This window comes from Paraburkholderia ultramafica, from assembly GCF_902859915.1.
Classification (GTDB): Bacteria; Pseudomonadota; Gammaproteobacteria; order Burkholderiales; family Burkholderiaceae; genus Paraburkholderia; species Paraburkholderia ultramafica.
This window is the reverse complement of the sequence record NZ_CADIKK010000010.1, coordinates 113,862-169,200: the sequence shown is the minus strand read 5'-3', so window position 1 is coordinate 169,200 and position 55,339 is coordinate 113,862. Positions and strand designations below refer to the sequence as shown.

Sequence of the window (55,339 nt, the reverse complement as noted above, 5' to 3'; positions counted from 1 at the left end):
TTCGAGACTTTTACCAGCGCTGGTGGACCTGAGGCGCTATATGGCGCTCATAGACTTCACGCACGCGCTGCATCGCCTCACCGGACAGTGGATAGTGTAGCCAAAACAGCCTCGCCGCATCGAACCACCTAAAGCCAGAGCAGGCGCGAGCCTCCAGAGGCGCAACACCGGGTACAGGCCTCACAACTCGAACACCCGTCCCGCGTCGAGGCGATGCGGGTCGAAACGGTGCAGCGCGGTGTTGAGTTCCCGCATGATCTGCGCCGCGTGCACCGGCTTCAGATGCGAAATCAGCAATTCGGCATCGAACCGGACATCGTGTAAATCCGCGGCGAGCAGGCTCGGACAGTAATGCTGCGCCGCGACCGCCGTCGCGCGATGCGCGTCCGGGAACGCCGTCTCGACGATCACATGACGCAGCCGCGGCATCGCGCTGACAATCGCCCAGAACACCGGATTCGTGGTCGTATCGCCGCTGAAAACAAGGCTGCCCGCACCGCTATCCACCGCGTATCCCGCCGCGGGCACGACATGCTGCGCGGGCAGCGCGGTTAGCGTTCGTCCGCGCAGGCTCATGCTGTGACCGACTTCGAGCGCGGCAAACTGCACGGCCGGCGCCGCGGCCGACGGGATGACCGTGAAGTCCGGCCAGATCAGGTTGTTGAACAGGTGCGCGTGAAGGATGTCGAGCGTGACTTGCGGCGCGTGCACGGTCAACGGCTGCGTACGGTATTCGGCGGCGGCGTCGACCATGAGCGGCAGGAACGCGGTGTGATCCAGATGCGAATGCGTGATGAACACATGATCGATGTGGGCCAGCTCGGCGTCGCTCAGTTCGCCGACGCCGGTGCCCGCGTCGATCAGAATGTCGTCGTCCACCAGCAGCGACGTGGTGCCGCCGCCGACGCCGCAAATCGCGCCGCTACAGCCGAGAATGCGCACTTTCATGCTACGTCCTATTTGGTGCCGAAGGTCGTGATGCCATCCCAATCCGTGGCCGGCCGACTCTCGCGTAACGCCATGATGCGCTCCTGATAGACCCTGTAAAGAGCGCATTGCGGATGCTGCGCGATCAGCGCATCCAGCAGCGCTGCCGCCGCGTCCCAGTCGTGCGACCGGTAGCGTTCCAGCGCCGCATGCCAGCGCGCGAGTTCGTCGCGCGGCGCGGCGCCGGCCTGCGCCCATGCTCCGCTGGACATCAGCGGCTCGAACAGCGCGACCGGCGTAGTGCGCCCGCCACCCGCACGCGGTCGATTTCCCGGAACACGACTGCGCTCACACGCTCGCGGGTCGCCTCGCCGACGATCACGTCCACCTTGTAATGCCGCGTGAGCCCTTCGAGACGCGCCGCGACGTTCACCGCGTCGCCGAGCACCGTATAAGCCTTGCGCACGGCCGAGCCCATATCGCCGACCGTCATCGGCCCCGTGTTGATGCCGATGCCGATCGACAACGTCGGCCAGCCGCGCGCCTCCAGCGTGCGGTTCAACTCGACGAGCGCCGTGCGCATATCGAGCGCGGCGGTAACGGCATGGCGCGCGTGCTCGCTGTCGTCGACGGGCGCGCCCCAGAATGCCATGATCGCGTCGCCCATGTGTTTGTCGAGCGTGCCGCGCTGCTGGCGGATCGCCGCCGTCATCGTGCCGAGGTATTCGTTCATCAGCAGCGCGAGCTGCTCGGGTTCCAGCGTTTCGGCAATCGCGGTGAAACCCAGCACGTCGCAGAACAGCACGGTCAGCTCGGCCCGCCGGCCGGTCATGCTGTAGCTTTCCGGGTTCCGGCTCATCTCCTCGACCAGTTCGGGCGGCACGTATTGACCGAACAGCTTCGCGAACTTGCGCTTCGCGCCCGACTCCACGAAATACGCATAAGACATGTTCAGCACGAACAAGGTGCCGATCGCAATCAGCAGCGCGGCGATCGGCAGCGCCCAGGAACCGTAGCGCCATAGCGCGATGTCGGCACCCACCACCGCGAGCGCCGCGAGCGCGCTCAGCAAAAGATCTTATCTCCCGATTTGAAACTCGCCCTGAAGACGCGTACTTCCTGCTTCTCGCCTGTCGCCTTCGAAGGCACGTCGATGGAGATTGCGCGCGACGTTTTCGAAACGAATACCCCCATCCAGCCCGGTTTGCATCGCCGCCGGCGCCGACGCTGTGGCGTTGGCTAATTCGCGGTGCACCGGGAGCGCAAAGATTGACATGGGTCGTCGCCGCGACGGCTCGGAGTCGGCGACGCCCCCCGGCTTATCCGTCGCCATCGTACTTCGGCAAGTCGTCGCTTATGACGAGGCCGGGAAATGCGCTGGCGCACCAGATATGCCGTGACGGCTGGATCAGTGCCGGAAAGTCCAGCGTTGCATAGTTCAGTTCAACGTAGCGGGGCGAGTGGGATTCCCGGTACTCGAGCTGAGTACCGCACGTTGGGCAAAAGCGCCGCTCGCCCCAAGGGCTCGATTTGTACACGCACGGTTCGCCGCGGGTGTATTCGAATGCGTCGATCGCCACAACGGCCCAGGCGATGAGCGGCGCACCGGTCGTCTTCTGGCAAATACGGCAATGGCAGAAGCCCGCGTCCTCGGGAAGCGCGCTGACCCGATAGCGGATCGAACCACATGCGCAGCCTCCTTCCAAAACCTGCTCGTCGGTCATGTTCGAGTCGTCCTTTCAGGTTCTATTCACATGCTGGAAAGCGCCGCCTTTGCACCGCGCACACCAGAAGTGGTCGTCGGAAGCTGACGCGAAGCCTGGTGGAGAGCGGACGTCCCAGCGGCTACGCGGCGCCCGCCCCGCGCTCCGCGTGTGCCAACGCCAGCGCCAGCCTTGCCCCCACCTCGGCATTGTGTTTCACGAGCGCGATGTTGGTCGCGAGGCTGCGTCCACCCGTCAGCGCCTTGATGCGAGCCAGCAGGTAGGGTGTCACGGCCTTGCCGGTGATTCCTTGCGCCGTGGCTTCGGCGAGCGCCTGCCGGGTTAGCGCGTCGATCTCTTCGAACGCCATCGCTGCCGCTTCAGGCACCGGGGTGCTCAATACGACACCGCCCACGAGACCCAGGTCCCACTTGGTGCGGATGAAGCGTGCCTGCCGCGCCGCGTCGTCCAGCCTGAAGTCCGCGCGAAAGCCGCTGTCGCGCGTGTAGAACGCAGCGAAATTGTCTTGCTCGCAACTGAGCACCGGCACGCCGTGCGTTTCCAGGTATTCCAGCGTGAGCCCAATGTCCAGGATGGACTTCGCACCGGCACAGACCACCGCCACCGAGGTCTTCGCCAGTTCCTGCAGGTCGGCCGAGATGTCGAAGGTTTGCGGCGCGCCCCGATGCACGCCGCCGATGCCTCCGGTGACAAAGACCTCGATGCCGGCGAGGGCGGCACAGATCATCGTGCCGGCCACCGTGGTGGCGCCGAGCCCGCCGCCGGCCAGCACGGCCGGCAGGTCGCGGCGGCTGACCTTGTGTACCTGGTCCGAGCGGCCAAGCAGTTCCAGCTCGTCGTCGGTCAGGCCGATGTGGATTCGCCCGCCGATCAGCGCGATAGTCGCAGGCTCGGCGCCCAGGTCTCGGATCAAGGCCTCCACTTCGCGCGCCGTGCGAACGTTCTCCGGATAGGGCATGCCGTGGGCGATGATGGTCGATTCCAGCGCCACGAGCGGGCGGCCGGCGGCCTGTGCAGCGGCCACCGGCGCGCTGCAGGTCAGCCAGGAGTGTGCAAGGTCGGGAACCATGTCGATGCCTTCGGCGGTGTGATTCACAAGTATGCAGCACGACGCTGGTCCACGGTTCGTTGTGCAAGCGCAGCGGGCCGTGCTCTTCAGCCTGACGAAACGCATGGACATCGGCGGTGGCGAATGCGCGCTAAACTGGGTGCGCTACGCAAAAGGTCGATAGATCGGGCTCAAGGCGATGAAATTCACCCGGATGATGTTCCGTCTCACCGTCGCGTGCCTGATCGTGTTCGCCGGAGCCGCCATCTTGCAGGATCGTTTTCTCTACTTCCCCGAGAAGGCCGCTATCGAGGATGTCACTTCCGGCGGCCTTCGCGCGTGGCCGACACCTGAGGCGTTCCGGGGCCTCGTGGCCGAGCCGGCGGGATCCGCACGCGCCACTGTGATCGTCTTTCATGGCAATGCAGGACATGCCGGACACCGCGCGTTCTATGCCGCGGCGCTCACCCGGCTCGGGCTGCGCGTGATTCTCGCCGAATATCCCGGCTACGGGCCGCGCGACGGCGCGCCAGGCGAGGCGAGTCTGGTCGCCGATGCCCAACAGACCATCGCGCTCGCGCATCGCCTCTATGGCGCGCCGCTGCTGCTCATCGGCGAATCGCTCGGGGCCGGCGTGGCGGCCGCGGCCGGCTCGCGTGAACGCGACGAGATCGCTGGCTTGATGCTCATCACGCCATGGGACCGGCTCGAGCACGTCGCCGCTTACCACTATCCGTGGCTGCCCGTGAAGTGGCTGCTGCGCGACCGCTACGACAGCGTGACCCACCTGGCGTCGTTCGGCCGCCCTGTCCTCGTCGTGGTTGCGCAACGCGACAGCATCGTCCCCGCGCGCTTCGGCGAAGCGCTCTACAACTCGCTGGCCGAACCGAGACGACTGATGGTGGTGAACGCGGCTGAACATAACGACTGGATTGGCCGTGTCGACGAAACCTGGTGGCGCGAGGCGATCGGCTTCCTGCTCGCGCCTTCGCATTGAACGATGAAAGCACGCCCGGTCCCGTCCAGCGGGGAACGCTTCTATATCCTCGACGCGAAGAACAGGCCTGTCGAGGTGTTCGATCGCGACGAGTGGTCGCGTTGGATGACCGAGAACGAACTGATCTTTCGCCGCACGCTGCTGGACGAATCCGGTGTGACGGTCACGACCCGCTTCCGGGGTGTGTCCGAACCGAAAACCGGGGAGGCTTCGCTGTTCGTCACGCGCATCGCCGGAATGGAAGCACGCGACAACAAGAGCTACGGAGCACGTACGGTCGATGAGGCACTGGAGCAGCATGAGCGCATCGTGCAGAAAATCCTCCGGATGCTGACCGGGCGGTGATCGCAAAAGGAAGTCGGCGGAACTCGTGGCACCACCCATTGTGGCGGCCAGGCATTCGTCCCGTCCGGGCAGTCGGCAGGGATGATAGATTCAAGATCGCGCCAGGCGCATCCAGAACCATGGGAGAGCCCTATGCTGCGGACATACCGCGGAGGTTGCCATTGCCAATCGAACACACTAACGCAATACCGGGACAAAAACCCGGTAGCCCATCAGAGGCCGCGATAATCGTCGGGATATGCGAAGAGGCAAATTTCTTTTTCATCGTGATATTTCTTAAAAAATAGATCATCCGACGGATTGCGGATGCTGCGACAGGGTTTTAATGCGCCGCACGGCTGAAAAGAACGCGCGGCATTTTCCTCAACCGTGCCATCACGTTGTACGACGACCGTAGTCGGCCCGACAATGGAGACAACAACGTTTTGTCGAATTCAGGATGGGACATCAATATGGCAAACCACCAGTCTGTTTATCGGGCAATGTCGCGATAACGATGGTCATGGAACTCGCGACCGCCAATCGCGGCCTTCCCGGTTCTTTCCAGTACCTGTGGCAGCAATTTGTCATTTACCCGGCACAGTGTTCACTTCCTTCGACAACCGCCACGAGCAATATCCTTCAGATCTGCTAGTGTTCTTCAATCAGCGTCTCTTCCGTGGAGAACCCATGCCAACCGCCCGCTCCGCCAGGCGCAAGCCAGCCAGCGCCGGCAGGGCGACCGGCACCGCCGCCACGCGCCTGAGCGACGCGCAAATCGCCGCGGAAGCAACCCGCCGCCTCGCGTGGGACGCCGCCGTGCCGGAACACACCGTCAAGGTGACCGTCGCACGTGGCCGCGTCACGCTGCTCGGTGAATTGCAACGCGATCAGCAACGAAGCGCGGCACTGGAAGACGTCACGCGCCTGTTCGGCGTCACTGGCGTCTCGGATCGCATTGTCGTCAAAGCGAAATAGCGTCAGCCCGCATCCGCTTGCAGCAGCGCCCGCCAATGCCTCGCAATCCGCTTTGCCGCTTCGGTGTGAAGCGCCCGTGCCGAGTGCGCGCCAGCATCCTCGCTCAGTTCTTCCACGTCCAGTTGCGGATCTCTTCCTTATCGATGCCCTCGGCATGCGCATAGGCAAGATGCTCGATGACCTGCCCGCGCAGCCACTCCTTCGTATGATCGCCGACGCCGCGCAACGCCGGCACGCGATCGATCACGTCGATCGCCAGCGAGAAACGGTCGACCTGATTGACGATCGCCAGTTCGAGCGGCGTGTTGATGTTGCCTTTCTCCTGATAGCCATGCACGTGCATGTTTTCGTGATTCGCGCGGTTATAGGTCAGCTTGTGCACGAGCGCCGCATACGAGTGGAAGTTGAAGATCACCGGCTTGCTGGTGGTGAACAGCGAATCGAAATCGCGATCGGACAGCCCGTGCGGATGCGCATGCTCGGGCATCAGCCGGAACAGATCGACCACGTTGACGAAACGGATCTTCAGCGAGGCAAAGCGCTCCTTCAGAATCTGCACGGCGGCGAGCGCTTCCATCGTCGCGATGTCGCCCGCGCAGGCGATCACCACGTCCGGCTCGACGCCCTGATCGGTCGACGCCCAGTCCCAGATGCCGATGCCCTTCGTGCAATGCGTGACGGCCGCGTCCATGTCGAGATACTGCAGATGCGGCTGCTTGTCGGAGACGATCACGTTCACGTAATCGCGCGAACACAGGCAGTGATCGGCGACGCTCAGCAGGCAGTTCGCATCCGGCGGCAGATAGATGCGCACCACGTCCGGGCTCTTGTTGGTGACGACATCGAGAAACCCCGGGTCCTGATGCGTGAAGCCGTTGTGATCCTGACGCCAGACCAGCGACGTGATCAGCAGGTTGAGCGACGGCACCGGTTGCCGCCAGTCCAGATCGCGTTTGGCTTTCTCCAGCCATTTGGCGTGCTGGTTGAACATCGAGTCGATCACGTGGACGAACGCTTCATACGTCGCAAACAGACCGTGGCGGCCGGTCAGCACGTAACCTTCGAACCAGCCTTCGAGCGTATGTTCGCTGAGCATCTCCATCACGCGGCCGTCGGGCGACAGTTCGCCGCCGTCCGCGTCGCCTGGCTCGGTGTCGGCGAGCCAGGTTTTCCGCGACGTTTGATAGATCGCGTTGAGCTTGTTGCTCGCGGTTTCGTCGGGACCGAACACGCGGAAGTTCGTCATGTTGTTGCGCATCACGTCGCGCAAGAACGTGCCGAGCACGCCGGTCGGCGACGTGTACGATCTGGCGGGTTTCTTCACCGTCACCGCATAGTCGCGAAACGGCGGCATATCGAGCCTCTTGCACAGCAGGCCGCCGTTCGCATGCGGATTGGCGCTGATGCGGCGCGCGCCGGCGGGCGCGAGTTCGCGCAGTTCTTCGACCAGACGCCCGGCTTCGTCGAACAGCGACTCGGGCCCATAGCTGCGCAGCCAGTCTTCGACCTGTTTCAGGCTCTTGCTGTTGGTGACCGGATCGAGCACCGGCACCTGATGCGCGCGCCACGAGCCTTCCACCTTGTGGCCGTCGACCTCCTTCGGACCTGTCCAGCCTTTCGGCGAACGCAGCACGATCATCGGCCAGCGCGGCCGCGACGGGTCGTTGTTCGCACGCGCGTGCTGCTGGATCGCGCGGATTTCGCCGATGCACTGTTCGAGTGTCGCGGCCATCTGCTGATGCATCGTGTCCGGATCGTCGCCTTCGACGAAATACGGCTTGTGGCCGTAGCCGCTCAGCAACGCTTCGAGCTCCTCGCGGGGAATTCGCGCGAGGATCGTCGGATTGGCGATCTTGTAGCCGTTCAGATGCAGAACCGGCAGCACCGCGCCATCGCGAATCGGGTTGAGGAATTTGTTCGAGTGCCACGAGGTGGCGAGCGGACCGGTTTCCGCTTCGCCGTCGCCGATCATCACCGTGACGATCAACTCGGGGTTGTCGAACGCGGCGCCGTAGCCGTGCGACAGGCAATAGCCAAGCTCGCCGCCTTCGTGAATCGAGCCGGGTGTTTCAGGCGTGCAATGCGAGCCGATGCCGCCGGGAAACGAGAACTGCCGGAAGAAGCGCCGCATGCCGGCCTCGTCTTCGCTGCGGTCCGGGTAGACTTCCGAGTAGTGCCCTTCGAGATAGCAATGGGCCAGACTGGCCGGCGCGCCATGACCGGGACCGGACAGATAGATCATGTCCAGATCGAGCTTGCGGATCATCCGGTTCAGATGCACCAGCAGGAAGCTCTGCCCCGGGTCCGAGCCCCAGTGGCCCAGCAGGCGGTTCTTGATGTGCTCGGGTTTGAGCGGTTCGCGCAGCAGCGGATTGTCGCGCAGATAGATCATGCCGACCGACAGATAGTTGCACGCGCGCCAATAACCATCGATCTTGCGCAGCGTGTCGGGGTCCAGGGTTTGCGGCGGGGTGGGATGCGAGATTGCTTCGGCCATGGCGTCACTCCACGAAAAGGACTGTCTGGCAGGTTAGCGGGTGCTGCAGCGGGTGTTCGTGAGGCGGCCTCGGCGTTGAGCCAACAAGGAGACCATCCTGTCATGCACTTGACACAACGAAGGCGTAGCGGCAAACGCGTTGTGCCCAGGGAATTCCCCAGCCTTGGTGGCGGGTCGTCAGCGGGTGTGACAGGCAGCGCGCGCCATGGTTCGACGCAATCGTCCAAAGCGCGATGGGCATCAGTTTGATGGCTGCACGAGCGCCATCTTGCGCTAGACTCCCGGTGCGTCCCGATTGAATGTATTAAGCTGCTCAATCTGCGCTGCTCGAACCGAATGCGCAGCGGCGGCGCGCGTCTGACGCGTCCCGCATTCCTCGCCTCTTACTTTAACGGCCACCATGTCGAAGAAAAAACCCAGTTCCGTCAAAGTGCTCGTGACCATGGTTCTGTCGCTCGTGCTGCTGTGCGTGGGCGTCGCCATTCTGATCGGCGTGTTCGGGTTGCTGGTCAATCTGTTCGGCGCCGACTAGCGCGCCGCCGGGTGGGCGTCGTCGACGCATAATGTGTATCCTGAGCGATTTGCTGGCGCCGCTGCGGCGCCGCGTTCGTTTGCAAGGAGATTCCATTGACGGACCACGCCGATACCGCCCCGCCTTCCCAACCGCAGATCGATCCCGAGTTGCTTGCGCTCGCGCAGGAGGTCTTCGACCTCGCGCGGCGCGGCGATGCCGCAATGCTCGCCGCGGTGATCGAACAAGGCGTGCCGCCCAATCTGCGTAACGACAAGGGCGACAGTCTCGTGATGCTCGCGAGCTACCACGGTCACGTGGATGCGGTGCGCACGCTGCTCGAACGCGGCGCCGATCCGAACCTGCGCAACGACAACGGACAGACGCCGATTGCGGGCGCGGCCTTCAAGGGTTTCGACCAGGTGATCGAGACGTTGCTCGCGCACGGTGCGGATGTCGAAGGCGCATCGCCGGATGGCCGCACCGCGTTGATGGTGGCGGCGATGTTCAATCGCACCGCGATCATGGAATTGCTGATTGCGCACGGCGCGGACCCGAAAGTCCGCGATGCGAATGGCGTGACCGCGAGCGACGCCGCCGCGCGCATGGGCGCCGCCGATGCGCAAGCGCGGTTGAAGGAGCTGGGCTCCTGACGCGTTGTGTCCGGTTTGCCTGCTTGCGCGGTGCTCTCGGGTTCGTGCGCCTGAAGCGTATCCAGAGCCGCTAGCGGCGCGCATCGCCAAACGCCTATCCCTTCGCGCCCACCAGCGCATCCAGGCCGAATTCCGCCAGTTCGCCAATCCGCTCGATGCTCACGTCCGCGGGCGGATTGCTCGCGATCTCCTTCGGATCGAAAGCGTAGTGCCCCTGGCGCGGAAAGACCGTCGTCAGCTTCGCGCCCCAGGACTTTTTCATCGCCGTGAGAATCCGCAGTTTGTCGTCGACCATCACGTAGTGGCGCGCCGGATAGCAGTCCATCACCTGTTCGAGCATCAGCTCCTTGTGGATGTAAATCAGCACCCGTCCCTCGACCTCGTCCCATAAGCCCGAACGCGCAATCTTGCGCGGCTGGAACACCACGTCGCCATCGGACAGGATCACCGTGGGCCCGCGCTGGCCCACATGCCGGAGCGCATCCAGCGCGCCCGGATAGAGCCGGTTCGCAAACGGATACTCGATCAGGAACGACGCCATCAGCAAGAGGCGCGTGTCGCGTGGATGCTCCAGCCGGTAGCGCTGCAATGCGCCCAGGTAGTCGGCGTAGCCCAGCTCCGCGCGCAGGTCCTCGAAAATCTCCCAGTACCGCGCGCTGTTCTCCGTGCCGAACTCCCGCATCATGTGCGTGCGCAAATCCGACAGCACGTGATCGTTGTCGAGCAAGGTGTTGTCGCAGTCGAACAGAAACACAACGTCGTGCGGCGTGGAGGTGGTGGCTTGCATCGCGGCTCCCTTGTCTGGAGTGGGCTCGTCAGTTGGCTCGTCAGTTGGCGGGTCAATTAGCGCTGCGTTCAGCTGTTCGGCGCATGGCCCGGCTCGGCCGCTTTCTCGACGTGGCCGCCGAAATCATGCCGCATCGCCGACAACACGCGGTTCGCGAAGTCCGCTTCGCCGCGTGAACTGAAGCGTGCGAACAGCGCCGCGCTGAGCACCGGCGTGGGCACGCCCTCGTCGATCGCCGCCGCCACGGTCCAGCGCCCCTCGCCCGAATCCGATACGCGTCCCGCGTAGCTCGTCAGGTCGGCGTCGCTGACGAGCGACCCCGCGATCAGGTCGAGCAGCCATGAGCCGATCACGCTGCCGCGCCGCCAGACCTCGGTGACGTCTGCGAGATTCAGATCGTATTGATACAGTTCGGGACGGCGCAGCGGCGACGTTTCCGCGTCGACTGCGCGCGCGTGCTTGCCGGCGTCGGCGTGGTGCAGGATGTTCAGGCCTTCGGCATACGCGGCCATCATCCCGTATTCGATGCCGTTGTGGACCATCTTCACGAAGTGCCCCGCGCCTTGCGGTCCGCAATGCAGGAAGCCCTGGTCGGCGGTGCTCGCGCTGGCGGTGCGACCCGGCGTGGCGGGCGCCGCGCCGGCCCCCGGCGCGAGCGTCGAGAAAATCGGTTCGAGCCGCTTCACGATTTCGGGCTCGCCGCCGATCATCAGGCAGTAGCCGCGTTCGCGGCCCGCGACGCCGCCGCTCGTGCCGACGTCCACATAGTGAAGCTGCCGCGCGCCCAGCTCGTGGCCGCGGCGGATGTCGTCGTGGTAGTAGGAGTTGCCGCCGTCGATCACGATGTCGCCGGGCTCCAGCAGCGGCACGAGTTGTTCGAGCGTCGCATCGACCACCGCGGCCGGCACCATCAGCCACACGGCGCGCGGCTTCTCGAGTTGTGCGACGAGGTCCTGCAACGACGCCGCGCCAGCCACGCCGTCCTGTTTCAGCTTTGCCACCGCCGCCGGCTGCATGTCGTAAGCGATGCAGTGCTGACCGCCCTTCGTCAGGCGCCGCACCATGTCTGCGCCCATGCGTCCCAATCCAATCATGCCTAGCTGCATATCTCGCTCCGGAAGGTGGCTCGTTGCGCTGCTCGATGTGGGTTCGCCGTACTGCGGCGATGCGGGTTTTCGCCGGTTGCTTCCATGAGAAGGCCGGCGGCGGCGCGTGGCGATGCGCAACACTGGAGTCGCGCCGATGCACGAACGCCGGACACATAGTAGCCGTGCCGGATCATTCGTGCGCGGACGCGAGTATCGCCGCGCGCGTCAGAAGAAGACGATACGCCTGTTTGCAGAGGTGTGGCGAGGCGTGAAGTTCGTCGCGTGCGTGTTTGCGCGGCGTTGCTCGCCAGGTTTCGATCCCGCTGACGGACGACTTACACTCGGACTCGGCCTTGCGTTTCGGACTTGCACTTCGGTCCCGCTTCCGCGTTGCACGTCATTCGTTGCGCTCGAGCACGCGCTGCCCGCGCCTCGCCAGAAGCTTCACGTACTGCTCGCCCGCAATCTGCTTCACGGCTCGCCACATCAGCGGATAGCGATAACCCGGCACGGCGAACAGCACCAGCGCGCACAGCGCCAGCAAGCCGCAAAACAGGAACGTGCCGCGATAGCTGAACGCCTGCACCAGCAGGCCCGACAACACACCCGACAGAATCGAGCCGACCCGCGCCGCGTTGAAGAACAACGCGGTCGCGCGGCCCGGCGCATGCGGCATCAGATCCTGCACGTAGGTCATGCCGAGACACGAGGTCACGGCGACGACGAACGCATTGAGCATCTGCATCGGGATCAGCACGTTGACGTTGCCCGCCAGCGACATCCCGACGAAGTAGACCGCGTGCACCGCCGCGCACGCGGCCAGCCAGTTCGGCTTGTGCAGCACCGACGACTTCGCGCCGAGCGCGAGCATCATCGGAATCTCCATCAATGCGCCGAGGCCGAGCATGATCGACACGTCCAGATGAGAGCCGTTCAGGCCGTGCACGATGTAGAGCGGCAGCACGATCATCGTCGCGTTCGCGGCGAGGCCGAGCAGCGTGAGCGCGGCCACCGCGCGGAGGATGTCGTTGGCCGACGCGACGCCGGGCAAATCTTCGTGCGCGTCCTCGCGAGGCGCGGTCAACGGCGGCACGGTGATCGACGCGGACGGCTCGGACGCGGTGTCCTCGACCGTGTGATCGCCGAGGTGACCTTGCGGCTCGCGCATGCGCCAGACGATGACCGCACAGGTCGCGAAGCTGGCCGCGGCGAACAGAAAGAGCCCATAGAAGCCGCTGGCGGCGAGCACCAGCGCGCCCACCGCCGGCCCGAACACCCACGCCGCCGACAGGATGGTCCGCAACGTCGCGCTCGCGAACACGCGCTCCGCCGGGTCCGGCACCGGCAGCGCCGCGCGGCTGAACGCGAACACCATTGAGATGGCCGAGCCGCCCGCGCCGATGAAGACAATGCCGACCAGCAGCAGCAGCCGGTAGTCGCGCACCACGCACAGACACAGATAACCGAGCGCGGCGGCCACCAGCGCCGCCAGCAACAGAGGCCGATGCCGTCCGCTGGCGTCGGTCCAACGGCCGGCGAGCGTGCTGGCGAGCACCCCGCTCGCGGCGATCAGCGTCATGAAGACGCCGAGCCTGAACGGCGTCATGCCGGCGCGCTCGACGCCGAACAGCGATAGATACGGAGCGGTGAACGACATCGCCACACCGAGCATGAGGGTGGCGGCGGCCAGCGGCTTGAAGCCAGGGATGCGGAGCAGGTCGAAAAAACGTGAAGTTTTCAACACGAGGGGCAGTGGGTCAGGTGGAGCGAGCCTGGAAAGCGCGCTGCTCGCCGGAGGCTCGGGGCCGGAACGACCGGGGCATTATCGACCTGGCTTGCGAGCGCGTAAACCCGCACCGTGCCGTCCCAAATTGGCGCTGCACTGCCCTTTGCGCTCCGTTAGCGGCGAACTGACGGCGCGCTCGCCACTACTTGCCTTCCGTTGCGCGCATTTGCTGCGCTTGCGCCTTGTAGTCGTAGGTCGGATAAAACTCGGTGCGATAGCCGCCCCACGCGGTCGACTCAATGGCCCGGTTGACTTCGCGCAACCGGCTCGCCGGCACGCGCAGCGTAACCACCTGGCCGATGCCCATCATCACGTACCACGACACGACTTCGATGCCGGGCGGCGGAAAGGTCTTGAAGAAGCCTTGCGCGCGCAACTGGTCGTTGATCTTCGGCAGCGGTTTGGATTCGTCGTGGCGCAGGAAGATGGAGAGCAGGAAGGTGTCGTCGGGCGCGGCGGCGGCGGGTGCCGCCGAAGCTGCGACTGGGACCGGGGCGCTCGACGCGCCGGGTGCTGCTGAGATGCCAGACATGCTGGACGTGCCGGGTGTACCGGATGTGCCGGCCGTCGCTGCGGCTGGGTCCGCACCATACACAAGCGGCGCAACGGCGAGCGACGCGGCCAGCGCGATGTATCTGATAGACCTGCTTGTAGCGATTGCAAATGCAAAGTGCATACGATGCCTCCATGACGAGTTCCGAACACGATCATCGACACGCTGCGCTCGGTGAGGCCACTGCGGACGTACATGGCCCCGCGGCGGCATGTGGCCAGCCAGATCCGCTGCCGCGAAATCGCTCCCGCGCACGCATCACAGCACGATGTAGCCGCGCTTTTCGAGGGTCCAGCGATGCCACCGATTGCCATAAGCGCCGCACGCAACGGCGAACAGAATCGACAGCACCAGTCCGATCAGATCCGCCGTTTCGCCCCACAAACCCATGCCGAACAGCACAAGACTGACCCCCAGCATGACGAACGCGGCAAACCACATTCTCTTCGACAACGCCCAGATGAAGCCCAGCAGACACGCTCCCCAACTGAAGCCGGTCGCGACCGCGACGGTTTCGTCCTTGCCGGGGTGTTGCAGATAGATCCTTGCTCTCATTTCCCTTCCCAAACGCGATGGCTCGCCGCCTCGTGACGGCGCGTGGACGATGTTTAACACGTCGCGGCGCCACGCATGTGAATTTGCGTGCAAGCGGCACGATCGCCGCCCCGCCACACCGTTGCTTAAAGCCGCCCTCGATGACGATCCCGGGCATAGCTGCTACTCTTGGCAAATCCACGCGCAGGGACCGCCACGCCAGCGGAGCACCCTGCCCGCACAGTTTGAACAGCATCGGAGCACGCATGGCAACCCAGCCCGCCTATTCTTCCAAAGCCCCGTCGCGAGCCGAACTCGACGCGTTGCCGGGCGTCACCGTCGTCGAATTCGGCACCGACTGGTGCGGCTACTGCCAGGGCGCGCAAGCGTCGATTGCCAGGGCGTTCGCGCCGCATGCCGGCCTCCGTCATCTGAAAATCGAAGACGGTCCCGGCCGGCCGCTCGGCCGCTCGTTCAAGGTCAAGCTGTGGCCGACACTGGTGTTCATGCGCGACGGCGCTGAAGTCGCGCGCGTGGTTCGGCCGACCGGCGCGGCGGAAATCGCGGACACGTTGACGTCGCTTTGATTGCGTGCCGCTACAGGGCATGATGGATCATGCGGGTTTGGCTTTGCGACACGTTCTGCTTGATTGATTCGCGCGCCACACCACTGCGTCAGAGCCGCAATCCCGCAACCGCCCCCTGCCGCGCCCGAGTGTCATGGGGAAGCTCCTGACGGATTGGCGCACGGACCCATCGGAGGTTTTCAAGGCTGCGCTCGACGCCCATGCTGCGGTCATTTTCAGCAAGCGCCATGCCGCGAGTGCTCAACCGTTTCGAACACGCCGGGACGAGCACCGCATGCGGCGACGCTTACGGCTCGCAAGCCACCAGCGCATGCAGTTCGTCGATATTGAACGGCTTCGCGAGAATCGCCACGCCCAGACGGCGCGCGCGTTCGAGTTCATCGGCGTAACCGGTCATCAGCGCGATCTTCTGCGACGGCCACGCGCTGCGGACTTTTTCCGCCAGGTCGATGCCGTTGAGCTTGCCCGGCATCTGAATGTCGGACAGCACGAGTTCGAAGCGCGCGCCGCCGCTGAGCACGTCGAGCGCCTGGTCGGCGGTCGGCTCATGACGCACCTCGCAGCCGAAGGTCTCCAGCACCGCCGTCACACCCGCGGCCACGTCCTCGTTGTCTTCCACCAGCAGCACCACACTCGCCGGCGTCTGCGCCGGCTGCCCCGGTATTTCGACGTCCGCCGCCTTGCTCTCGCGATAACGAGGCAGATAAAGCCGCACCGTGGTGCCGCTGCCCGGCACGCTGTCGAGCTTCGCCGTGCCGCCCGCCTGCTCGCACACCGAAAGCACCTGCGCGAGCCCGAGGCCGGTGCCCGAGCCGCGCAGCTTGGTAGTGAACAGCGGTTCAAACGCGCGCTGCGCGATCGCCTCGGACATGCCCTCGCCGTCGTCGGAACAGGCGATCAGCACGTATTCGCCATCCGGCAGCAAGGTATCGCTGCCGACGAGGCGGTTGTTCTGGCAGCGAATCACGAAGCGGCCGCCGCGCGGCATCGCATCGCGCGCGTTGACGGCCAGGTTCATGATCGCGAATTCGAGGTCGGTCGGATCGGCCAGCACCGGCCACACGTTATCGACCACGTTCAACGCGAACTCGACGGTGTCGCCGAGCGCGGCGTCGATCAGCGGCGCCGCGCCGGGCAGCCAGCGCGCAAGGTCGACCGCTTCCTGTTTGAGCGGCCGCTTGCGCGCGACGCTCAACAGGCGCCGCGTCAGCGCTTCGGCGGTGGCGGTGGCGCGCTGCATCGCGAGCACTTCCTTTTCGAGGTTGTTGTAGCGCTTGAGCCGCGCGAGTTCGATGTTCGCGGCCACCACCATCAGCAGGTTGTTGAAGTCGTGCGCGACGTTGGCGACCAGATTGCCGAGCGCGCCCATGCGCTGCAGTTGCCGGCTCGATGCTTCGGCGGACAAGCGCATCGCCACTTCGCCTTGCCAGCGCTCCCACGCGCGGCGCTCGCCGGCCAATCGCCGCAGCGAGTGGAACACCAGCAGCCAGATCGCGATGCAGGGTACGGCCGTGAGCGCCGCGATCAGGATGAAATGCCGGCGCCACGCGTCGGCGATCGACGACGTCGCGTAGGCGCTCACCACATAGAGCGGGTAATCGCCGACACGACGAAACGCGAGCAGGCGCTCGACGCCATCCACCGTCGAGTTCAAACGGACGTGCCCGAATAGCTCCTTGTCGCGCAACGCCGCGCTGAAGGCGCTCTGCGCGGTCGGCTTCGCAGTCGCCGGCCACGACGGATAGCGCACCAGCAGACTGCCGTCCTGGCGATACAGACCCAGCACGAGCGACGTGTCGCCATCGGTCAACTCACGATAGAAGCGCGCAAAGTAGTCGCTGCGCAGCGCCACCGAGACCACCCCAAGGAACTGGCCATCCGCGCCCGAGCGGCCGGTTGCGGTGGTGAACACATTGGTCTTCGACAGCGGCCCGAACATCGGCAACGAGAAATACGGCTGCGGGCGCAGCGCTTTCGCGGCCATGAAGTCTTCGCGCTGACTGATCGAAACAGGCGGCGCGGGATATGTGAGGCTCGACACCAGCAGGTCACCCTGTGCGCCGAGCAGATAAACGGACGACACCTGCGGAAAGTCGCCGCCGATTGCGCGCAGACGGTCGTGCAATTCGGATTCGCGCGCGCGAATCTGCGTGTCGTCCGCGTTACCCAGCAATTCGACGATGCGCGAGGCCATCTGCTGGTTCAGGTCCAGCACCTTGACGGCCTGCTCTTCAGCGACGCGCGCGAGCCGGTCGATCATGTCGTTCGAATCGGCGATCCGGCGCTGGTAGTCGAAATAGCCATAGCCCACGAGACAGGCCAGCGGAAACGCAATCGAAACGGCGAGCACGATCAGAAGCATGCGCCGCGTCGCCGCGAAATTGCGCGACGGCATCGGGAAATCGACTGCGACACGCTCCGCACGCTGCACGGGACGATCTCCATGAAATTCGAAAACGATCGGGGAACTGCGTTGCACATGCTCGCTGCACCTGCGCATTGTGGATGCGCATTGCGGACGATGGGCCGCGCCGGTGTTCGTGCGCTATCTCCCTTTGTTCGAAATTTACCGCACTTCGGCCGTTCTTCCAACGCATGTTGAACGAGGCATCGGCGCTGATCCACGAGTGTTGATCGGGCACATCGATTGCTGATGGATAGTCATCCATCGTATTTCGGCTTGTGTTGCGGCGCGGCACCGAATGCACGGCGCGAGACACAGCCGCTCGATGCAGTGGCTACATGCAGGCGCTTGCGCTTTGCTTCAATGATCGACGCGCTCGGCGACGACGCCCGGCACGCTCAGGTGGCGATCCTCGGCAGCAGCTTCATCGGCTTGGAGACGGCTGCCGCGCTGCGCACGAGCGGCGCGCAAGTCACCGTGATTTCGCCCGATAAAGTGCCGTTCGAAAAGCAGTTCGGCGAGCGCGCGGGCGCGATGTTTCGCGCGCTGCATGAACGCAATGGCGTGGTGTTCCATCTCGGCGTGAAGGTCACGTCGCTCGAAGGCGACGAAGGCAACGTGCATCAGGTGATGCTCGAAGGCGGCGAGCACGTCGCCGCCGACGTGGTGTTGCTGGGCACGGGCGTTACGCCGGCGACCGGTTTTGTCGAAGGCCTGCCGTTGCAGAAGGATGGTGGCGTGATCGTCAACGCGGGCATGCAGGCCGCGCCGGGGCTCTATGCGGCGGGTGACATCGCGGCGTTTTCGTTGCACGAGAATCAGGAGCCGTTGCGCATCGAGCATTGGCGCGTCGCGCAGCAGCATGCGCGGATCGCGGCGCAAAACATGTGCGGCGCGCGCAATCGCTATGCCGGCGTGCCGTATTTCTGGACCGATCACTTCGGCAAGCACTTCGAATATCTCGGTCATGCGAACCAGTGGGACGAGATCGTCGTCGATGGCGAGCTCGAGGGCCAGCAATTCGTCGCGCTGTATCTGCAGGACGGTAACGTGCTTGCGGTGCTCGCCTGCGAACGCGAAGCGCATACCGCGCGTTTGATCGATGCGATGGGACGGGGATTGTCGCGCGCGGATGCGCTGGAGATTATCGAAAATGGAGCGACTGCTGCTCGTTAGAGCACGCGAAGGGTGTGCGAATCGCAATCGCTTTGCAAGTGCACCGGCATATTGAGGTTTGAGCAGTGCGCGTGGTTTGTCGCGCTTTATCGTCGACCTTGAAGGAGAAGCCGCTATGACAGCGCACAAGGAAAAACACCCGCGTTGCCAGCGCTGATCGCACGCTCGCCGCCGGTCTGCGTCACAGGCCATCAGGCGCTGCCGGGGCTTTCTCCATCGTCGGAGGTGAGTTGCTCCTCCAGCCGGTCGAAGACGCGCTGGGTCGCACGGCTCGGCGCTTCGAGCGCGAGCAGCAGCAGCGAGCGGCCCGTCACCTGGTACTCGTCGCCTGCGCTGAACTGCGGCAACTCGGGGCGCACCGGCATATTGGTGTCGAGCAGGCAGGTCCACTGGTCGCCCTCGGGAATCTCGGGCAGCGTGAAATTGACGACGTCGTGATGCGCGTTCAGCACCAGCAGCAAGGTCGCATCGGACGCGAGGCGCCGAATGCCACTCGCCTGCGCGCGCCCGTCGATCACCAGGCCGAAGCAGCGCATCGACGGATCGTCCCATTGTTCGCCCGAGATATCCGCGCCGTCGGGCGAGAGCCAGCGTGTGTCGGTCACGTCCAGCGCCTCGTTGTATTCGCCGGTGAGAAAGCGGCCACGACGCAGCACCGGCAGACGGTGGCGCAGCGTGGTCAGATTCTTGACGAACTCGGTGAGCGCGCGGCCGTCGTCGTCGATGGCGTCCCAATCGACCCAGCTGATCTCGTTGTCCTGGCAATACGCGTTATTGTTGCCCTGCTGCGTGCGGCCGAACTCATCGCCCGCGAGCATCATCGGCGTGCCTTGCGAGAGCAGCAGCGTGGCCAGCAGGTTGCGTTTCTGGCGTTCGCGTTGCTGGCGAATCTCGGCATCGTCAGTCGGACCCTCCTCGCCCATGTTCCAGGACTTGTTGTCCGAGTGGCCGTCGTTGTTGTCCTCGCCGTTGGCTTCGTTGTGCTTGTCGTTGTATGACACGAGATCGTTCAGCGTGAAGCCGTCGTGCGCGGCGATGAAGTTCACGCTGGCCCACGGGCGCCGGCCACGATGATTGAACTTGTCGCCCGAAGCGGTCAGGCGGGTGGCGAGATCGGCGACCTTGCCTTCGTCGCCCTTCCAGTATTCACGCACCGTGTCGCGAAAGCTGTCGTTCCACTCGGCCCAGCCGGGCGGAAAGCCGCCCACCTGATAGCCGCCGGGACCGCAATCCCACGGCTCGGCAATCAGCCGCACGCTGGAGAGCACCGGGTCTTGCCGGCAGCTATCGAGAAAGCCGCCGCCTTCGTCGAAGCCGTGAGTCTCGCGGCCGAGAATCGTCGCGAGGTCGAAACGGAAACCGTCGACCTTCATCTCCGTCACCCAGTAGCGCAGGCTGTCGGTCACCATTTGCAGCACGCGCGGATGCGACAGGTTCAGCGTGTTGCCGGTGCCGGTATCGTTGATGTAATAGCGCGGCTCGTCGGGCATCAGCCGATAGTACGACGCGTTGTCGATGCCCTTGAACGAGATCGTCGGGCCGCGTTCGTTGCCTTCCGCGGTGTGGTTGTAGACCACGTCGAGAATGACTTCGAGATCGGCCTGATGAAAACGGTCCACCATCTCCTTGAACTCGGCCACCGAGTCGGTCGACGATGCGAAGAAGCGCGGGTCGGCCGCGAAGAAGCCGATCGTGTTGTAGCCCCAGTAGTTGGTGAGGCCTTTGTCGAGCAGATGGCTGTCGTTGACGAAAGTCTGGACCGGCATCAATTCGACCGACGTCACGCCGAGGTTGCGGATGTGGTCGAGCACGACCTGCTGGCCGAGCCCGGCGAAGGTGCCGCGCAGCTTCTCGGGCACGCCGGGATGACGCTGGGTATAACCGCGCACATGGGTTTCATAAAAAATCACCCGCTCCCACGGCAGCGCGTTGCGTTCCGGATGGCTCCACGAGAAATTGGCGTCGACCACCTTGCACTTCGGCACGAAGGGTGCGCTGTCGCGCTCGTCGAACGACAGATCACCCTCTTCCGAATCGAGCGTATAGCCGAATATTTCCGGCGCCCATTTCAGCTCACCGATGTGCGCTTTCGCGTAGGGGTCGAGCAACAGCTTGTTCGGATTGAAGCGATGGCCGTTTTCCGGTTCGTACGGACCGTGGACCCGATAGCCGTAGACCGCGCCCGGTTTGAGGTTCGGCACGAACACGTGCCAGACCTCGTCGGTGTACTCCGGCAGTTCGATACGTTCGATTTCGTTCTGGCCGGTTTCATCGAACAGACACAGTTCGACGCTGGTCGCGTGCGCCGAGAACAGCGCGAAGTTCACACCGCTACCGTTCCATGTCGCGCCAAGCGGAAAAGGCGTGCCTTCCGAGATGCGCGTCGTGTAGCTAGCCTGGGATGACATAGTGGTTCCTGTGGACGCAAGAGGCGCTCGCGCGCGTCCTTTAGTGTAGCGTGGACCATTGGTCCGTCGAACAGTCAGCTCGCTGAGGCAGCAAAATCCGGACCTGAGATCGCTGGCGTGGATTCATCGATTGGCGGGCGCCAGATCCTTCGCGAAGGTCAATCCCGCTGTATCCGGCGGTAACCATCGCCGCCTTGTTCACCAGACGCCCCGCGTCCTTATGCGATTACTCGCCGTGGCCAGATTACCGTTTCATTTCATCCGTGCAACCAGGCGTGAGATTGCCGCGAAAACAGCCGCGGCATTTTGCGCAGAGGATAGATGGGAGTAGTTGACGCTTTAAACAGGAATCGGAAGAAAAGACGATCACGCATGCCAGATTCTTGAATTCACGCATGCTGACGCGATGCGTTTTTTGGCAACGTGTTGCAGAAGATGCGCTTTACGCTAAGGGTTTCCGCTTAATCATATGAAGCTGACAATAAGCCGATGCCACGGTCCGCTTCAACTGCAATCATTGCTGGTCGATCACATTAAGTACTTGTTCAAATGCCGCCACCATTACAGCGGTCCGGCGACATGCAGTGCCGCCGCCGACTCGAGCACGCGCAACAGACGCTCCGGCGTCAGCGGCTTGGCGCAATGCGCATCGAAACCAGCGGCCTTGGCGCGCGCGCGATCGTCGCGCGAAGCGAATGCGGTACAGGCAACCAGCAGCATATGCGAAGTCTCCGGATGCGCCCGCAGACGACGCGCCAGTTCAAGCCCATCCAATCCCGGCATCTTGATGTCCAGCACCACGGCGAACGGCTGCCATTCGCGCGCCATGTCACACACGGCGAACGGGTCAACGAGCGCACGGCAGTCGAATCCATCGGCGCTCAGCAGCATCTGCAATGCCTCCGCCGCTTCCCGATAGTCGTCCACCACCAGCACGCGACGATGCGAGGCCATCGCATACCGGATAGGCCGCCACACCACGACATCGTCGTTCTCGTCCATTGCGTCGTCGAACCTCACCATCTTCTCCCTGGCTTTTTCCGTCTGCCACCGTCACTGACAGGCGTTCTGGAACACGCGCGCAAGCCCCGCTCCCACCGCGTGAATCAAGCGCATCGCTCGCCATGCGATAGCTTCGATTTACTCGGCGCCACCGTCAAAGCGCCGCTGCAAGCGGCACACCTCGCCACCATAGCTCACGCCATAAATTGCCGCTTGTCGATTCATTCGGCTCGTTCAATCCAGACACTAGTGAATCTCACGTATGCGGCGTCGATAAAGCGCACTTCCGTGCTGCATGCCGCCCTTGCCGCGTGCATCGCGCCAAGCTTCTTCTTGTGATTGATCGATCTGGCTGCGCGCAACGTTGGTGCCACTACGAGAAAAATTAATGTGCGTTTTCCATGCACATCAGCAGCGTTGCCATATGCAAAGAATAAGCGAGGAAGTGCGTTGAAAAAGCGCCAACGTTTTAGGGGTTTGCGCTCAGCGGGTTATCCCGCACGATCGTCGATGAAGCCTTTCAGCATCGCCCGCGTATCGGCATCGTCGATCTGTTTATCGGTACGCCAACGCAGCATGCGAGGAAACCGCACCGCCACGCCCGACTTATGACACGGGCTCGCCTGAATCCCTTCGAAGCCGATTTAAAACACCAGCGTAGGCGTCACGCTACGCACCGGCCCGAACTTTTCGACGGTGGTCTTGCGCACGATCGCATCCACCTGATGCATCTCTTCATCAGTGAGACCGGAATAGGCTTTCGCAAACGGCACAAGAGTGCGCACGCCATCCGCTTCGACGGTATCGTCACCGTATTGCGTATCGAATGCGCCCGCTTCGAGGCCTTGCTCGCGCAACCACCGCACCAGGTCCTGGCATGCGCGGCGCGTGGTCTGGCTGCGTTCTTGCTTACGGTATATAAAGCAAGCAGGCGTGTCGATACTGGCTGCCAGCCGGCAGGCTCCGACTCGCATCGCGAGGGTCTCATGCAAATCATCCTCGACCAGCACGCGCTGTATATCGCGAAACATCCCGGCCGATTCATCCTGCAGACGCTCAAGGCATTTCGCGCGAATCAGGGTTTGCTGCTCGCGGGCGCGGTCGCGTATTACGCGTTGCTGTCGATCGTGCCGCTGCTGATCCTGATCGTCATCGTGTTGTCGCGGGTGGTGCCGCAAGAGGTCTTGCTGGCGGCGCTCGCACATCTGCTGCGCTGGCTGGTGCCGGGCCAGTCGAATGCGCTGGTCCAGGAGCTTGCCAATTTCCTCGAACATCGCGCGGTGATCGGCTGGGTGCTGTTGCTGACGATGATCTTCTTCAGCTCGCTCGCGTTTACCGTGCTCGAAAACGCGATGTCGCTGATTTTCGTCCACCGCGTGGTGATCCGGCGACGGCACTTCCTGCTCTCGGCGTTGCTGCCGTATTGCTACATTCTTTTTCTCGGCGTGGGCCTGCTGATCGTGACATGCGTGTCGAGCGGGCTCGAGACGATCGGGGCCGAGGGCGTCGAACTGTTCGGCCTGCATGTTTCGTTGCAAGGGCCTGCACGGGTGATGCTGTATCTGCTGGGACTCGCGGGCGAGATCTTCGTGTTGACGTCGATCTATCTGGTCATGCCAGTCGGGCGCCCGTCAGTCAAACATGCGCTGTTGGGCGGCGTGGTCGCCGCCGTCTTGTGGGAGATTACGCGGCACGTGCTGGTCTGGTACTTCGCGACACTGTCTCAGGTCAGCGTCGTATATGGCTCGCTGACCACGGCGATCGTGATCCTGATCAGCCTCGAATGGCTGGCTACGCTGCTGTTATTCGGCGCGCAGGTGATTTCGCAATACGAACGATTCGGCCGGGAACCGCTTCAGGCGCCACAGCCTAAAATCGAAACCGGCTGAGTCCGCGCTCGCCGCCCAAAGCGCAGCATGCGCTGCGAGCCGGCCTCGCGCCGTGACCCAGCCGGATGCGAGCACGCCAGAACCAGGCGGCGCACGCGCGATGCTCATCGCGCGCCTATCGCAACACGCTCGACGAGCGCGGCGACGCCGCTGCGAAAAACGGCATCGAGTCCGTGATCGCGACGCATTGCGCGCGAGCCGGTTGCGCTCAGGAAACCACATAAGCCGCCACCTACCCGCTGCGTGCGCTCGTGCAAATCTTGCAATACGGCGGCAAATCCTGCGATTGCGGCGAATAGATCGACGACCGGTCGGCGACGGTCCGATGCTTCGAGAGAGGCATCAAGCGGTAGCACGCACGAGTAAACAACAAAGCCGGCGGCCTTGACTTAACAGCACCGCCGGCTATTTCACCACGCACCTCTACGCACCTCTACGCACCTCTACGCACCTCTATGCACCTCTATGCACCTCTCCGCACGTTACGACGCTACGCCGAACCGCGCTTCGCCTGAACCCGCGCGATCTGCTGCTGCGCCGCTTCATACACACGCTCCGGCGTGAAGCCGAACTTCTTCTTCAGATCGGCAATCGGCGCGGACGCGCCGAACGTGCGCATCACCACCTTCGCGCCGAGCCGGCCGACATAGCGGTCCCAGCCGAGCGCGCCAGCCTGTTCGACGGCCACACGCGCCTCCACGTCAGCCGGCAGCACCGACTCCTGATACGCGTCGTCCTGGCGGTCGAAGATATCCCACGACGGCATCGACACCACGCGTGCCGCGATGCCCTCGCCCTTGAGCTTCTCGAACACATCGACGCACAACGACAGTTCGCTGCCCGTCGCCATCAGGATCACCTGCGGCTTCTGCCCGGCGGGCGCATCGGCGAGCACATACGCGCCCTTGCGCACGCCGCTCGCCGCGGCGTAGCGGCTGCGGTCGAGCGTCGGCAACGCCTGGCGCGACACGACGATGCAGCACGGCCGCTGCGGATCCTGCATCGCCACGCGCCATGCTTCGGCCACTTCGTTCGCATCGCCCGGACGCAGCAAGGTCAGCCCCGGCACACCGCGCAGCGACGCCAGTTGCTCGATCGGCTGATGGGTCGGACCATCTTCGCCGAGGCCGATCGAATCGTGCGAGAACACGTAGATGGCCGGCACTTCCATGATCGCCGACAGACGGATTGGCGGCTTCATGTAGTCGCTGAAAATCAGGAAGGTCGAGCCGTACGGCCGCAGATTCGACACCGCGAGCCCGTTGACCACCGCGCCCATCGCGTGTTCGCGGATGCCGAAATGCAGATTGCGGCCGCCGTAGTTATCGGCTTCGAAGCTGCCCGCGCCTTCGAATTTCAGATTGGTCTTGGTGGACGGCGAGAGGTCGGCTGCGCCGCCGATCATCCACGGAATGCGCGCGGCAATCGCATTGAGCACCTTGCCCGACGAGTCGCGGGAAGCGAGGCCCTTCGGGTCCGCGTCGAAGGCCGGAATGTCGCTGTCCCAGCCAGCCGGCAATTCATGCGCATCGATCTGCGCGAATTCACGCGCGAGCTCGGGATATTGCTTGCGGTACGCGTCGTACTTCGCCAGCCATTCGGCGCGCGCCGCCTTGCCGCGCGCACCGATGCCCGCCGCGAAACGTTCGTGCACGCCGTTGGGCACGTAGAAGAATTTGTCCTCGGGCCAGCCGTACGCTTTCTTCGCGAGCGCGACTTCCTCGACTCCGAGCGCCTCGCCGTGCGCGGCCGACGTGTCCTGCTTATGCGGCGCGCCCCAGCCGATGATGCTTTGGACCACGATCAGGGTCGGCCTGTCGGTGATGCTTTTCGCTTCGACCAGGGCCGCTTCGAACGCAGCGGCGTCGTTGGCGTCGTCCACATGCAGCGTGTGCCAGTTGTAGCCGCGAAAGCGGCTCTCCACGTCGTCGCTATACGCGAGGTCGGTGTGGCCTTCGATCGTCACGCGGTTGCTGTCGTAAATCCAGATCAGGTTCGACAGCTGCAGATGGCCGGCCAGCGACGCCGCTTCGTGCGAGATGCCTTCCATCAGGTCGCCGTCGCCGCACAGCGCGTAGACACGGTAGTCGAACAGCGGCGCATCCGGCTGGTTGAAGCGGTTTTCATACCAGCGCGCGGCCATCGCCATGCCGACGCTGTTGCCGAGCCCCTGGCCGAGAGGACCGGTGGTGGTTTCGATGCCGGTGGTCAACCGGAACTCGGGATGGCCCGGCGTCCTGCTTTCTAGCTGGCGGAAATGCCCGATGTCGTCGAGCGACACGGCGGGCGCGCCGGTCGGCTTGCCGCCGTGGTCCACGGCCTTGACGCTGGCCAGATGCAGCAGCGCATACAGCAGCATCGACGCATGCCCGACCGACAGCACGAAGCGGTCGCGGTTCGGCCATAACGGCTCGTCCGGGTCGTAGCGCAAATGGTTTTGCCACAGATGGTAGGCGACCGGCGCCAGTGCCATCGGCGTGCCGGGGTGCCCGGAATTGGCCTTTTGCACAGCGTCCATCGACAGCGTGCGGATCGTGTTGATGCACAGCTGATCGAGGGCGGGATCGTTTTGCATGGGAACACTCCTTGTTCGACGGTGGAGATGACGGCCGGGTCGCGCTGATCGAGCGGGCCGGCGAACCGTGTTGGCAGGGAACAACGCATCAGGAACGGCAGCGAGGCTCACCGATGATGCGCCGATGCGCGCAACTCTGCACGGCGCTTTACATACTATGGCGCGCTCGAGGTTTGAGCGCAGGTTTGAGCGCAGGCGGATCTTTCAGTGGGCTTGCGGCGGCGGCTCGTTTATCTGACGGTTGCGCCGCTTGACGGCGTGGGCACACAAGGGCACGCGACGGCGACCAACACGCGTGCCTTCGCGCCGCATCAAGCCGCATGCAGCCAATGTTCGACGAGCGGGCCATGCTTGCCGTCGATCGGGTCCAGCGCGGGGAACGGCAACGCGTCCATCGCCTGCCGCTCTTGCGGGGACAGCGCTTCGCGGCGGATGTCCCACTGCTGGTCCTCCGGATAGCCGGCCACCACCTGAAAGGTCAACTTTCGAGGTCAACTTCCGCCGATACCTTGCAGCACTTTGCCCGTGCCACCGCACACCATGCAGCGCGTCCCTTCCACCTTTCCCGTGCCGTGGCACGCGCCGCACGGATCTTCGCCGACACCCGGCGCGTCGGGCGGCGCTGCATCGCCGGGATTGATTGCTTCGCTGTTCTGCTGCATACGACTCTCCTTCGGTTTTCCACTCGCACGTGCATCAGCACGTGCGCGCCGCATCAATTCTTGCGTTGCGATTCGCGCCCACCGCCGCCCGGCGGCTCGGCGTGCGTGCCGGTGCCGAGCGGCACTTCGGCGGTCTGCGCCGGCCGCTCGCTCGAGCGCGGCGGATTGGTTTGCTTGTCCACTCCGGTTTGCTCCACCGGCTCGATACCGAGCGGGCTCGGCTCGACGTAGTGCGCTCCGCTGGGCTTGTTGCGTGCCTTCGTTTCCGGCGAGATAGTTGGTGCGTCACGGCTTTCAGTGGGTTTGGTGTCCTGCATGGCGCTCTCCTTGATTTGGGGCCCCCCTTGAATGAAGCAACATTCGGTCCCCTCCATATCAATCGCGCAATGCGAGCGACGGCAGCGCGACTGCCGCCCGGTGGGCACAGCCGTTGCGGCGCCAAGGCTGGAGGTCCGGGACATTCATTGTAAAAAGGGGAACGTCATGACGATCACGACGATTCGCATATCCGATACGGAAGTGCAGGTTGAACGAACCCTGTACAAGTTCGCGCAAAAAATCGATGCCGACTCATTCCAGCGCTGCCTGATCGACACGTCGATCGACCGTTGCTATCGCTCGCACCCGCCGTTGTCGGCACTGCCCACGATGCCCGACGAGCAGCCGAACGATCCGGGCCGTGGCAGCACGATTTCGCCGTCGCTCGGGGCGAAGCGATAAGACGCGGCCTGCCCGGCAAGGTATAGCCTGGCACGCTGCGCGCACGCGCCGCCAGTCGTCACTTCGCTGTCGCTCACTTCTCCGGCGCCGCGCGATCCGCGGCTACGATTTCGCGCCCGTAGTCGATCGCGGCCCGCCGCGCTTCGTCGGCGGTCGCGTAGGGCCCGATCTCTGGTGCGCCATCGAATGGGAACAGAATCTTCCTGTCCGCCTTTCTGACCACCTTCAGTCCACCTACGTAACGGCCGTCGCCTGTTCCGTGATAGCTCGCGTAAATCTCGAAGTCATCGTCAGCAACGTCGGCCTTATGTCGCGCCATGTGTTTTCCTCGTCCCCGCGCTCTCAGTGCGCGATGCGTCGTGTGCGGTGCGCATTGCCACAGCGGCATCGCACGTGTGCCGGGATCGAGCAATAGCCGTTCCTCGCGATGCAGGCCCGCGTTTGACGCAAAGAGGATGGGATAAGGCATGACGCTTGCGTCCATCAAGAGATGCACCATGGAGAGCGCGATGATTTTATCGAGTACCTCATTCCGCTGTCGCGGTATCCGCTGCATGCGTGGCCTGCACATGCACACACCGATGCCCCCTGAGGTCGACCCCGAAGCACCACCGCCGGCCATCGATCCTGATCCCGTGCCGGACGACGATCCGGATGGTAATCCGACCCACGTCCCCGATGGCGATCCGCCCGTCAAGCCACCGCCCGTTCGTGGTGCTGACCGCGCGGAGTCACCAGACGTTGCGGGCGCGCGTGAGCGCAGGGGCCGGCAATTGCCGGGCTCCTGGAGGGCATTCGGTGTAGCGGGAAGCGTGTCGCGCGTTAGAATTGATGCAACATCCCGACATAAGCGCCAGTTTGCGACTCGCCGACCAGCGGACTCGTGTTGCTGGTCGAATTGCGCGGCGATGCTTCGAGCGAGAAATTCGAGTTGCTGCTGTTGCGCACGCAACCTACCGTGCCGTACAGGAAAGTGCGCTTCGACAGGTTGTAGGTGGTGCCGTTCATCACCTGCAGACCGGTCTCGAGGTTGAAGATCGCATTGAGCCCGCCGCCCAGATCTTCATTGCCCTTGAGGCCCAGCATACTAGTGCCCCAATCGCCGCCCTCCGCGCTCCAGCGACTCGCGCTGCCGCCCGCGCCGTCGTTGATGTGATTCAGATATTCGATGCCGCCGTCGAGGCGGCCATACAACGTCACGCTGGTTTGACCGTATGCCAGCGGACTGGCCACTGCCGGAGCGGCCACTAATCGGGCGTGTAGTCTCATTGTTTTTGCCGTGATATTTCTGTCGCGATTTCGGGCAAAGCCAACCTGCGCGCCCGACATGGAAAGCCGGAACACGAGTCGCGCAACCCGCGATAATTCACGTGGGAGATCGAAAGCTGCCGAAGATAAGATAGTCGGTCAAGCGGCTTCAGCCAAATCGAAATGTATTTTGTTAATTGACCATTCCTCTTTTGCCATGAACGCGCCCGCACTGACCGAAGACGAAAACCTTGGCCTCTATCAACGCGCGACGGAAACCGGCGCGGAATGGTGGCGCGTCAGCGTGGCTGACCGACGCGGTCGAAGATTTCTATCCGCGCAACGTGGTGGTCAGCCGCCTCGCCGAATTGCCGTCGACGGTGTTCTCGGTATTGAGCTCGATGTTGCTCACGCGCTAGCGCGCCCGCCTTCGCGTCGGCTCAGAACGCATTCAAAGGTATCTTCAGATAACACACGCCGTTGTCTTCCGGCTCCGGCAGCGCGCCCGCGCGTATGTTGATCTGGATCGCCGGCAGGATCAGCGTCGGCATGCCGAGCGTGCGGTCACGCGCGGTGCGCATCGCGACGAACTCCGCCGCGCTCACGGCGTCGTTCAGATGAATATTGTCGCGGCGCTGTTCGGCCACAGTGGTCTGCCAGCGCGGCCCGCGCGACGGCGGCGGGTAATCGTGGCACATGCACAGCCGCGTGTGCGGCGGCAGCGCCAGCAAGGTGCGCACCGACTCGTACAGCGTATGCGCATCACCGCCGGGAAAATCGCAGCGCGCCGAGCCGAGGTCCGGCATGAACAACGTGTCGCCGACGAACACCGCATCGCCGATCCGGTACGCCATGTCCGCCGGCGTATGGCCCGGCACGTGCAGCGCCTCGCCGCTCAGTTCGCCGATGCTGAAGCGCTCGTCGTCCGAGAACAGATGGTCGAACTGGCGGCCATCGGTGTGCATGTCCTCGCCGAGATTGAAGATGCGCTTGAAGGCGCCCTGGACGACGCGAATGCTCGCGCCGATCGCAATCGTGCCGCCCAGCGCTTCCTTCAGATAAGGCGCGGCCGACAGGTGGTCGGCATGAGCGTGCGTCTCCAGTAGCCATGCCACGCGCAAGCCATGCTCCCTGACGAAGGCGACGACGCGCTCGGCCGACGCCGTCGACGTGCGGCCGGACTTCGGATCGTAGTCGAGGACCGGATCGATCACGGCGCACGCCGAACCGTCGCCCGCATGGACGACATACGTGAAGGTGCCGGTGGTGGCATCGTAGAACGCTTCTATTTGAGGTGTCATTGTCCGCTCCAGCTCGGTCCACGCATCTATCAGCCCTATCCCCGCCACGCCGCTCAGGCCAGTTGCGGCTTGAACGGATACTGCTCGATCTCGCCGCCGCGCGCGACGACCGCCGTGCTCTCGGGAATCTCCTGCCACCAGCCCGCCAGGTCCGCGAGCGGTTCCGACAGCACCAGAAACGCATCCTCGCCGACCGCCGCGATGCGCGGATCATCAGGATACAACGCGTGCAGATGACGGAACGACGTACTGTGAAACAGCGAGCGCGAGCGCCCCTCGCTCGAATAGCGCACCGCGACGATCTGCTCGCCGTCGGTCGCGCACACGGTCATGTTCAGCGGCTCATCGACGCCGTGCTTGCGGCCGGTTGCCTCGACGAAGGCCACCATCCGTTCGAGCGCGGTGACCGGCGCGAGCGCCAGGCCGAAGGTCAGCGCGAGGAAAAACAGCACTTCGGAATCGGTCGAGCCTTCGATGGACGGGAACAGCTCGGGGTCGATCGCGAGCATCAGATCGCGGCGCACCGCCGGATAGTTGCGCACCAGCCCGTTGTGCGCGAACAGCCAGCGGCCATAGCGGAACGGATGACAGTTGGTTTCCTGCGACGGCGTGTCGGTCGCCGCGCGTATGTGCGCGACGAACAGCGGCGCGCGAATCGCCCGCGCCGCTTCGCGCAGATTGCGGTCGCTCCAGGCCGGCTGGATGCAGCGGTAGCGAAACGGAATGTCGGTCGGATGTCCGTACCAGCCGATCCCGAAACCGTCGCCATTGGTGGTGGTGTGGCCGAGCCGCGAATGCAGGCTCTGGTCGATCAACGAATGTCGGGCATTGAACAGCACCGTTTCGAGCTGAAGCGGGTTGCCGGTATAAGCGAGCCAGCGGCACATGAATGCTCTCCTGTCGGGTACGGCTGAGTGGCCCGGCACGGCGTGCCGCCGGGCTCGGGTTTATTTGGCCACCGGCGGCATCGTCGCGATCGGGATCAGGAATTCGGAGACGCCGGTCAAGATGATCTGCACGCCAATGCACAGCAGCAGGAATGAAGATACACGCATCGCGACCTTGGTTCCTTCCGCGCCGAGGTACTTGGCGAAAACCGCCGCGTGGCCGTAGACGAGATAGACCGTGACGCCCACCAGCAACGAGATCACGACTGACGCGATGCTCGACGTGACGAAGTCCGAGAGTTTGTGCGTACGGTTCGCGGTCAACGCGACGGCGGTGGCAATCGAGCCCGGCCCGGTGGTCAACGGAATGGTGAACGGGAAAAACGCCTTGGACCGCGCATTCTCCGCGTCGACACGCTTGACCTTCGACTGCTCGACCGGTTGCGTGTCGGGCGCATTGAGCATCTGCCAGCCGGCGACCGCCACCGCGAGCCCGCCGCCGATGCGCAGCGCCTCGATGGAAATGCCGAAGAAGTGCAGGATCGGCGTGCCGATAAAGAACGCCACCAGCAGCACACATATTGCATTGATGGCAATTTGCCGCGCGAGCGCGGTACGCTCCTCGGTGGTCAACGAAGCAGTCCGGTCGAGGAAGACGAAAGCAATGCCAATAGGGTTGATGATGCTGATCAACCCGGTAAAGCCAAACAGAATGTCCGCGATCAGGCTATCGACCATGTGCGTTTTTTTCCTTGTCTGGCGGCGGCCTGGGTGGCTCGACAATCCGTCCGCACTCCCCAGGACACCACGCCATGTTGATGAAGCCGGACCGCTCAACGCGGTCCGGACAATGCTCGCACTGCGTGGCCAGATCATATCGCGGCGCGCCAGCCGAGGCCGCAAAAAGCCGCGCGACGCCAGCCATCCTACCGCGTGCCGCCGCATGCGCGCCGCCTTGCAGCGCAGCAAGCATGAGCCGAAAGATGCAGCCACAACTTTCGGAAAGCCTACACTTTTTTGACCTGCTTTACGTAACCAAAGTATCCGGCATACAGTCCTCGGCGAAGCCGCACTTTCAACGAGACGTACTTACCGGTTCGAGGAGTTGCCCCTATGTTGCTTCGTGTACTCGCCGCGCTGCCGTTCATCGGCATTCTGCTCGGTGTCCCGTTTGTGAATCGCGTCGAGCCGCTGGTGCTCGGCATGCCGTTCGTGCTCGCCTGGATCGTCATGTGGGTGGTGCTGAGTTCGATCCTGATGGCGATCGTCTACCGTCTGGACCCGGCCAACCGCAATTTCGTCGCCGAAGGCGAGGAGGTCCGATCATGAGCGCCCTCGTCATCATCGCGGCCGTCACGCTGTTCGCCCTCTTTCTCGGCGTGCGCGCGCGGCGCGGCCACGACATGAGTCTCGAACAGTGGAGCGTGGGCGGCCGCAGCTTCGGCACCGCCTTCGTGTTCCTGCTGATGGCCGGCGAAATCTATACGACCTTCACCTTCCTCGGCGGCAGCGGCTTCGCTTACGGCAAGGGCGCGCCGGTCTACTACATTCTCTCGTACGGCACGCTCGCGTACGTCCTCTCGTACTGGATGCTGCCGCCGATCTGGCGTTACGCGAAGCAACACCGCCTCGTGTCGCAACCGCACTTCTTCTCGCGCAAATACGAGAGCCCGGCGCTCGGCACGCTTGTCGCGCTGGTCGGCGTCGCCGCGCTGATTCCGTACCTCGTGCTGCAACTGAAGGGACTCGGCATCATCGTCGCGACGGCGTCGTACGGTGCGATCTCGTCGACGGCGGCCGTGTGGATCGGCGCGGCTGTCGTGACGTCCTATGTGATCGTGTCCGGCGTGCGCGGCTCGGCGTGGAACTCGGTGGTGAAGGACCTGCTGATCCTCGCGATCGTGCTGTTCCTCGGCATCTATCTGCCGCTGCACTACTACGGCAGTCTGGGCGACATGTTCCGCGCGATCGACACCGCCCGCCCTGGCTTCCTGACCTTCCCGGCGCGCGGCTCGAGCGTGACGTGGTTCCAGTCGACCGTGCTGCTGACGGCGCTCGGCTTTTTCATGTGGCCGCATACGTTCGGCTCGATCTTCACGGCGAAGGACGAACGCATCTTCCGCCGCAATGCGATGGTGCTGCCGCTGTATCAGCTGATCCTGCTGTTCGTGTTCTTCGTCGGCTTCGCGGCGACGCTGCGGGTGCCGGGCCTCAAGGGCGGCGACATCGACCTGTCGCTGTTCCGCCTGTCGTTGCAGACCTTCGACCCGTGGTTCGTCGGCGTGATCGGCGCGGCCGGCGTTCTGACCGCGCTGGTGCCGGGCTCGATGATCCTGACTTCCGCGTCGACGCTGCTCGCCAACGACGTGTATCGCGGCATGGTGAGCCGCAACGCGTCGGATGCCACGGTGGCGGTGCTGGCACGCTTTCTGGTGCCAGTGGTCGCGCTGGTGGCGGTCGGCTTCACGCTGAACGGCGGCGAGACCATCGTCGCATTGCTGCTGATGGGTTACAGCTTCGTGACCCAGCTATTCCCCGCAGTGATTTGCAGCCTGTTTCCGCGTAACCGCGCAACCAGGCAAGGCGCGTTCTGCGGGATCCTGGCGGGCGTCGCCGTGGTCGCGCTCACGACCACGCTGCACTGGAGCGTCGGTCAGTTGATGCCGTTCCTGCCTGACGCGTTGAAGGACATCAACATCGGCTTTCTCGCGCTGGCGGTGAACGTGGTCGTGTTCGTCGTAGTGAGTGCGGCGACGCAGCCGCGGCCGGTTGAACAGACGCACGCATCGGTGCAGTAAGCGCTTTTACTCGTAGTGCGTCATGGGGCTGCTCGCTTGAGCGACAGCCCCCTCCGTTTTTATGTCGTGTGTACAGTTGCGCGAGCGGCACCCAGACGGCCGGATACTTGTACCTCGCGACATCGAGCAGCAGCGCGCTGTCGCTCGCGACATCGTACGCGGCGAGCGGCGACCAGTGCCCGCCGCCCGTCTCGCCGATCTCCACCCGCCTGAAGTTCAGCAACACAAAGCGGCCCTGGCGTAGTGCGGTGTCGCGAATCAGAACGCGAAACTGGTCGAGCGTCAGGTCGCCCGCATGGTATTTCGTCACGTCGACCGGCAACGCGCTCAGCGCCGCGCTGAGTTGATCGAGCGTCATGCCCTCTTGCGCTACCTGCGCGGCGTTGGCCACTTGCGGATCGATTCCGCGAAAGAAATCCTGCTGCGCGAAACTGTGAATGGAAAGGCATGACCGATCACCGGCGTCACCAGGTCATCAACGACCGGACGCGCCGCGAAGTCAAGCTGCCCCCCCACCGCAACTACAACTGCAACGGCCGCGACGCAAACGTCATAAGGCAAACGTCATACGGCCGCCGTTCGCCCCGCCGGCGCGGCGAATGCGTAGCCGTTCTTGCCGCTGCGCTTGACCTGATACATCGCGTCGTCGGCGGCGGCGACGAGGCGGCGGTAGTCGTCGACGGAATCGGGAAAGCTGGCGATGCCGATGCTCGCGCGCACGAGGCCGATCCCCATCTGCTCGTCGGTACGCACCACGCACGCAATCAACCGCCGGGCGATGTCGGCGAGTTCCGCGTCGGTCGCGAACGCGCGCACCAGCACCGCGAATTCGTCGCCGCCGATCCGCGCGACAAGGTCGGTCTTGCGCACCGATTCGCGAAAGCGCGTGGCAGCCGCGATCAGGAATTCGTCGCCGGCGCGATGCCCGAGCGAGTCGTTGACCTGCTTGAATCCGTCCAGATCGATATACAGCACCGCAATCCTGTGAGCCGTTGCATCGGCGGTCGGCATCCTCGCGGCCTCTTCGAGCGCGACAAGCAACTTGCGCCGGTTCGGCAAGCCCGTCATCGAATCGTGCAGCGACGCATGCTCGAACTCCTGCGACTGACCTGCCAGTTGGAGATTGCGTTTGGCGTACATGCCCAATGCGGTGATCAACAGGCAGAACAGCAGCGCCGCCAACGCGATCAGCATCCGCGCAACGTGAGTAATCCGCATGCGCACGTCGGCGCTATCGGCGTCGCGTTGCGCGTGCCAATACGCGGCCACGTTGCCGAGCAACGCGTCGGTGTCGGCCAGGCTGGCGTCCGGGGTCAGTGTGGCAGGCGGAATGTGCGGCGCCGTGGCTGGGCTCGCATTCACCAGAGCCGCGAGCGACGCGACCCGCCTGGCGAGTTCGGCGCGCGCGCGCCGATAGCCCTGCGCGTCAGCCGGACTGCTGCCCGGCATCTGCTGCCAGACGCCGACCTGTTCGCGCGCGCTTTGCGCGCGTGCGGCCGCTTCGAGAACGAGGCTCGCATATTCCTGCTTCAACTGATCGGAAAAGACCGTTCTGAGTTGCATCGCCAGGTACAGCAGGCCGATCAGCAGACACAGCAGCGACGCAACGGCGACGCTCGCGGGTCCTGGCCTGAAGCGCGTCGGCACGCGTGCGCGATCCGCGCGCCGGCTCTGGAGCGACTCAGGGATGCGAGTAGATGTCTTGTTGCTGGCGTCCGTTGTCATGTTGCCGATAGCTCACGCGTCGAAAGAACAGACCCATCCGGGCGAACAGACTGTTCTTATGTCTCGCGTTCGCCGCCGAAGCGCGCCGCTCCTGCGGCGCGAGCCGTGCGTCTTTGCCTGCTCGGCCAGCGGCGGATTGCTGCGCGGCGGGATCGGCGGGGTTGGTTGCGCGCCGGCTCGAACGGAGTGAAGGCGCGGCTGTGGCTGACGCAGCGGGTGTGGCGTCGGCTAGCGTGGCTTGGGCACTCGCCGCCGGGACTTGCGCGACCGGCCCCGACCAGACCGCCTGCTTGCTGCCTTCTTCGCCGTCCGACTCTAGCGCCGTTTGCGCGGTTGACGGGGTGCTGGTCGCCTGTGCGCTGATTGGCGCCGTGGTGGGCGGTGTGCTGGATGTGGCCGCTGCAACCCGAGGCGCGGGCGCGGCATTTGCGGGCGCGGCAGTTACTACGGTTCCTGTTGTTGCTGGTGCTGGTGCTGGTGCTGGTGCCGTCGTCGTCGCGGCGGTTCGCGGCGCGGCCGCCGGAACTGGCGGCCGAGTGGAAGCGGCCGATTTCGCCGCCATGCTCGCTGCCGCCGCCCCCGATGCCGCCGCCGGCACGCCGAGCGCCTGCCGCGCACCCGTCATGGCTTCGGCATACGCCTGCTGATCATGATTGAACCAGACGCCGTAAGCGACCGTGCCCACCACGCCGAACGCCAGCGCGCCGGCCGCCGACACACAGAGTACCAGCCGGCCGAAGCGCGGTGGCGAGGCATTCGTCTCGTACAGGCCGTCGGCTTCAACGGAACCGGGATCCGGGCCATCTGGTTCGGATTGAGGCAAGTCGGTATCGTTAGCCATCGCAATAGCTCCGGAATACGTCCTACTTCTGGCTGACAGGCCACCATCAGACTTCGATCACGCGACTTCGCAGGGTCGATGCAAGTGCTGCTGGGGAATGTAACTCTCTCCTCAGCCGACCACAACACAATGCCACCGCGCTTTGGATGTTGCCGCGCAACGCGGCTTCACAACACGGAGAACAGGTAAAAGGTTCAACACGGCATAGCGCCGCGAACCTTGCCGCTGGCCTCGGCTGCCTCTGCCGCAAGGGTTCGCAAGGGGGCGCGCGACAGGCACGCGTTACGGCTTTCCGACATGCAACAACCACGCCTGTCGAAGTGTCGCACGCTCCGCTCGACGCTCGCCGCTTTAAACGCGATCGGCCCGAGATGTCGTGTGCTTAAGCTGCTACTGTTCAAATTCCCAAAATAATGTGCGTGCAGTGGTAATGTCACGTCCGCCTGCGCCCGCGCATGGCCGCACCGGCCGCACCTGGCTTAACGTCATCGGTCCGCAAAAAACCATGTCCAACGTCTACATCCACCAACCGCTCACGCCATTTCGCCGCGCTCTCGCGCGCTTCTCTCTCTCTCTCCGAACCGGCGAAATACGCGAAGCTGACGCTGGGCCTCTGGATCGGCTTCGCCATTCCATCGCTGCTAGGTTATCCCGACGCCGCCGTCTCGCTCGCCGGCTCGACGATGCTGACTCTGGCGCTTGGAAGCTCGATTTCGGCGGCTAGAAGCTATTTTTACAAGCGCGTACTGTCCAACGTTGTGGCAATGCCGCTGGGCACGCTGCTGATCTGGCTGACCGCGCCCAATCTCTGGCTGGGCGCGTTGCTGCTGCCGGTGGTGATCTTCAGCATCGTCGGCATCAGACCGTCGTTGTTCCAGATGACCAGCGTCACCGTGCCGATGACCCTCGTGCTCTATACCGGCGAACACATTCCGCTGCTCGAACAGCGCCTGATCGGCGTGGTGCTGGGCATGCTGCTCGGCTTCATCATCCAGCAGGTGGCGTTTCCGCCCGATCACGGCTACTGGGCGAACACGCTCGTCAATGACGGCAACGAACAGTCGACCGACACCCTCGCGCAACTGGCCGCCGGCAAGCTGGACCGCGCGCAGATTAAACCCGCCGCCGCAACACTGCGCGCGCTGAGCACCAATCTCAAACAGGCGCATCTGCTGTTGAAAACGGATATCGAACAGGCATGGGTGTCGCCGCATCTGAAGCGCAACCGGGCCCGGCTGCCGCTCTTCGCGTGCTACCAGGAAGCGTTCGATTCGCTGGTCAACTTTCTGGAGACCATCGACACGTTCCACGATCAGTTCGCCGCGCTCGACGCGCCGTGGCGCGAAGCCTTCCTCGCGCGCCTCGCCAGGCTCGTGGCGGCGCACCGGCAATTGGCCGAGGCCGCCGACCTGCGGGTTGAACGGCCGCCGCTGCCGATGCCGCCGCTGCACATGGAGGAGTTGCGCCACCTCATCGAAGACTTGCCCGCCTCCAGCGTGTTCACGAGCGTGTATCCCGGCCACCTGACCGGCTACGGCATTCTGCTTTGCCGCCTCAGCGAACTGCATACCGCCTGAGCGCCTGCTCTCGAGCCAGCCTGCGTGACGCCGCGCCTCGCTCGCGGCCGCGCTCACTGCACGGTGATCGTTTCCTTCATGTTCGGATGGATGGCGCAAAACACCTTGTAGACGCCAGGCTTATCGAACTTGAACTGATACGTGTCATTCTGATCGAGCGCCGGGGAACGGAACATGCCGGCTTCGTTCACGACAATATGCGGCTCCCCATCCAGGTTCTTCCAGGTCACGGTCGATCCGGCTTTGATCGTGAGGTTCATCGGCGAAAACATGAAATTCTTGATCACTACCGCATTGGGCGTTTGCGCGTGCGCCACGCCAAATCCCGCCGACGCCGCAATCAACGCAGAGCTGCCGAGCAGAATAAAAAACGCGCGGCCAAGAAAAGTAGTTTGCATGACTGATCTCCTGAGCGTGAGAAGGGTCTGATATCAAGCCAGCGTCGTATCGGTCAGCGTCGCCTTCAGCGGATGACGCGCGACCCTGATACTGGTAACGCCGAGCATCCTGGGAAGCTGATCGCCTGGCACCTTCAGCGGCAGGGGGCCGGGGCCGTTGCCGGCGGTTGGCTGCGGATAGGCCGTCGAACGCGCGGTGTGGAAGGTGATGTTGCCCTCGACCTTCGTCACGATCTGATGAATGTGGCCGTTTATCACCGTCACCGAGCCGAAGCGCTTCAGGTAGTTCATCGCCTGGCCGGCATCGCCGGTGCCCCAGCCCCACGGCTCGTAGATCGTCCACATCGGCATGTGCGTGAAGACGACGATCGGCGTGCTCGACGAGCGTCCCTTGAGATCGTTTTCGAGCCACTCGAGTTGCTCGCCGCCGAGACCGCCGAGGCCGTTCGGCTTGAAATGCATCACGTTGACGAGGCCGACGAAGTGCACGCCCTGGTGGTCGAAGCTGTAATAGCCTTTATTGTCCGACGCCTTGCCGAAGCGGCTGAAGTATTCGGTGCCGGGGCCGTCCGTCACGTCGTGCTCGCCGGGCACGGTGTGCAGCTCGGTGATCTTCAGACCCGACATCAGTTGCGCCGCGAGATCGAACTCCGCGGGCTTGGACAGATGCGTGATATCGCCGGTATGGATCGTCAGCGCGGGTTTGACCGGCATCGCGTTGACGAAGTCGATCGTCTGCTTCAGCGTGCCCGCCACGTCCGGATTGGCTTCCTTGTTAAAGCCGATATGCGAGTCGCTGATCTGCAGGAACAGCGGCACGCCCGTTGTTGCCGCCGAGGTTTTCGCGTCGGCGGCGAGCGCCAGTTCCACCGGCGTGAGCACGCCGCCCGACAGCACGAACACGGTGCCCAGGCCCCCGAACGCAAGACATTTCAGCGCGCCGCGACGCGCCGGATCGAATGAATCATGTGACGACATGGTGACCTCACGATAAGGACTCGCAGGCAGACCGCGGAATCGTCCGGGGACGGCCCTTGCGGCTCGGTTCATGAGGCTTGACTGGCGGTGCGCCGGTTTTATTCCAGGGTTGTGCAGGGGGAGTCAATGCGGTCGTCGCGCTGGCGGGTTTGTTGCAGTGCAGCTGAGGGTTCGGTACGCCTGGAACCCGCCTGGTTGTCAGTGCCTGGCCGCCGCCCTGGCGTGCGACTTGCTAGCCGTTCACCGCCGCGACGATCCGCGCGCTCATCGCCTTGTCGGGCAGCGGACCCGAGCCGGCCCGAACGTTGTCGGCCATGTATTGCGGACGACCCGTGCCGGGAATCACGACCGTCACCGCCGGATGCGCGAGCACGAACTTGAGCAGAATCTGCGCCCAGCTCGTGCAACCGATTTCCGCCGCCCACGTAGGCAACGGCGTTTTGCCGACACGCGCGAGCAAGCCGCCGCCGCCAAACGGCTGATTGATCACCACACCGATACCCAGCTCCGCCGCGAGCGGCAGGACGCGGTCCTCGGCGGCACGGTCGTCGGCGGCGTAGTTGATCTGCACGAAGTCGGGCTTTTCGCCGCGCATCACGGACGCGACTTCGCCGAATGCACTCGATGTGTAATGCGTGATGCCGATATAACGAACCCGGCCGCGCGCTTTCCAGTCGCGCAGCGTGGCGAGTTGCGTGCGCCAGTCGAGCAGGTTATGAACCTGCATCAGATCGATGCGCGGTTGCTGAAAGCGGCGCAGCGATTCTTCCATCTGCGCGATGCCCGCGTCGCGTCCCTCGGTCCAGACCTTGGTGGCGACAAAAGCCTTGCCATGTGCGTCGAGTTGCGTGAGCAGCGCGCCGGCGACGGCTTCCGACGAGCCGTACATCGGCGACGAATCGATTGTCGAACCACCTGCTTCGAACAGGAAGCGCAGCACCTCGGCGAGTTGTGCGCGCGCGGCGGGATCGTCGCCGACGTCGAAGGTGCGCCAGGTGCCGCAGCCTACCACCGGCAAGCGCTCGCCCGTGGAGGGAATCACGCGTTGCGCCACGCGTGGCAGTGCCGTCGTCGCGGGGCAATTCGGCACAGCATGTTCGGGGCGCGTGCTGCACGCCACACAAGCACCCTGCTTCCGCGACGGCGCGGCAATGACCGCTACCGGATGAGATGCCCGCAGATCGGCATGCTGCTGAGCCGCGTGAACCACGACGGCTGTCCGCCGCCAGCCGCCGCGAACTGATCCGCAGCCATCGCGGACCCGGCGGCGGCGCCGATCGCGATGACCACGATCGTCATCCGGCGCAGCCGTCCAACGCGGCCGCCGAGCGGGTTCGACACGCTTCGCCAACCGGCCAGCAAGGTCATCGCCAGGGCAATGATCGCGCAGCACATGAGCTGTCCTTCACGCGTGCGCCACGGCGTGCGTCTCACGCCTGGGAAACGGATTGCGCCATGCTTCGAACGCGTTCAGCTGATCGTGCCAGCGCTGCACTTCCGGGAATTCGTCGAGCGGCATCGCCGCGCTCTTCGCGTACGGCAGCGTCACCGCGACGGAAAAGTCCGCGACCGACAGGTCGTGTCCGAGCAGCCACTTGCGACCCTTGAGGTACTGGTCGAGCACGCTCGCATGCTTGCGAAAAAAACCCTGCGCTTCGGCGACCTTCGACGGATCGGGTTCGCCGAGTCCGACCCACGGCTTGATCAGGTACTCGAAGTAAAGCGAGCCGGCATGCCGGTATAGATGCTGGCTATTCCAGCTCAGCCAGCGCAAGACGTCGATCTGCTGCTGAACGCTGCGCGGCCAGAGTTCGGACTCCGCGCGCTGCGCGAGATGGCAGATGATCGCATCGGCTTCCCACAGGCTTTTCTCGCCGTCGACGAGGCTTGGCACCTTGCCGTTCGGATTGATCGCGAGATAGTCCGGCCTGGTTTGTTCGCCCTTGCGCAGATCGACGAATACATAATCGATTGGCAAGCCTAAGTATCCGGCAACCGCGCAGGCCTTTCGGGGCGCTAGCGTTTCAGCATAATAGAGCTTCATGTTCGACCTCGGTATACGTTGACAACGTTGGAGTCCGCTTCAATCGTCCGCGCTTTCCAGCTCGGCAATCAAACCATCCAGCTTCTCGAATGACCCGCTCCACCCGGCCTGATGACCGTCGCGCGCGGCTTCGTCGAAGAACTGCGAGTGCGTGAAGTTCATCTCCGTGCCCTCGTCGACCGGACGCAACCGGATCGTCACGAGAGACCGCCGTTCAGGCATCGTCACCCACTCCCACGTGAAGACCAGCTTGCGGTCCGCCTCGACTTCCTGATATTCGCCGCGGACGTCGTGCGTTTCGCCATCCAGCGTCTGGAACACCACGCGAAAGCGGCCGCCCACGCGCGGATCGGCTTCGGCGCTCAGCACCGGTCCCGCGTCGGGCCCCCACCAGCGCGCTATCAGTTCGGGACGTGTCCATGCCGCGTAGACCCTTGCCGGTGGCGCCTTCAGGTGCCGCACGATCGTCAGGCTGGGCTTTTCTTTGATCATCCTTCTTCTCCTTCGACAAAATCGGCAAGCCGATCGAGACTCGCGGACCAGAAACGCTCGTAGCGCCTTAACCACGCCATCGCCTCTTCCATCGGACCGGCGACGAGTTCGACCGACACGGTACGGCCGCTCTTCGTGCGCGCGACCAGGCCGGCATCGCTCAACACGTCGAGGTGCTTCATGACCGCCGGCAGTTTGAGCGGCAGCGGACGCGCGATTTCCGTCACCGACAGACCGGGCTCACGCTCGAGACGCGCGAGGATGGCCCGCCGCGTGGGGTCCACGAGGGCGGAAAACGTACGATCGAGTTGACTGACAGGAGACTTCACCATATGGTGAACTATATGGCGCCAAGCGTGCGACGTCAAGTTTTTTGTGGGTGCGAGCGTGAGCAAGCGCGCGAGCGCGGCTACAGCACCGCGTCGCGACGGCTCAGCAACTTGTCAGCTACAGCAGTCCGTGACGCTGCAACTCATTCGACAACTCGGCAGCACTGACGAACCTGTACCCTTGCAGGCCCGCATCGATCGCGCCGTTCACGTTGGCGTCGGTATCGTCGACGAACAGCGTCTCGGCTGCGCGCACGCCGAGTTGTTCGACGCAGCGAAGATAAGTTTGCGCCGCCGGTTTCGCCGCGCCGAACGCGGCCGACGAGTAAACGTGCGAGCCGAACAGTCGAGCCACCGGCGGATTCAGATAGCCGATGTGGTCGGTCAGCAACCGGCAGTTGTTCGTCAGTATCGCGATACGGTGGCGTTCGGCAACTTTGCCGGCGAGCGCGAGCACGGGCTCGTTGGGCGTGATCGACGCGTGACGCGCCGCGAGCCAGTCGTCGCGACTGACTGGATAGTTCAGCAGAGCGCCTAGTTCGCGCAGGTATTCGTCATCGCTGATCAGGCCGGCGTCGGCGCGCGCTTCGAGGCCCGAGCCCCAGATCGCATGCCGCACAGCCTCCGCCGTGCGGCCGGAAATCGCTGCCATGCGGTCGACCCGAGCAGCGCGGTCGTAGTGCGAGAGGACGCCCTCCATATCGAACAGAACCAGCGTAATCGATGCAGTCATGCTGTCGGCCTCGCGTCGAAAGCTTTCAGAGATGAAGGAACTGCGTGGCGCAATCACGCCGGGCGATTGCCGGCTTATATTTTGCATCGACGAATTGCCAATGCCATGTGGTGAGAAAAAACAAAAGAGCGCGCGTTTGTTCGTCTGCGCGCAATCGCATACACCCCGTCACTCAAAAATCCCGCCACGCCGAGGAATAAAACCGCCGCGTCACGCGTTGAATAACCGCAATGACCATCGGTCATCAGAGAGGTGCGGCCATGAAGTCTGTGCTTAAGGTATTGGGCGCCGTCGTGGGCGGCGCGGCGTTGACGAGTCTTGTCGCATGCGGAGGGAGTTCCGATTCGCTCAGCACGCCAGCGTTTACTTCGACCATCCTGGTGTCGGACGGCGCGGTCGCGGCAGCGCATACGGACCCCAACCTGAAAAACGCGTGGGGCATCGCATTCAACCCGAAGGCGTTCGCATGGGTAGCGGACAACGCAACCTCGGTGGCGACACTGTATGACGGCAACGGCATGCCGCAATCGCTGGTGGTCAGCATTCCGAGCGGAACTAGCGGACCAGCCAATCCGACCGGCATCGTGTTCAATGGCACAACCGATTTCATGGTCACGCAGGGCGGCAAAACCGGCGTCGCCGCATTCATCTTTGACGGCGAAGGCGGCACGATCACCGCGTGGGCGCCCGCGGTCGCACCCACGACCGCGATCGTCATGTTCGACGACGGCAGCGGCGGCGCGGTGTACAAAGGGCTCGCGCTGGCGAGCAATGGCGGCGCCAACTTTCTCTACGCCGCCGACTTTCATAACAACAAGATCGCCGTGTTCGACCGAAACTTCGCGAAGGTGGCGATGCCCGGCAAGTTTCAGGACACGTCTTTGCCGGCAGGCTTCGCACCGTTCGGCATTCAGGCGATCGGCGGGAATCTCTTTGTGACCTACGCCAAACAGGATGCGCCCGCGCACGACAATGTCGCCGGCGCCGGTCTCGGCTTCGTCGATGTCTTCGATACGGCGGGCAATCTGTTGCAGCGCTTCGCCTCGGCGGGTTCGCTGAATGCGCCTTGGGGCGTCGCGCAGGCGCCGACCAATTTTGGCCGCTTCAGCGGCGACGTGCTGATCGGCAACTTCGGCGACGGCAAGATCAACGCCTTCGATCCCGGCAGCGGTCAGTCGCACGGCACGCTCACGCTGTCCAACGGCGCGGCGTTCGTACAAGACGGTTTGTGGGGTATCGCGTTCGGCAACGGGCTCGATAATCAGCCGGTCAATACGCTGTTCTTTGCCGCCGGGCCGAATGACGAAGCAGACGGGGTCTATGGACGCATCGACGTGAAAATGTAAAGCGTGTCGCGCGTTCGGTTCGCGTCCGTCGGCCGAACGCGCGATAGCCACGGCACCACGACGTGCCGCATGGAGACGGACGAACAGCCACGCGCTTCTCGCAAGCGCGTCTAGCTCTTCACGGCACGCATCGCGTAAGCGGACAGCGACGCGATGCGCTCGGCGTTCAGCATCCTGATAATCCGCTTCACCGCGTGGCGTAACCGGCCACGCAGATGCGCGACACGCATATGACGCCAGAAACGGTTCGGTACAAAGTCGGGGAAACGCGCCTCCTTTTCCAGCAACGCCTTGCTGCCCGGTAAATGGACGAACGAACAGCAGCGAAACCACCGCAAGTCGCGATAGTTGTTGCCGGCCCAGTGACGTCCGACCGCCTGGTAGGCGCCGACCTCGATCAGCACCTGCCCTTCGTCGACGAGCGCATTGAGCGCGGCGGAGATGAATGCTTCGTCGCCGTGATGTTTCAGGCCCTCGCTTTCGCTGAGGTAGCGCGCGTAACTGGCCCGCGCGCGCGGCACGAGGCGGCGCAACGAAGCGGGCGTCGCGAGTAGAAACTCGCCGCCATACCAGCGCGGATTCCTGAGCCGCCGTTGCGCGACGATCTCCAGATCCGCGACCACACGCTCGCTGCCATACGCCGGAAACACCTGATCCGAAATATCGAACACACCGAGGCCGGCCTGCGCGCATCGTTCGATCAGATCGGGGGCGAGCGGCAGCAGCGCGACCATGTCGGCGTCGAGCAACAGCAGCATCGTGTCGGCGGGCAGACTCTCGGCCACCTGGTCCAACAGATCGAGTTTGAAATGCGCGGCGTAGAACGGCATGTTCTTCGGCAAGTCGATCGTCGCGTTGAGCTTCGTCACGGCCGGCCGTTTCTCCAGCGGCAAGCTTTCGAGCCGCTGCGCGACCAGCGCCGGCGCGTTGGTCATGATGGTCAACCTCGGCATACCCACCCGCCGCAAGCTGTTGTTCAGGCAGATCGCCTGGCTCACGTACGACAGCGGATCGCGATTCGTCGAGTTGGGCCCCGGCGTCGCATCCACATCGACATAAACAAGGGTGCAAGGAAAAAGATTCACGTTGCGCCTCACCACGCGTGAGCGACGGTTCGCTTTTCCAGCGCTGCCGTTACTGTCAGCAGGTTGATCCACAGCTAACTGACGGGGCGGGCCGCAGGCCCACGCGAGCTGCATGGCCGTCGAACCACGGCTCGCGCCCTCAATGGCGTCACGCTCGAGCCGGGTGCGCTGAGCTGCGGCGATGGAGTCGGATGAACCGGGGCGCAGCATCAGGCAAAGCCAATCGTTTCACGTCCTTGCATTGCCTTTCCGCCAAAACTCAGCGAGACGTAACGCGCACGCCATCGATCGCAATCGCGCCCCCTGGCGTTGCGCAATAATTGCGGCGCATTGTTGAGGGTGACTGAATAACTTACTTGTTCGCGATTGTGCCAGTGCCCGTCAACCCGGCCAATGCGCGCAGGCACGCCTTAGGGTCAGACTAATAAATATCAGTCCCGCGCTTCGCTCTCCAATCGATGACGCGCCCGGGTGGCGTGCCACGCGCTCGCAGCCTGGGCTAGCCCCGGCGCTGCCGCATCGGCCTGAAAAACCGGCGAATCTCGGTTGCGAGCAAAGCAGGTTGCTCCATCGCCGCGAAATGTCCGCCGCTCGGCATGTCGGTCCATTGCGTCACGTCGAAGGTTCTTTCGAGCCAGCTGCGGGGCGGATGACTGAGCTCCTTCGGAAAATGCGCGTAGCCGACCGGTGGCGCGACACGCTGCCCGTCGGCGAAACGCATCGGCTGCAAGCGATTTTCCCAATACATCTGCATCGACGAACCGATGCTCTGCGTGTACCAGTAGAGCGAAATGTTGGTGAGCAGCTCGTCCTTCGAAAACACCCGCTCGACGTCGCCGTCGCAATCGCTCCACGCGCGAAACTTCTCGCCGATCCATGCCGCCAGTCCCACCGGCGAATCGTTGAGCGAAGCGGACACGGTCTGCGGTTTGGTGGTGTGCATATGCGCATAGCCGCCTTCGAGCGCGACCCATTCGTTTTTATCGCGCAGGAATTTTTCCTCTGCTGGCGTGAGCGGCTGCTGGGCCGCGCCGATGGCGGGCTCGTAGGAACCAGGCAGGAAGTTGAGATGAATGCCGTCGACGGCTTGCGGATGCCGCGCGGCGAGCGCAATCGACACGCCTGCGCCAAGATCGCCGCCCTGGGCGCCGAACCGCTCATAGCCGAGGCCGCGCATCAGCGCCACCCACAGGTCCGCCACCTGAAATGCAGAGGTGCCGGGTTGCGCCGGCGCGGGCGAAAACGCGAAGCCAGGCAGAGACGGAACGACGACATCGAACGCGTCGGCGGGATCGGCGCCAAACGCGGCCGGGTCGCAGAGCTGGTCGAGCAGCGTGTGGAACTCGAAGAACGAGCCGGGCCAGCCATGCGTGACCACCAACGGATAAGGCGAGATCCCCTCGCCGCGTCGATGGACGAAGTGCACGCGCTGAGCGTCGGCCTCGGCCATGAATTGCGGTTGCTGATTCAACTTGCGTTCGGCCGCGCGCCAGTCGAAATGCTCGGCCCAATGCGTGGCCAGCTCGCGCAGCCATGCGGAGTCGGCGCCCTGCTGCCACGCGGGCGACGGCGTGGCCGGCGCCCAGCGCGTCGCGCGAATCCGCCGGCGCAGATCATCGATGTCATGGTCGGGAATAACGATCTCAAACGGTTCTATCTGCATGGCGACTCATCTGGCACGGGGTGATGGATTACGTGCGCTGCCGATTCGGTCACACGCTGACGAAGTCCACTTGCAACCCGGTCGGCGCCAGCGCACGAAGCTTTTCCGCATGGTACGCGCTCGGCGCGAAAAAGCAGAAAAAGCCCGCGAAATACGGGCTTTTCAACAGCATGCTGCCTGAGCGCCCGCTTGGAAGCGGTGACGGATACCTACAGTGCCGACCACCTGCGTGTCGGTCGACGAAGCGCTCACGCCGACGATATCGGCGGTGACGCCCGAGTTGCCCGTGCTGCCGACATGCTGATACGCCGCTTCGGCATACACATCGGTACGCTTGGACAACGCGTAGGCGGTCTGCAACGTCACCTGGTTGTACTTCGGGCCAGCCGCCACCTTCAGGCCGCCGAACGTGTACGACGCGCCGACACTAGAGGCGCGGCTGTCGGCGAAGCTGCCCGCCGCATTCGAAAAGCCGTACAGCGCGCCGAGCTTGAAGCCGCCGTAATCGACGCTCTGGTACTTGACCGCGTTATTGATACGCACGGAGTTGTTCAGGTTGTCGTTGTCGTACGGGTGCGAGGCGAGCGTGCCGCCGTATTGCGTGCCGTTCAACGCGAGCGGGGGCGAATGCTATCGAGCGGCGGAGAATAGCCGACAAGGAGAAAGACCGTTTTTCAGTTAATTACGGCCTTGTGTTTTTGCGACGTCGCCGGTTTTTAACAACCTGCGCCGTCTGGCCACGATAAGACACGGACTCGCCGATAGCCGGATAATGAGCCGTCCATTCCCCTATCTTTCCCCATCCACCGAGAGGAGCCTGCCGCGATGTCCACCTACGAATCCAAAGTGCCGCGTGTGCTGTTGACGAACGACGACGGTATCGACGCGCCCGGTCTCGCCGTGCTCGAAGCGGTTGCCGCCGAACTCGCGCACGAAGTCTGGGTGGTCGCGCCCGAGCACGATCAGAGCGGCACGTCGCATTCGATCAGCCTGCATTCGCCGCTGCGTGTCAGCCGCCAGGGTGAGCGGCGTTTCGGCTTGACGGGCACGCCCGGCGATTGCGTCGTGATGGGCGTGCGCCATCTGATGCGCGACGCGCCGCCCACGCTGATCCTGTCGGGCATCAATCGCGGCGGCAACCTCGGCGTCGAGACGATGTTTTCGGGCACCGTCGGCGCGGCCATGACGGGGCTACTGCTCGGACTGCCGTCGTTCGCGCTGAGCCAGACCTTCAGCAAGCGCGACAACGTGCGCTGGGATACCGCGCGTGCGCTCGCGCCTGGCGTGATCCGTCAGTTGCTCGCCGTCGGGCACGCGGTGCCGACCTGCCTGAACATCAACTTCCCCGATGTCGACGCGGCCGCCGCCGGTCCGCTCACGCCGACCCGGCAAGGTGTCGGGCTCGTCGAAGATATCGACGTGCTGCCGCAAGTCGACCCTCGCGGCATGGCCTATCACTGGCTGCGCTTTCAACGCGGCACACGCGCGAACGATCACGATAGCGAGACCGCCGTGGTGGCAGCGGGCCGCGTGTCGGTCACGCCGCTGGCCTTCGATCGCACCGACGAACCGACCTTCGCGCGGCTTGCCGCGTCGCTGCGCTAACCGTCGGTTCGGAGTTCGGGGGTTTCGATCGATGCGTCGATCCCCGTAGCCGCCGTGACCACTGTTGATGAGCGCCGCGTATGGCGGCGGCGATCATCGCGAAGCCGCAAGCTCACTCAAGGACGCGTCGCGCTGGTCAGGCTCGGCGCGCCGCCCGGTCCAGCGGGGTCGGGATTGCCGAACGCCGGAAGGCTGCCGTCCTGACGCGCACGGACGATCTCCGCGCGTACTTGCGCACGCGTTTTCGGCCCGCCGTCCGACTTCGGCAGCGTGCCGCTGGACGGCGCGGGTTGAGCCAAAGGTTGCGACATCACGGTTGGCGCGGCCGGTTCGTCTTGCGGACTCGACGGCGCTGTTTGCACCGTGTGCACCGGTTGCTGCATCGACGGCGGCGTATTGAGAGCAGCGGGTGTGGTGGGCGTGGTGGGCGCACTCTCCACCACTTTCATTGCGGGCGGCGCATCAGCAGGCTGACTGGCGACAGGCAACGCGCCCGCAGCAGATACGTCGCCACTCGACGCGCTATCACTACCAGAGCCCGCCGTCACGGTTTCAGCTGAATGCCGGTTCTTTGCATAACTCGACGCGCGGTTCGAATGCTCGTGCGTCGCGAAGCGGCTATCGCGCGTGTGACCGGCGTTCACCTGCGAAGACGACGACATTCGCGCCGATGTCCCGACCGGCTGCGGAGCCTGATCCACCTGCTCCGCCAGCGCACGCGGATCCTTGTTTTGCAGTTCGATAACCTGATCGTCGTTTTTGTGCGCCGGGCGTACCGCGCCAGGTTGCGCCCGCGCGGCGGCAACGTCGTCGCGCAGCAGACTATTGCGCGCCGCCTGCAGACGCGCGGCCTCGGTCGCCGCTGGATCGTTGCGAGCCTTGACCCTGCCCGACGCGACCGTTCCGCTCTCCATGCCGCCGCGGGCGGAACGCGCCGACTCGCCACCACGCTTCAGGCCGAGGTCGTCCGCCGGCGACCAGCCGTCTCCGGACTGCGATACGTAAGCATAAGCGCCAATCGCGACCGCGCCGATAACCAGACCTGTGAAAACTACCTTTCTGGGCTCGCTATACAAGACCTGTCCCCTTCCAATAGTGAACCTGCGCGTTCGCGATTGCGCGAGCACGCCCGAATTCATCAGAGGGTTGGCGACGATCGATCCGATGGATGCCGCCGTCACGGCCGCAGCTTCGGGCCGATCAACTCACGTACGAAAGTGTGCGCGAACTGGATGCAGTCAATTGTCTGTTTATGTTTCGCGAACGTCGAATCGTCGGATCAAGCAGGCCATGTGTCCGAAATGGCCAGCTAGCGGAGCAGCCTGTCTCGTATGGGCCAACGATCGTGTGGCATTCCTGAGCAAGTTCGAGAACCTGCTGAGGATCGCCGCGCGCCACGGCATCAAGGTCTCGCCGATCTTCTACGACGACTGCTGGAACCCCACGCCGCAATACGGCCCGCAGCCGGCGCCGGTCTGGGGCGTGCACAACAGCCGGTGGGTGCAGTCGCCGGGCACGCCGGTCGAACAGGCGTATTTCCAGCCGGGCGCGTCCAATGCCGCCGTCACGTACAAGGCGAGTCTGGCAAGCTACATCACCGACTTCGTCGCGCCGCATCGCGACGGCATGTCACGCACACCGCGGCGACCCGCGCAACCTACCCACTTCACGTCACGCCGCGAACACGCCGCCACTCACCCCACACCGAGTTTCGCAAGCAGCGCATTCGCCGCCGCCTCCGACGACGCCGGATTCTGACCGGTAATCAAGGTCCCCGCGACGACGACATGCGACTGCCAGTCCGGCCCCTTCGAATACCGGCCGCCGTTCTTCTTCAACATGTCTTCGACAAGAAAAGGCACGACGTCGGTGAGACCGACGGCAGCCTCCTCGGAATTCGCAAAGCCCGTGACCGGCTTATCGCGCACGAGCGGCGCGCCATCCGGCGCCTTCGCGTGACGCAGCACGGCAGGCGCATGACAGACCGCCGCAACCGGTTTTCCCGACGCATGGAAGGCTTCGATGAGGCCAATCGAATGTGCGTCGTCGGCGAGATCCCACAGCGGTCCGTGGCCGCCGGGATAAAACACCGCGTCGTAGTCCACGGACGAAAGGGTCGCAAGGCGCTCGGTATTCGCGAGCGCGGCTTGCGCTTGCGGGTCTTGCCTGAAGCGCCGGGTCGCGTCGGTCTGCGCGTCGGGATCGTCGCTCCTGGGGTCCAGCGGCGGCTGGCCGCCTTTGGGCGAAGCGAGCGTCATCGCGACGCCGGCGTCCTCGAACACGTAGTAAGGCGCGGCAAACTCTTCGAGCCAGAAGCCGGTCTTCTTGCCGGTATTGCCGAGTTGATCGTGTGACGTCAGTACCACCAGGATGTTCATATCCACCTCGCGAGCAGGGTCGATTCGCGTGGCGGCAGGCCGTGAAGCGGCGTGCTCGCCTTCAGACGCTCTCGCAGTATAGGTGGCGCTGCGCGGCGCCGAAGAGGTTTCTGGCGCGACGTGACTGGCCGCGCTTACACCGGCGACGCGGCTTTCACGCCGCATCTAACAACGAGGCTCGCGCGACGTCACGCCTGATGTGCCTACGCGCAGCTATGGCGCGATGTTGCCGTTCGTCGCGTCAGACGGCATAAATTTCCGGGTTCTCCACGAGGGGCAAGAATTGTCCGGTGCGCCCATCGAGTGCGAGCATCACGCCGCTTTCGATTTCGAAGATCCACCCATGCAGTTGCAACGTTTTGTTGGCAAGCCCGACGGCCACTGACGGATGCGTGCGAATGTTGCCGAGTTGCGCGATCACATTGTCTTTGACCAGTGCGTCGAGGCGTTCGGCGTCCGAATGATAAGTGCGTGACGCGTTGACCGCTTTGGCCGCATCCGCATGACGCAGCCAGCCCGCCACTGCCGGCAGATGCTCCAGATTCATGCAGGTCGAGATCGCCGTCATCGCGCCGCAGTTGGAGTGGCCGCAGATCACGATATCGCGCACGCCCAATACCGCCACCGCGTACTCGACGGTGGCCGAGACCCCGCCCGGTTCCGGGCCGTAAGACGGCACGATGTTGCCGGCATTGCGGATCACGAACAGCGCGCCCGGCTCCGCCTGCGTGAGCAACTCCGGGACCACGCGGCTATCCGAGCAGGTCACGAACAGCGTGCTCGGACTTTGCGCCGCCGACAAACGCTTGAACAACGCGATCTGCTGCGGAAAGACGTCGCGTTGAAAGCGGATGAAACCTTCGATGATTTCCTGCACGATGTTCTCCAGACAATCGAGGACCGCTCTCGCAGCGCATGCGCAGGCGACCCGCGGCAAGCGTGCTATCGGTTGGCGTGACTATACCGTAGCCGCGCATGCGAGCTGTGTCCAGCCGGCGTGAACGCGCGCGTCGACTATCGAACGTACATCGGGAAAGATTCCATACAGACGCGTATTCGTCATCACTCGCGCGCCTTTCGCTTCGCCACAAAAAAACCCCGGCTGTTTCCAGCCGGGGCCAACTCTCTCGCTCGCACACCGGAAACCGTGCGTGCATGACTACTTTACCTACGTCGACGAAGCGGATATATACGCCGCGCTGGAAGAGTCCTTTCCACCGCCGCTCGAATCCAGATGCGTTGCGCTAATGCGCGCAATCACATGCAAACACGCATAAGCGCAACCCAACCAGACCCATCGAAGCGCATCCCGCTTCATCGCACATCAACCGCTGCCTCAACGGCTGTACATCGCGTTCCAGTCGGCTGCGGACACCGCCGGCCGGCCGCTTTGCGACGAACCCGCGATGCTGCCGCCATAAGCGCTCGCGTTGCTGTTCTGGGCGGCAATGCGGGCTTGCGCTGCCTGAATCGCTTCGGGGTAGTGAGCCTGGTCGCCGTCGCCGACATGGTAGCCGGCCTGTTGAAGCTGAACCAGTTCCGCGCGCACCTGCTCGCGCGTGATGCGGGTATTCGATTGTGCAAAAACCGTGGCCGAAGCAGCGAGTGAAGCGACGACAACAACAGCCTTGATCAGGGACGTCATGATAAAAACAAGCTCCAGTAATTGATGGTCCGCGGTGCTTCGAGTGACTCTCTGCGCGACCGCTGGACTCAATATAGGCGCCGCTTCCTCATAGAATAATGGCCGCGCATCGAAGGGATCGTTGTTGGATCTGGAGAAATTGCCGGACCGCGCGCTGCGCGACATCCACACTGGCAGCGCATGGCCCGCCGACCATCACGCTCAGAAGCGCGTACGCAGACCCACGGTGCCGACCACCTGATTGCCGGTCGACGACGCGCCGCCCGCCGTGTTGATAAAGGCCCTGTAGCCCTTGCCGCTGACGTGCTGATACATCGCTTCGGCGTAGACGTCCGTGCGCAGCGACAGCGCATACACGGCCTGCAGGTTCACCTGATTCCATTTCGGATCGGAGCCGAAGCTCGACGTGCCGCTCACATGCGCGTCCGTGTACGTGTACGCCGCGCCGAGACTCAACGCTGGTGTGACCGCATACTTGCCGTTGACTTCGTAGTTGTAGAAGCGCATCGAGCCATGCGTCGCGCCGAACGACGCGCTGTTCTGGAACTGGCTATGCGTGTAGACGAAGCCGCCGCGCCAGCGGACAGGCGTGGAGCGCCATGCAGCGGCTCTACGCTGCTTGCGTGGGTTGTACATGAACAACAGGGTCCGGTGAAGCCGTCGTGCTATTTGATCCGCTGCCACACGACTTTCGACGATCCATATCCGAACGCACCTGGCGTGATGTAAGTGAGCCGGTCGCCGGCGAGCGTGAATGGGCGTCGCTGGACATCGGCGTCCCAGTTCGGAAAGGTGCTCTTCTGAATATGGAAAACGATCACGTGTTCCGCCGCGTCCACGCTATACGTGCCGAAATGCGCAACGTTGCCGCGGGCGAGCGCCGCGTTTTCTTGCGCCGTGCCCAACTCGCGGTTGCCCGACGCGAGTTTCGGCAGATCGGAACTCAGCACGATCAGCACATAGCGGCCGTCATTGCCGAAGATGAGTTGCCCCTGTGGATGCGGACCGAGCAGTTCCACGTCGCTGCCGCTCTTCGCCACGCTCAGCGAGACGAGCGACCACGAACCGGCCAGCTCCGCCGCCGTCTGGGCGAACGCGCTTTGCAGCGGCGCGCACAGTGCCACAAGCGCCATCACGCTGGCGGCCAGGGTCGAGTGCATTGGTTTCATGCCGTTCTCCACGCGCGCGAGGAAGTGAAGTCAAACGGATCCGTCGCGCGCCGCCAGCAACACTTGCGTCAGGATTTGCCGCACGAGCGTGCGGAGCGCCCTTGGGCTCTCGACCTCTTTCTCGCATCCACACTCGGACGAAGACTGTTATGACGGGTGAGAACCGAACCGGATTTCGTTCAGGCAGTGTGTACAGCGTAGGCGCTTTGCAAATGAAATGCCACTGGCTCGGGCCCGGCGCGCACGCACCGGGCCCCAGTTATCCGAATGTCCGCGACCGGCGCGGCCTCAATTGAAACCTCTCATTGAAACCTCTCATTGATACCTAATTGAAATCGCCAGTCTCGAGTTCCACCGACCGTCCGCCGTTTTTTTCGAGGACCCGTCGCGTGGCGTTTTCAATCCGCGCGCGATTGGCCTCGAAGGTGCCCACCAGATCGTGGGCCGATGTGCCGCCGTTGCCGAAATGGTCATTCAGCGCATCCAGCGACACGCTGCACCAGACGTCCGCCCCGTCCACATTGGCCTCGAAGGCGACGCGCGCCGCTGCCACCACTTCGCGGCGCCCGGTGAATTCGATCCTCATAATCATCCTCCATGTGTCGAAAGAGAACTTCGAACGCGCAAACCCTGTGCCAAGCCGCTTGAGCCTTCGCCGCGGCCGGCGCCGAGCGCGGGTTCTCCGCAAGGTGCATACTCCACATCGGCCGCCACGCGCGGCCGCGCTGATGCGTCGCGGCAAGGCCTCCTGCCAGGCCGTCAGACGCGCCCAACACCTTGATACTAACGCTTCCATGTCCCGCAGCCCTCAATCATCGCGCGCTCTCGTCATTGCCGCCGTCATGGCCTCCATGGCGATGGTCGCCATCGAAGCCACCATCGTCTCCACCGCGATGCCGCAGATCGTCACGCAACTCGGCGACCTGCATCTGTATAGCTGGGTCTTCTCATCGTTCCTGCTCACCCAAACCGCGATGACTGTGGTGTTCGGCAAGCTCGCCGATCTGTACGGACGCAAACCGGTGATGCTGGCCGGCATCGCGATCTTCCTGCTCGGCTCGGTGCTCGCCGGCTTCGCATGGTCGATGCCGGCCATGATCGTGTTCCGCCTGATACAAGGCGTCGGCGCGGGCGCGATCCAGCCGGTCACGCTGACCATCGTCGCCGATCTCTATCCGGCACGCGAACGCGGCAAGGTGCAAGGCTATCTGGCCAGCGTGTGGGCCATCTCGGCGGTCGTCGGGCCGATGGTCGGCGGCTTCATCAT

General features: G+C 63.9%; 56 protein-coding genes and 6 pseudogenes (1 of these 62 running past the window's edge). 17 read left to right on the top strand and 45 right to left on the bottom strand.

The window, feature by feature from the left end:
* Positions 1-180: 180 nt before the first annotated feature.
* The 5 genes from HV744_RS13060 to HV744_RS13045 form a co-directional block, all read right to left on the bottom strand.
* Positions 181-948: a 3',5'-cyclic-nucleotide phosphodiesterase gene (locus HV744_RS13060; protein ID WP_175149917.1), complete on the bottom strand. Its 768-nt coding sequence runs from the start codon at positions 946-948 to the stop codon at positions 181-183.
* Between the two features lie 8 nt (positions 949-956).
* Positions 957-1,199, bottom strand: coding sequence for a hypothetical protein (locus tag HV744_RS37245; protein WP_246279023.1), 243 nt, complete (start codon positions 1,197-1,199; stop codon positions 957-959).
* A complete protein-coding gene (locus HV744_RS13055) occupies positions 1,199-1,999 on the bottom strand; it encodes an adenylate/guanylate cyclase domain-containing protein (RefSeq protein WP_246279022.1) in 801 nt (266 codons plus the stop codon). Before HV744_RS13055 ends, HV744_RS37245 begins: the two co-directional genes overlap by 1 nt.
* Positions 2,000-2,246: 247 nt before the next feature.
* The gene (locus HV744_RS13050) at positions 2,247-2,651 is read right to left on the bottom strand and encodes a GFA family protein (protein WP_175149916.1); all 405 of its coding nucleotides are present in this window, start codon (positions 2,649-2,651) and stop codon (positions 2,247-2,249) included.
* A 121-nt stretch (positions 2,652-2,772) separates the two neighbouring features.
* Positions 2,773-3,720, bottom strand: coding sequence for a pseudouridine-5'-phosphate glycosidase (locus HV744_RS13045; RefSeq protein ID WP_175149957.1), 948 nt, complete (start codon positions 3,718-3,720; stop codon positions 2,773-2,775).
* A 178-nt stretch (positions 3,721-3,898) separates the two neighbouring features.
* Here HV744_RS13045 and HV744_RS13040 point away from each other — a divergent pair, with 178 nt between their 5' ends.
* The 3 genes from HV744_RS13040 to HV744_RS13030 all read left to right on the top strand — a co-directional run bounded on the left by HV744_RS13040 (position 3,899) and on the right by HV744_RS13030 (position 5,998).
* Positions 3,899-4,696: an alpha/beta hydrolase gene (locus tag HV744_RS13040; protein WP_175149915.1), complete on the top strand. Its 798-nt coding sequence runs from the start codon at positions 3,899-3,901 to the stop codon at positions 4,694-4,696.
* A 3-nt stretch (positions 4,697-4,699) separates the two neighbouring features.
* A complete protein-coding gene (locus HV744_RS13035) occupies positions 4,700-5,041 on the top strand; it encodes a hypothetical protein (protein ID WP_175149914.1) in 342 nt (113 codons plus the stop codon).
* 669 nt (positions 5,042-5,710) lie between these two features.
* Positions 5,711-5,998 (top strand): BON domain-containing protein, encoded by a 288-nt coding sequence (locus HV744_RS13030; RefSeq protein ID WP_175149913.1) that lies wholly within the window; start codon positions 5,711-5,713, stop codon positions 5,996-5,998.
* Positions 5,999-6,101: 103 nt separating this feature from the next.
* On the opposite strand, the gene HV744_RS13025 is transcribed toward HV744_RS13030, so the two are convergent.
* The gene (locus HV744_RS13025) at positions 6,102-8,495 is read right to left on the bottom strand and encodes a phosphoketolase family protein (RefSeq protein ID WP_175149912.1); all 2,394 of its coding nucleotides are present in this window, start codon (positions 8,493-8,495) and stop codon (positions 6,102-6,104) included.
* Between the two features lie 400 nt (positions 8,496-8,895).
* On the opposite strand from HV744_RS13025, the gene HV744_RS37980 reads away from it, so the two are divergent.
* Together HV744_RS37980 and HV744_RS13020 are read left to right on the top strand one after the other, a co-directional pair.
* The gene (locus tag HV744_RS37980; RefSeq protein WP_281363640.1) at positions 8,896-9,027 is read left to right on the top strand and encodes a hypothetical protein; all 132 of its coding nucleotides are present in this window, start codon (positions 8,896-8,898) and stop codon (positions 9,025-9,027) included.
* A 95-nt stretch (positions 9,028-9,122) separates the two neighbouring features.
* Positions 9,123-9,659: an ankyrin repeat domain-containing protein gene (locus HV744_RS13020; RefSeq protein WP_175149911.1), complete on the top strand. Its 537-nt coding sequence runs from the start codon at positions 9,123-9,125 to the stop codon at positions 9,657-9,659.
* A 94-nt stretch (positions 9,660-9,753) separates the two neighbouring features.
* On the opposite strand, the gene HV744_RS13015 is transcribed toward HV744_RS13020, so the two are convergent.
* The 5 genes from HV744_RS13015 to HV744_RS12995 form a co-directional block, all read right to left on the bottom strand.
* Positions 9,754-10,446: an HAD family hydrolase gene (locus HV744_RS13015; RefSeq protein ID WP_175149910.1), complete on the bottom strand. Its 693-nt coding sequence runs from the start codon at positions 10,444-10,446 to the stop codon at positions 9,754-9,756.
* 68 nt (positions 10,447-10,514) lie between these two features.
* Positions 10,515-11,552: a phosphogluconate dehydrogenase (NAD(+)-dependent, decarboxylating) gene (gnd, locus tag HV744_RS13010; RefSeq protein ID WP_175149909.1), complete on the bottom strand. Its 1,038-nt coding sequence runs from the start codon at positions 11,550-11,552 to the stop codon at positions 10,515-10,517.
* A 379-nt stretch (positions 11,553-11,931) separates the two neighbouring features.
* Entirely contained in the window at positions 11,932-13,278 is a 1,347-nt protein-coding gene (locus HV744_RS13005) for a sugar efflux transporter (RefSeq protein WP_175149908.1), read from the bottom strand.
* Between the two features lie 184 nt (positions 13,279-13,462).
* Entirely contained in the window at positions 13,463-13,996 is a 534-nt protein-coding gene (locus HV744_RS13000; RefSeq protein WP_175149907.1) for a hypothetical protein, read from the bottom strand.
* A 135-nt stretch (positions 13,997-14,131) separates the two neighbouring features.
* Positions 14,132-14,428, bottom strand: coding sequence for a DUF2628 domain-containing protein (locus tag HV744_RS12995; protein WP_175149906.1), 297 nt, complete (start codon positions 14,426-14,428; stop codon positions 14,132-14,134).
* 245 nt (positions 14,429-14,673) lie between these two features.
* On the opposite strand from HV744_RS12995, the gene HV744_RS12990 reads away from it, so the two are divergent.
* Positions 14,674-14,994, top strand: coding sequence for a thioredoxin family protein (locus HV744_RS12990; RefSeq protein ID WP_175149905.1), 321 nt, complete (start codon positions 14,674-14,676; stop codon positions 14,992-14,994).
* Positions 14,995-15,280: 286 nt separating this feature from the next.
* Here HV744_RS12990 and HV744_RS12985 read toward each other — a convergent pair whose 3' ends face one another.
* Positions 15,281-17,425 carry a hybrid sensor histidine kinase/response regulator gene (locus HV744_RS12985; protein ID WP_175149904.1) on the bottom strand — a complete coding sequence of 715 codons (2,145 nt, stop codon included), beginning with the start codon at positions 17,423-17,425 and terminating at the stop codon, positions 15,281-15,283.
* A 294-nt stretch (positions 17,426-17,719) separates the two neighbouring features.
* On the opposite strand from HV744_RS12985, the pseudogene HV744_RS12980 reads away from it, so the two are divergent.
* Positions 17,720-18,574, top strand: a pseudogene (locus HV744_RS12980) (NAD(P)/FAD-dependent oxidoreductase); the annotation flags it as partial.
* 191 nt (positions 18,575-18,765) lie between these two features.
* Here HV744_RS12980 and glgX read toward each other — a convergent pair.
* From glgX to HV744_RS12965, 3 genes and pseudogenes are all read right to left on the bottom strand, one after another.
* Entirely contained in the window at positions 18,766-20,982 is a 2,217-nt protein-coding gene (gene glgX / locus HV744_RS12975) for a glycogen debranching protein GlgX (RefSeq protein WP_175149903.1), read from the bottom strand.
* Positions 20,983-21,543: 561 nt separating this feature from the next.
* Positions 21,544-22,005, bottom strand: coding sequence for a response regulator (locus HV744_RS12970; protein ID WP_175149902.1), 462 nt, complete (start codon positions 22,003-22,005; stop codon positions 21,544-21,546).
* Between the two features lie 470 nt (positions 22,006-22,475).
* A pseudogene (locus HV744_RS12965) lies at positions 22,476-22,781 on the bottom strand (ATP dependent DNA ligase); the annotation flags it as partial.
* Between the two features lie 189 nt (positions 22,782-22,970).
* Between HV744_RS12965 and HV744_RS12960 the strand changes: the two are divergent.
* Complete coding sequence (locus HV744_RS12960; RefSeq protein ID WP_175149901.1) at positions 22,971-23,873, top strand: YihY/virulence factor BrkB family protein; 903 nt, start codon at positions 22,971-22,973, stop codon at positions 23,871-23,873.
* A gap of 490 nt (positions 23,874-24,363) precedes the next feature.
* Here HV744_RS12960 and tkt read toward each other — a convergent pair whose 3' ends face one another.
* The 4 genes and pseudogenes from tkt to HV744_RS12940 form a co-directional block, all read right to left on the bottom strand.
* Positions 24,364-26,448: a transketolase gene (gene tkt, locus HV744_RS12955; protein WP_175149900.1), complete on the bottom strand. Its 2,085-nt coding sequence runs from the start codon at positions 26,446-26,448 to the stop codon at positions 24,364-24,366.
* Between the two features lie 311 nt (positions 26,449-26,759).
* Positions 26,760-26,924: pseudogene (locus HV744_RS12950) on the bottom strand (cupin); the annotation flags it as partial.
* Positions 26,925-26,939: 15 nt separating this feature from the next.
* A complete protein-coding gene (locus HV744_RS12945; protein WP_175149899.1) occupies positions 26,940-27,110 on the bottom strand; it encodes a hypothetical protein in 171 nt (56 codons plus the stop codon).
* Positions 27,111-27,163: 53 nt separating this feature from the next.
* Positions 27,164-27,427, bottom strand: coding sequence for a hypothetical protein (locus tag HV744_RS12940; RefSeq protein ID WP_175149898.1), 264 nt, complete (start codon positions 27,425-27,427; stop codon positions 27,164-27,166).
* Between the two features lie 166 nt (positions 27,428-27,593).
* Here HV744_RS12940 and HV744_RS12935 point away from each other — a divergent pair, with 166 nt between their 5' ends.
* Positions 27,594-27,830, top strand: coding sequence for a hypothetical protein (locus tag HV744_RS12935; protein WP_175149897.1), 237 nt, complete (start codon positions 27,594-27,596; stop codon positions 27,828-27,830).
* A 73-nt stretch (positions 27,831-27,903) separates the two neighbouring features.
* Here HV744_RS12935 and HV744_RS12930 read toward each other — a convergent pair whose 3' ends face one another.
* Both HV744_RS12930 and HV744_RS38445 read right to left on the bottom strand, forming a co-directional pair.
* Positions 27,904-28,149 carry a DUF6723 family protein gene (locus tag HV744_RS12930; RefSeq protein WP_091808250.1) on the bottom strand — a complete coding sequence of 82 codons (246 nt, stop codon included), beginning with the start codon at positions 28,147-28,149 and terminating at the stop codon, positions 27,904-27,906.
* Positions 28,150-28,823: 674 nt separating this feature from the next.
* Positions 28,824-29,099 (bottom strand): annotated as a pseudogene (locus HV744_RS38445) (porin); the annotation flags it as partial.
* A 230-nt stretch (positions 29,100-29,329) separates the two neighbouring features.
* Between HV744_RS38445 and HV744_RS12920 the strand changes: the two are divergent.
* On the top strand, positions 29,330-29,497 hold the full coding sequence (locus tag HV744_RS12920; protein WP_175149766.1) for a hypothetical protein: 168 nt from the start codon (positions 29,330-29,332) through the stop codon (positions 29,495-29,497).
* A gap of 21 nt (positions 29,498-29,518) precedes the next feature.
* On the opposite strand, the gene HV744_RS12915 is transcribed toward HV744_RS12920, so the two are convergent.
* From HV744_RS12915 to HV744_RS12905, 3 genes are read right to left on the bottom strand one after another with little or no spacing between them, the layout of a single operon-like run.
* Positions 29,519-30,379, bottom strand: a complete 861-nt coding sequence (locus tag HV744_RS12915; RefSeq protein WP_175149895.1) for an MBL fold metallo-hydrolase — start codon at positions 30,377-30,379, stop codon at positions 29,519-29,521.
* 53 nt (positions 30,380-30,432) lie between these two features.
* Positions 30,433-31,266: a class II glutamine amidotransferase gene (locus HV744_RS12910; RefSeq protein WP_175149894.1), complete on the bottom strand. Its 834-nt coding sequence runs from the start codon at positions 31,264-31,266 to the stop codon at positions 30,433-30,435.
* Between the two features lie 60 nt (positions 31,267-31,326).
* Positions 31,327-32,004 carry a MarC family protein gene (locus tag HV744_RS12905; protein WP_175149893.1) on the bottom strand — a complete coding sequence of 226 codons (678 nt, stop codon included), beginning with the start codon at positions 32,002-32,004 and terminating at the stop codon, positions 31,327-31,329.
* A gap of 375 nt (positions 32,005-32,379) precedes the next feature.
* Between HV744_RS12905 and HV744_RS12900 the strand changes: the two genes are divergently transcribed.
* Complete coding sequence (locus HV744_RS12900) at positions 32,380-32,595, top strand: DUF3311 domain-containing protein (protein WP_175149892.1); 216 nt, start codon at positions 32,380-32,382, stop codon at positions 32,593-32,595.
* The gene (locus HV744_RS12895; protein ID WP_175149891.1) at positions 32,592-34,064 is read left to right on the top strand and encodes a sodium:solute symporter family protein; all 1,473 of its coding nucleotides are present in this window, start codon (positions 32,592-32,594) and stop codon (positions 34,062-34,064) included. The genes HV744_RS12900 and HV744_RS12895 overlap by 4 nt, the downstream gene beginning before the upstream one ends.
* Here the strand turns inward: HV744_RS12895 and HV744_RS12890 are convergent.
* From HV744_RS12890 to HV744_RS12880, 3 genes are all read right to left on the bottom strand, one after another.
* Positions 33,958-34,455 carry a phytochelatin synthase family protein gene (locus HV744_RS12890; RefSeq protein WP_246279021.1) on the bottom strand — a complete coding sequence of 166 codons (498 nt, stop codon included), beginning with the start codon at positions 34,453-34,455 and terminating at the stop codon, positions 33,958-33,960. The two genes, HV744_RS12895 and HV744_RS12890, sit on opposite strands and share 107 nt — an antisense overlap.
* Positions 34,456-34,628: 173 nt before the next feature.
* Positions 34,629-35,789, bottom strand: a complete 1,161-nt coding sequence (locus tag HV744_RS12885) for a GGDEF domain-containing protein (protein ID WP_175149890.1) — start codon at positions 35,787-35,789, stop codon at positions 34,629-34,631.
* On the bottom strand, positions 35,746-36,630 hold the full coding sequence (locus tag HV744_RS12880) for a hypothetical protein (RefSeq protein WP_175149889.1): 885 nt from the start codon (positions 36,628-36,630) through the stop codon (positions 35,746-35,748). Before HV744_RS12880 ends, HV744_RS12885 begins: the two co-directional genes overlap by 44 nt.
* A 764-nt stretch (positions 36,631-37,394) precedes the next feature.
* Between HV744_RS12880 and HV744_RS12875 the strand changes: the two genes are divergently transcribed.
* Complete coding sequence (locus HV744_RS12875; protein ID WP_246279020.1) at positions 37,395-38,207, top strand: FUSC family protein; 813 nt, start codon at positions 37,395-37,397, stop codon at positions 38,205-38,207.
* A 53-nt stretch (positions 38,208-38,260) separates the two neighbouring features.
* Here HV744_RS12875 and HV744_RS12870 read toward each other — a convergent pair whose 3' ends face one another.
* From HV744_RS12870 to HV744_RS12835, 8 genes are all read right to left on the bottom strand, one after another.
* On the bottom strand, positions 38,261-38,605 hold the full coding sequence (locus tag HV744_RS12870; protein WP_175149888.1) for a cupredoxin domain-containing protein: 345 nt from the start codon (positions 38,603-38,605) through the stop codon (positions 38,261-38,263).
* A 33-nt stretch (positions 38,606-38,638) separates the two neighbouring features.
* On the bottom strand, positions 38,639-39,583 hold the full coding sequence (locus HV744_RS12865; RefSeq protein WP_175149887.1) for a metallophosphoesterase family protein: 945 nt from the start codon (positions 39,581-39,583) through the stop codon (positions 38,639-38,641).
* A 232-nt stretch (positions 39,584-39,815) separates the two neighbouring features.
* The gene (locus HV744_RS12860) at positions 39,816-40,673 is read right to left on the bottom strand and encodes an aldo/keto reductase (protein WP_246279019.1); all 858 of its coding nucleotides are present in this window, start codon (positions 40,671-40,673) and stop codon (positions 39,816-39,818) included.
* 68 nt (positions 40,674-40,741) lie between these two features.
* Positions 40,742-40,978, bottom strand: coding sequence for a hypothetical protein (locus HV744_RS12855; protein WP_175149886.1), 237 nt, complete (start codon positions 40,976-40,978; stop codon positions 40,742-40,744).
* 10 nt (positions 40,979-40,988) lie between these two features.
* Positions 40,989-41,627: a glutathione S-transferase family protein gene (locus tag HV744_RS12850; protein ID WP_175149885.1), complete on the bottom strand. Its 639-nt coding sequence runs from the start codon at positions 41,625-41,627 to the stop codon at positions 40,989-40,991.
* Between the two features lie 39 nt (positions 41,628-41,666).
* Positions 41,667-42,119, bottom strand: coding sequence for an SRPBCC family protein (locus tag HV744_RS12845; protein WP_175149884.1), 453 nt, complete (start codon positions 42,117-42,119; stop codon positions 41,667-41,669).
* Positions 42,116-42,451, bottom strand: coding sequence for an ArsR/SmtB family transcription factor (locus tag HV744_RS12840; protein ID WP_175149883.1), 336 nt, complete (start codon positions 42,449-42,451; stop codon positions 42,116-42,118). Before HV744_RS12840 ends, HV744_RS12845 begins: the two co-directional genes overlap by 4 nt.
* A gap of 115 nt (positions 42,452-42,566) precedes the next feature.
* Positions 42,567-43,181, bottom strand: a complete 615-nt coding sequence (locus HV744_RS12835; protein WP_175149882.1) for an HAD family hydrolase — start codon at positions 43,179-43,181, stop codon at positions 42,567-42,569.
* 260 nt (positions 43,182-43,441) lie between these two features.
* On the opposite strand from HV744_RS12835, the gene HV744_RS12830 reads away from it, so the two are divergent.
* A complete protein-coding gene (locus tag HV744_RS12830; protein WP_175149881.1) occupies positions 43,442-44,527 on the top strand; it encodes a TIGR03118 family protein in 1,086 nt (361 codons plus the stop codon).
* A gap of 110 nt (positions 44,528-44,637) precedes the next feature.
* Here HV744_RS12830 and HV744_RS12825 read toward each other — a convergent pair whose 3' ends face one another.
* From HV744_RS12825 to HV744_RS38440, 3 genes and pseudogenes are all read right to left on the bottom strand, one after another.
* Complete coding sequence (locus HV744_RS12825) at positions 44,638-45,612, bottom strand: hypothetical protein (protein WP_175149880.1); 975 nt, start codon at positions 45,610-45,612, stop codon at positions 44,638-44,640.
* A gap of 499 nt (positions 45,613-46,111) precedes the next feature.
* Positions 46,112-47,275 (bottom strand): epoxide hydrolase family protein, encoded by a 1,164-nt coding sequence (locus HV744_RS12820; protein ID WP_175149879.1) that lies wholly within the window; start codon positions 47,273-47,275, stop codon positions 46,112-46,114.
* Positions 47,276-47,659: 384 nt separating this feature from the next.
* Positions 47,660-47,896: pseudogene (locus tag HV744_RS38440) on the bottom strand (porin); the annotation flags it as partial.
* Between the two features lie 204 nt (positions 47,897-48,100).
* On the opposite strand from HV744_RS38440, the gene surE reads away from it, so the two are divergent.
* Positions 48,101-48,880, top strand: coding sequence for a 5'/3'-nucleotidase SurE (surE, locus tag HV744_RS12810; protein WP_175149878.1), 780 nt, complete (start codon positions 48,101-48,103; stop codon positions 48,878-48,880).
* Between the two features lie 116 nt (positions 48,881-48,996).
* Here surE and HV744_RS12805 read toward each other — a convergent pair whose 3' ends face one another.
* A complete protein-coding gene (locus tag HV744_RS12805; protein ID WP_175149877.1) occupies positions 48,997-49,956 on the bottom strand; it encodes a DUF4148 domain-containing protein in 960 nt (319 codons plus the stop codon).
* A 271-nt stretch (positions 49,957-50,227) separates the two neighbouring features.
* Here HV744_RS12805 and HV744_RS12800 point away from each other — a divergent pair, with 271 nt between their 5' ends.
* Entirely contained in the window at positions 50,228-50,638 is a 411-nt protein-coding gene (locus HV744_RS12800) for a hypothetical protein (protein ID WP_175149876.1), read from the top strand.
* Here the strand turns inward: HV744_RS12800 and HV744_RS12795 are convergent.
* The 6 genes and pseudogenes from HV744_RS12795 to HV744_RS12770 form a co-directional block, all read right to left on the bottom strand.
* Complete coding sequence (locus tag HV744_RS12795) at positions 50,575-51,258, bottom strand: type 1 glutamine amidotransferase domain-containing protein (protein ID WP_175149875.1); 684 nt, start codon at positions 51,256-51,258, stop codon at positions 50,575-50,577. The two genes, HV744_RS12800 and HV744_RS12795, sit on opposite strands and share 64 nt — an antisense overlap.
* 241 nt (positions 51,259-51,499) lie before the next feature.
* Positions 51,500-52,135 carry a carbonic anhydrase gene (locus tag HV744_RS12790; protein ID WP_175149874.1) on the bottom strand — a complete coding sequence of 212 codons (636 nt, stop codon included), beginning with the start codon at positions 52,133-52,135 and terminating at the stop codon, positions 51,500-51,502.
* Between the two features lie 459 nt (positions 52,136-52,594).
* Positions 52,595-52,903 carry a DUF4148 domain-containing protein gene (locus tag HV744_RS12785; RefSeq protein WP_175149873.1) on the bottom strand — a complete coding sequence of 103 codons (309 nt, stop codon included), beginning with the start codon at positions 52,901-52,903 and terminating at the stop codon, positions 52,595-52,597.
* 201 nt (positions 52,904-53,104) lie between these two features.
* A pseudogene (locus HV744_RS12780) lies at positions 53,105-53,473 on the bottom strand (porin); the annotation flags it as partial.
* Positions 53,474-53,568: 95 nt separating this feature from the next.
* The gene (locus HV744_RS12775) at positions 53,569-54,072 is read right to left on the bottom strand and encodes a lipocalin-like domain-containing protein (protein WP_175149872.1); all 504 of its coding nucleotides are present in this window, start codon (positions 54,070-54,072) and stop codon (positions 53,569-53,571) included.
* A gap of 325 nt (positions 54,073-54,397) precedes the next feature.
* Positions 54,398-54,658, bottom strand: coding sequence for a DUF1488 family protein (locus HV744_RS12770; protein WP_175149871.1), 261 nt, complete (start codon positions 54,656-54,658; stop codon positions 54,398-54,400).
* A 208-nt stretch (positions 54,659-54,866) separates the two neighbouring features.
* Between HV744_RS12770 and HV744_RS12765 the strand changes: the two genes are divergently transcribed.
* Positions 54,867-55,339 carry the 5' portion of an MDR family MFS transporter gene (locus HV744_RS12765; protein WP_246279018.1) on the top strand. It continues 1,021 nt past the right edge of the window, so 473 of the gene's 1,494 nt are visible here — the first part of the coding sequence; its start codon is at positions 54,867-54,869; its stop codon lies off the right edge, out of view.

What these genes read in the sequence shown, in the direction of transcription:
- HV744_RS13060 (WP_175149917.1), bottom strand. Translation starts at nt 948, where the DNA reads ATGAAAGTGCGCATTCTCGGCTGTAGCGGCGCGATTTGCGGCGTCGGC.
- HV744_RS37245 (WP_246279023.1), bottom strand. Translation starts at nt 1,199, where the DNA reads ATGTCCAGCGGAGCATGGGCGCAGGCCGGCGCCGCGCCGCGCGACGAA.
- HV744_RS13050 (WP_175149916.1), bottom strand. Translation starts at nt 2,651, where the DNA reads ATGACCGACGAGCAGGTTTTGGAAGGAGGCTGCGCATGTGGTTCGATC.
- HV744_RS13045 (WP_175149957.1), bottom strand. Translation starts at nt 3,720, where the DNA reads ATGGTTCCCGACCTTGCACACTCCTGGCTGACCTGCAGCGCGCCGGTG.
- HV744_RS13040 (WP_175149915.1), top strand. Translation starts at nt 3,899, where the DNA reads ATGAAATTCACCCGGATGATGTTCCGTCTCACCGTCGCGTGCCTGATC.
- HV744_RS13035 (WP_175149914.1), top strand. Translation starts at nt 4,700, where the DNA reads ATGAAAGCACGCCCGGTCCCGTCCAGCGGGGAACGCTTCTATATCCTC.
- HV744_RS13030 (WP_175149913.1), top strand. Translation starts at nt 5,711, where the DNA reads ATGCCAACCGCCCGCTCCGCCAGGCGCAAGCCAGCCAGCGCCGGCAGG.
- HV744_RS13025 (WP_175149912.1), bottom strand. Translation starts at nt 8,495, where the DNA reads ATGGCCGAAGCAATCTCGCATCCCACCCCGCCGCAAACCCTGGACCCC.
- HV744_RS37980 (WP_281363640.1), top strand. Translation starts at nt 8,896, where the DNA reads ATGTCGAAGAAAAAACCCAGTTCCGTCAAAGTGCTCGTGACCATGGTT.
- HV744_RS13015 (WP_175149910.1), bottom strand. Translation starts at nt 10,446, where the DNA reads ATGCAAGCCACCACCTCCACGCCGCACGACGTTGTGTTTCTGTTCGAC.
- gnd (WP_175149909.1), bottom strand. Translation starts at nt 11,552, where the DNA reads ATGCAGCTAGGCATGATTGGATTGGGACGCATGGGCGCAGACATGGTG.
- HV744_RS13000 (WP_175149907.1), bottom strand. Translation starts at nt 13,996, where the DNA reads ATGCACTTTGCATTTGCAATCGCTACAAGCAGGTCTATCAGATACATC.
- HV744_RS12995 (WP_175149906.1), bottom strand. Translation starts at nt 14,428, where the DNA reads ATGAGAGCAAGGATCTATCTGCAACACCCCGGCAAGGACGAAACCGTC.
- HV744_RS12990 (WP_175149905.1), top strand. Translation starts at nt 14,674, where the DNA reads ATGGCAACCCAGCCCGCCTATTCTTCCAAAGCCCCGTCGCGAGCCGAA.
- glgX (WP_175149903.1), bottom strand. Translation starts at nt 20,982, where the DNA reads ATGTCATCCCAGGCTAGCTACACGACGCGCATCTCGGAAGGCACGCCT.
- HV744_RS12970 (WP_175149902.1), bottom strand. Translation starts at nt 22,005, where the DNA reads ATGGTGAGGTTCGACGACGCAATGGACGAGAACGACGATGTCGTGGTG.
- HV744_RS12960 (WP_175149901.1), top strand. Translation starts at nt 22,971, where the DNA reads ATGCAAATCATCCTCGACCAGCACGCGCTGTATATCGCGAAACATCCC.
- tkt (WP_175149900.1), bottom strand. Translation starts at nt 26,448, where the DNA reads ATGCAAAACGATCCCGCCCTCGATCAGCTGTGCATCAACACGATCCGC.
- HV744_RS12945 (WP_175149899.1), bottom strand. Translation starts at nt 27,110, where the DNA reads ATGCAGCAGAACAGCGAAGCAATCAATCCCGGCGATGCAGCGCCGCCC.
- HV744_RS12940 (WP_175149898.1), bottom strand. Translation starts at nt 27,427, where the DNA reads ATGCAGGACACCAAACCCACTGAAAGCCGTGACGCACCAACTATCTCG.
- HV744_RS12935 (WP_175149897.1), top strand. Translation starts at nt 27,594, where the DNA reads ATGACGATCACGACGATTCGCATATCCGATACGGAAGTGCAGGTTGAA.
- HV744_RS12930 (WP_091808250.1), bottom strand. Translation starts at nt 28,149, where the DNA reads ATGGCGCGACATAAGGCCGACGTTGCTGACGATGACTTCGAGATTTAC.
- HV744_RS12915 (WP_175149895.1), bottom strand. Translation starts at nt 30,379, where the DNA reads ATGACACCTCAAATAGAAGCGTTCTACGATGCCACCACCGGCACCTTC.
- HV744_RS12910 (WP_175149894.1), bottom strand. Translation starts at nt 31,266, where the DNA reads ATGTGCCGCTGGCTCGCTTATACCGGCAACCCGCTTCAGCTCGAAACG.
- HV744_RS12905 (WP_175149893.1), bottom strand. Translation starts at nt 32,004, where the DNA reads ATGGTCGATAGCCTGATCGCGGACATTCTGTTTGGCTTTACCGGGTTG.
- HV744_RS12900 (WP_175149892.1), top strand. Translation starts at nt 32,380, where the DNA reads ATGTTGCTTCGTGTACTCGCCGCGCTGCCGTTCATCGGCATTCTGCTC.
- HV744_RS12895 (WP_175149891.1), top strand. Translation starts at nt 32,592, where the DNA reads ATGAGCGCCCTCGTCATCATCGCGGCCGTCACGCTGTTCGCCCTCTTT.
- HV744_RS12885 (WP_175149890.1), bottom strand. Translation starts at nt 35,789, where the DNA reads ATGACAACGGACGCCAGCAACAAGACATCTACTCGCATCCCTGAGTCG.
- HV744_RS12880 (WP_175149889.1), bottom strand. Translation starts at nt 36,630, where the DNA reads ATGGCTAACGATACCGACTTGCCTCAATCCGAACCAGATGGCCCGGAT.
- HV744_RS12875 (WP_246279020.1), top strand. Translation starts at nt 37,395, where the DNA reads ATGCCGCTGGGCACGCTGCTGATCTGGCTGACCGCGCCCAATCTCTGG.
- HV744_RS12870 (WP_175149888.1), bottom strand. Translation starts at nt 38,605, where the DNA reads ATGCAAACTACTTTTCTTGGCCGCGCGTTTTTTATTCTGCTCGGCAGC.
- HV744_RS12865 (WP_175149887.1), bottom strand. Translation starts at nt 39,583, where the DNA reads ATGTCGTCACATGATTCATTCGATCCGGCGCGTCGCGGCGCGCTGAAA.
- HV744_RS12855 (WP_175149886.1), bottom strand. Translation starts at nt 40,978, where the DNA reads ATGTGCTGCGCGATCATTGCCCTGGCGATGACCTTGCTGGCCGGTTGG.
- HV744_RS12850 (WP_175149885.1), bottom strand. Translation starts at nt 41,627, where the DNA reads ATGAAGCTCTATTATGCTGAAACGCTAGCGCCCCGAAAGGCCTGCGCG.
- HV744_RS12845 (WP_175149884.1), bottom strand. Translation starts at nt 42,119, where the DNA reads ATGATCAAAGAAAAGCCCAGCCTGACGATCGTGCGGCACCTGAAGGCG.
- HV744_RS12840 (WP_175149883.1), bottom strand. Translation starts at nt 42,451, where the DNA reads ATGGTGAAGTCTCCTGTCAGTCAACTCGATCGTACGTTTTCCGCCCTC.
- HV744_RS12835 (WP_175149882.1), bottom strand. Translation starts at nt 43,181, where the DNA reads ATGACTGCATCGATTACGCTGGTTCTGTTCGATATGGAGGGCGTCCTC.
- HV744_RS12830 (WP_175149881.1), top strand. Translation starts at nt 43,442, where the DNA reads ATGAAGTCTGTGCTTAAGGTATTGGGCGCCGTCGTGGGCGGCGCGGCG.
- HV744_RS12820 (WP_175149879.1), bottom strand. Translation starts at nt 47,275, where the DNA reads ATGCAGATAGAACCGTTTGAGATCGTTATTCCCGACCATGACATCGAT.
- surE (WP_175149878.1), top strand. Translation starts at nt 48,101, where the DNA reads ATGTCCACCTACGAATCCAAAGTGCCGCGTGTGCTGTTGACGAACGAC.
- HV744_RS12795 (WP_175149875.1), bottom strand. Translation starts at nt 51,258, where the DNA reads ATGAACATCCTGGTGGTACTGACGTCACACGATCAACTCGGCAATACC.
- HV744_RS12785 (WP_175149873.1), bottom strand. Translation starts at nt 52,903, where the DNA reads ATGACGTCCCTGATCAAGGCTGTTGTTGTCGTCGCTTCACTCGCTGCT.
- HV744_RS12775 (WP_175149872.1), bottom strand. Translation starts at nt 54,072, where the DNA reads ATGAAACCAATGCACTCGACCCTGGCCGCCAGCGTGATGGCGCTTGTG.
- HV744_RS12770 (WP_175149871.1), bottom strand. Translation starts at nt 54,658, where the DNA reads ATGAGGATCGAATTCACCGGGCGCCGCGAAGTGGTGGCAGCGGCGCGC.